Annotated in this window: 38 protein-coding genes (1 of these 38 only partly in view); 21 read left to right on the top strand and 17 right to left on the bottom strand. The window is 43.6% G+C overall.

What is annotated here, in order from left to right; all coding sequences use genetic code 11:
* Positions 1-446 precede the first annotated feature (446 nt).
* Positions 447-1,310, top strand: a complete 864-nt coding sequence (locus B2866_RS13190; protein ID WP_296195176.1) for a universal stress protein — start codon at positions 447-449, stop codon at positions 1,308-1,310.
* A 48-nt stretch (positions 1,311-1,358) separates the two neighbouring features.
* On the opposite strand, the gene B2866_RS13185 is transcribed toward B2866_RS13190, so the two are convergent.
* Positions 1,359-2,900: a sensor histidine kinase gene (locus B2866_RS13185; protein ID WP_296195173.1), complete on the bottom strand. Its 1,542-nt coding sequence runs from the start codon at positions 2,898-2,900 to the stop codon at positions 1,359-1,361.
* A gap of 17 nt (positions 2,901-2,917) precedes the next feature.
* Positions 2,918-3,631 carry a response regulator transcription factor gene (locus tag B2866_RS13180; protein WP_296195171.1) on the bottom strand — a complete coding sequence of 238 codons (714 nt, stop codon included), beginning with the start codon at positions 3,629-3,631 and terminating at the stop codon, positions 2,918-2,920.
* A gap of 294 nt (positions 3,632-3,925) precedes the next feature.
* Between B2866_RS13180 and B2866_RS13175 the strand changes: the two genes are divergently transcribed.
* The 8 genes from B2866_RS13175 (at position 3,926) to cysE (ending at position 14,394) form a co-directional block, all read left to right on the top strand.
* A complete protein-coding gene (locus tag B2866_RS13175; protein ID WP_296195167.1) occupies positions 3,926-4,465 on the top strand; it encodes a Spy/CpxP family protein refolding chaperone in 540 nt (179 codons plus the stop codon).
* 402 nt (positions 4,466-4,867) lie between these two features.
* Positions 4,868-6,832, top strand: coding sequence for a gamma-glutamyltransferase (ggt, locus tag B2866_RS13170; RefSeq protein WP_296195163.1), 1,965 nt, complete (start codon positions 4,868-4,870; stop codon positions 6,830-6,832).
* A gap of 140 nt (positions 6,833-6,972) precedes the next feature.
* A complete protein-coding gene (locus B2866_RS13280) occupies positions 6,973-7,422 on the top strand; it encodes a DUF4236 domain-containing protein (RefSeq protein WP_409520848.1) in 450 nt (149 codons plus the stop codon).
* 258 nt (positions 7,423-7,680) lie between these two features.
* Positions 7,681-11,397, top strand: a complete 3,717-nt coding sequence (dnaE, locus tag B2866_RS13160) for a DNA polymerase III subunit alpha (RefSeq protein ID WP_296195160.1) — start codon at positions 7,681-7,683, stop codon at positions 11,395-11,397.
* Between the two features lie 57 nt (positions 11,398-11,454).
* Positions 11,455-11,832, top strand: a complete 378-nt coding sequence (locus tag B2866_RS13155) for an Hpt domain-containing protein (protein WP_296195158.1) — start codon at positions 11,455-11,457, stop codon at positions 11,830-11,832.
* Positions 11,833-11,930: 98 nt separating this feature from the next.
* Positions 11,931-12,728, top strand: coding sequence for an RNA methyltransferase (locus B2866_RS13150; RefSeq protein WP_296195206.1), 798 nt, complete (start codon positions 11,931-11,933; stop codon positions 12,726-12,728).
* A gap of 166 nt (positions 12,729-12,894) precedes the next feature.
* Positions 12,895-13,338: a YtoQ family protein gene (locus B2866_RS13145; protein ID WP_296195155.1), complete on the top strand. Its 444-nt coding sequence runs from the start codon at positions 12,895-12,897 to the stop codon at positions 13,336-13,338.
* 183 nt (positions 13,339-13,521) lie between these two features.
* Positions 13,522-14,394 carry a serine O-acetyltransferase gene (gene cysE / locus B2866_RS13140; RefSeq protein ID WP_409520849.1) on the top strand — a complete coding sequence of 291 codons (873 nt, stop codon included), beginning with the start codon at positions 13,522-13,524 and terminating at the stop codon, positions 14,392-14,394.
* 107 nt (positions 14,395-14,501) lie between these two features.
* Here cysE and B2866_RS13135 read toward each other — a convergent pair whose 3' ends face one another.
* Positions 14,502-15,044: a DUF924 family protein gene (locus B2866_RS13135; RefSeq protein WP_409520847.1), complete on the bottom strand. Its 543-nt coding sequence runs from the start codon at positions 15,042-15,044 to the stop codon at positions 14,502-14,504.
* Positions 15,045-15,207: 163 nt separating this feature from the next.
* On the opposite strand from B2866_RS13135, the gene B2866_RS13130 reads away from it, so the two are divergent.
* The gene (locus B2866_RS13130; protein WP_296195149.1) at positions 15,208-15,942 is read left to right on the top strand and encodes a glucose 1-dehydrogenase; all 735 of its coding nucleotides are present in this window, start codon (positions 15,208-15,210) and stop codon (positions 15,940-15,942) included.
* Between the two features lie 159 nt (positions 15,943-16,101).
* Here B2866_RS13130 and B2866_RS13125 read toward each other — a convergent pair whose 3' ends face one another.
* From B2866_RS13125 to pheA, 6 genes are all read right to left on the bottom strand, one after another.
* Positions 16,102-16,650, bottom strand: a complete 549-nt coding sequence (locus tag B2866_RS13125) for a 2-amino-4-hydroxy-6-hydroxymethyldihydropteridine diphosphokinase (protein WP_296195147.1) — start codon at positions 16,648-16,650, stop codon at positions 16,102-16,104.
* Entirely contained in the window at positions 16,643-17,062 is a 420-nt protein-coding gene (folB, locus tag B2866_RS13120) for a dihydroneopterin aldolase (protein ID WP_296195144.1), read from the bottom strand. The genes B2866_RS13125 and folB overlap by 8 nt, the downstream gene beginning before the upstream one ends.
* Positions 17,063-17,103: 41 nt before the next feature.
* Positions 17,104-18,057: an EamA family transporter RarD gene (rarD, locus tag B2866_RS13115; RefSeq protein WP_296195141.1), complete on the bottom strand. Its 954-nt coding sequence runs from the start codon at positions 18,055-18,057 to the stop codon at positions 17,104-17,106.
* 348 nt (positions 18,058-18,405) lie between these two features.
* Positions 18,406-20,730 (bottom strand): bifunctional prephenate dehydrogenase/3-phosphoshikimate 1-carboxyvinyltransferase, encoded by a 2,325-nt coding sequence (locus B2866_RS13110; RefSeq protein WP_296195202.1) that lies wholly within the window; start codon positions 20,728-20,730, stop codon positions 18,406-18,408.
* Between the two features lie 164 nt (positions 20,731-20,894).
* Positions 20,895-22,037, bottom strand: a complete 1,143-nt coding sequence (gene hisC, locus B2866_RS13105; RefSeq protein ID WP_296195138.1) for a histidinol-phosphate transaminase — start codon at positions 22,035-22,037, stop codon at positions 20,895-20,897.
* A gap of 71 nt (positions 22,038-22,108) precedes the next feature.
* A complete protein-coding gene (gene pheA / locus B2866_RS13100) occupies positions 22,109-23,290 on the bottom strand; it encodes a prephenate dehydratase (RefSeq protein WP_296195135.1) in 1,182 nt (393 codons plus the stop codon).
* Between the two features lie 399 nt (positions 23,291-23,689).
* Here pheA and B2866_RS13095 point away from each other — a divergent pair, with 399 nt between their 5' ends.
* Complete coding sequence (locus B2866_RS13095) at positions 23,690-24,631, top strand: transaldolase (RefSeq protein ID WP_296195133.1); 942 nt, start codon at positions 23,690-23,692, stop codon at positions 24,629-24,631.
* Positions 24,632-24,782: 151 nt separating this feature from the next.
* Entirely contained in the window at positions 24,783-25,298 is a 516-nt protein-coding gene (locus B2866_RS13090; RefSeq protein ID WP_296195130.1) for a hypothetical protein, read from the top strand.
* Positions 25,299-25,392: 94 nt separating this feature from the next.
* Here the strand turns inward: B2866_RS13090 and B2866_RS13085 are convergent, their stop codons facing one another.
* The gene (locus B2866_RS13085; protein ID WP_296195127.1) at positions 25,393-25,968 is read right to left on the bottom strand and encodes an adenine phosphoribosyltransferase; all 576 of its coding nucleotides are present in this window, start codon (positions 25,966-25,968) and stop codon (positions 25,393-25,395) included.
* Positions 25,969-26,337: 369 nt separating this feature from the next.
* Between B2866_RS13085 and B2866_RS13080 the strand changes: the two genes are divergently transcribed.
* Positions 26,338-26,502: a rubredoxin gene (locus B2866_RS13080; RefSeq protein WP_068406924.1), complete on the top strand. Its 165-nt coding sequence runs from the start codon at positions 26,338-26,340 to the stop codon at positions 26,500-26,502.
* 274 nt (positions 26,503-26,776) lie between these two features.
* On the top strand, positions 26,777-27,670 hold the full coding sequence (locus tag B2866_RS13075) for an alpha/beta fold hydrolase (protein ID WP_225211688.1): 894 nt from the start codon (positions 26,777-26,779) through the stop codon (positions 27,668-27,670).
* Positions 27,671-27,799: 129 nt separating this feature from the next.
* On the opposite strand, the gene B2866_RS13070 is transcribed toward B2866_RS13075, so the two are convergent.
* Positions 27,800-28,759: a WG repeat-containing protein gene (locus B2866_RS13070; RefSeq protein WP_369811335.1), complete on the bottom strand. Its 960-nt coding sequence runs from the start codon at positions 28,757-28,759 to the stop codon at positions 27,800-27,802.
* A gap of 570 nt (positions 28,760-29,329) precedes the next feature.
* Here B2866_RS13070 and B2866_RS13065 point away from each other — a divergent pair.
* On the top strand, positions 29,330-30,262 hold the full coding sequence (locus B2866_RS13065) for a DMT family transporter (protein ID WP_296195121.1): 933 nt from the start codon (positions 29,330-29,332) through the stop codon (positions 30,260-30,262).
* 88 nt (positions 30,263-30,350) lie between these two features.
* Here the strand turns inward: B2866_RS13065 and B2866_RS13060 are convergent, their stop codons facing one another.
* Positions 30,351-31,763 carry a solute carrier family 23 protein gene (locus tag B2866_RS13060; protein ID WP_296195120.1) on the bottom strand — a complete coding sequence of 471 codons (1,413 nt, stop codon included), beginning with the start codon at positions 31,761-31,763 and terminating at the stop codon, positions 30,351-30,353.
* A 495-nt stretch (positions 31,764-32,258) separates the two neighbouring features.
* Between B2866_RS13060 and B2866_RS13055 the strand changes: the two genes are divergently transcribed.
* A complete protein-coding gene (locus B2866_RS13055) occupies positions 32,259-33,692 on the top strand; it encodes an L-serine ammonia-lyase (RefSeq protein ID WP_296195118.1) in 1,434 nt (477 codons plus the stop codon).
* A gap of 18 nt (positions 33,693-33,710) precedes the next feature.
* Here B2866_RS13055 and B2866_RS13050 read toward each other — a convergent pair whose 3' ends face one another.
* The 4 genes from B2866_RS13050 to xthA all read right to left on the bottom strand — a co-directional run bounded on the left by B2866_RS13050 (position 33,711) and on the right by xthA (position 37,961).
* Positions 33,711-34,805: an RNA-guided endonuclease InsQ/TnpB family protein gene (locus tag B2866_RS13050; protein WP_296195114.1), complete on the bottom strand. Its 1,095-nt coding sequence runs from the start codon at positions 34,803-34,805 to the stop codon at positions 33,711-33,713.
* Between the two features lie 196 nt (positions 34,806-35,001).
* Positions 35,002-35,400, bottom strand: coding sequence for a DUF4377 domain-containing protein (locus B2866_RS13045; protein ID WP_068408379.1), 399 nt, complete (start codon positions 35,398-35,400; stop codon positions 35,002-35,004).
* 392 nt (positions 35,401-35,792) lie between these two features.
* Positions 35,793-37,016 (bottom strand): bifunctional glutamate N-acetyltransferase/amino-acid acetyltransferase ArgJ, encoded by a 1,224-nt coding sequence (gene argJ / locus B2866_RS13040; protein WP_296195113.1) that lies wholly within the window; start codon positions 37,014-37,016, stop codon positions 35,793-35,795.
* A gap of 120 nt (positions 37,017-37,136) precedes the next feature.
* Positions 37,137-37,961 carry an exodeoxyribonuclease III gene (gene xthA / locus B2866_RS13035; RefSeq protein WP_296195110.1) on the bottom strand — a complete coding sequence of 275 codons (825 nt, stop codon included), beginning with the start codon at positions 37,959-37,961 and terminating at the stop codon, positions 37,137-37,139.
* Between the two features lie 277 nt (positions 37,962-38,238).
* Between xthA and B2866_RS13030 the strand changes: the two genes are divergently transcribed.
* From B2866_RS13030 to B2866_RS13010, 5 genes are all read left to right on the top strand, one after another.
* Positions 38,239-38,787 (top strand): hotdog domain-containing protein, encoded by a 549-nt coding sequence (locus B2866_RS13030; protein ID WP_296195107.1) that lies wholly within the window; start codon positions 38,239-38,241, stop codon positions 38,785-38,787.
* A gap of 20 nt (positions 38,788-38,807) precedes the next feature.
* Positions 38,808-39,605 carry an ABC transporter ATP-binding protein gene (locus tag B2866_RS13025; RefSeq protein ID WP_296195104.1) on the top strand — a complete coding sequence of 266 codons (798 nt, stop codon included), beginning with the start codon at positions 38,808-38,810 and terminating at the stop codon, positions 39,603-39,605.
* A 26-nt stretch (positions 39,606-39,631) separates the two neighbouring features.
* Positions 39,632-40,420: an ABC transporter permease gene (locus B2866_RS13020; protein WP_296195102.1), complete on the top strand. Its 789-nt coding sequence runs from the start codon at positions 39,632-39,634 to the stop codon at positions 40,418-40,420.
* Between the two features lie 303 nt (positions 40,421-40,723).
* Positions 40,724-42,421: an AMP-binding protein gene (locus tag B2866_RS13015; protein ID WP_296195099.1), complete on the top strand. Its 1,698-nt coding sequence runs from the start codon at positions 40,724-40,726 to the stop codon at positions 42,419-42,421.
* Between the two features lie 668 nt (positions 42,422-43,089).
* Positions 43,090-44,790: an AMP-binding protein gene (locus B2866_RS13010; RefSeq protein WP_296195096.1), complete on the top strand. Its 1,701-nt coding sequence runs from the start codon at positions 43,090-43,092 to the stop codon at positions 44,788-44,790.
* 114 nt (positions 44,791-44,904) lie between these two features.
* On the opposite strand, the gene B2866_RS13005 is transcribed toward B2866_RS13010, so the two are convergent.
* On the bottom strand, positions 44,905-45,230 hold the end of the coding sequence (locus B2866_RS13005) for an SDR family oxidoreductase (protein ID WP_296195093.1). It continues 544 nt past the right edge of the window; only the last 326 of its 870 coding nucleotides appear in the window; its start codon lies off the right edge, out of view; the stop codon is at positions 44,905-44,907.

Raw genomic sequence — 45,230 nt, 5'->3', positions numbered from 1 at the left:
TTTTTATTTTGAACTGACTATAAGTGATAATCCCTAAAAGGTAGTGTTTCTATTAAACGAATCATAGCGATACTCATAAATATAAATTTACTTATGTTAATAATGGTATAGCTATTAATTATATATTAATAAAAATTACCACTTGACTTTTAAATAACAATTTCGATTTAAGACCTCTAGAAAATAAACGTGTTTTTAGATAAAGTCGTATTTTATATCAGCTATACATCCTCCTATTTATTATAAACCATATTGCATAAATGCTATATTGATGAAATATTGTTCTATAATTAAAGAAAAATTATATTTATAAAAAAGCATGTAAAGCTCAACGCTTAATGTTGCTACGACTATATTTAAGGTAAGATAATAACCCATGCTAGGTTGTTCTCAATTCGATCAAAAGTAGGTTTATCAAAAGTTAAATGCAAAACTAAGGACAGATTATGATAACGGAAGAGCACGTTTTGGCTTGTATTGATGGTTCAGCGGTGACTGGCTCAGTCTGTGATTATGCCGCGTGGTACGCCAGCAAGCTGGATATTCCGGTGGCATTATTGCACGTAAGCGACGTAGCAGCTTCGGTCAGACGCGATCTATCTGGCGCCATTGGCATTAACAGTCGCCAGTTTTTGCTTGATGAGTTATCTGAACTCGATGAGCAAAGGGCACAAGTAGTCAACAACTACAGCAATGCCTTAGTACAAGATGCAAAAAGTCATATACAAAACGGCTTTAAAGACATGAATGTTTGCATTTATCAACGCCGCGGTAAGCTGCTGCCAGCGATTGAGCATTTTCAGGAAAAAAATCGCGCCATCGTCATGGGACGCCGCGGTGAAGACCATAAAAACAGTCGCATCAATATTGGCAGCCAAATCGAAACGGTTGCCCGCGCCTCTACCATACCAGTATTGATTTGTTCAGAAAAATTTAAAGAGCCGCAGTCGTATATGGTGGCGTTTGATGGCAGTAAAACGGCGATAAATGCCATACACATGCTTGCAAAGAGCAACCTATTAAAAGGTCTACAAGGTCATATCGTCATGGTCGGCCATCATAATGAAGCCTCTAAAAAAAGCCTTAGTGACGCGGCGGCATACTTAAAGGCAGCGGGTTTTAGCATTGATACCCATCAGCTATCAGAACTTGATGCGGTTGAGGGGTTACTTAGTTTCCAATTTAAAAATAATATCGATATCATCGTCGTTGGCGCTTATGGGCGCTCTAAGCTTCAGCATTTATTTTTGGGCAGTACTACAACAGAAATTATTGCCAGCACTTTATCGCCTGTTATTTTGGTACGCTAGTTTCTCCTAATTCTATAATTTTAAAGGTATAATAAATATTGTTTACTTTTATTGAATAGGCAGTACTATCTGTATCTCTAGCCCTTCATCATCTTGGCGATTATGGACATTAATTTGACCTTTGTGAGCCATAACAACGGCATGAACGATGGCCAATCCCAACCCATAGCCACCTGTTTCCCTGTGGCGGGCACTATCAAGGCGTACAAAAGGCTGAAAAATACGTTCTACATCTTTTTCTGCTACCCCGCCGCCCTCGTCTGTTATGCTAATTTGAATGGCATCTCTTTTATTATCGAGCCTTACTTTTGTGACTTCAGCAGTAACGGTCGAATCTGCAGGAGTGTGCATAAAAGCATTACGAATAATATTTTCAAGCGCGCTATGCAACTGTTCTTGATTGCCCATCACAGTCAAAGACGCACCAGATGATGACGATAATAAAACATCGGGCGGCGTCCACTGCCAGCGCACATTTTTATGTTGAAACTCAAAACAGACGTCTTTGCCAATTTCAGTGATGAGTTCAACAATATTTACGGCATCATTTTCTAAATTATCGATGGTATATTGCTGCATTTGTAGCGACTGAATATGAATAATTTGCTCAATCAGCTCATTCATACGTGCCGATTCTTTATCGATACGGTCAAGGTAGCGGCTGGCATTGGGCGCAAAGTCACGCGTCAGTTCAGTAGCCACATCAAGACGCGCCAGTGGCGAGCGCAGCTCATGCGAGATATCACTTAACATCTGCTTGCGTGCCAGCTCACTCTCTGCCAAGCGCGTTGATAATTGAGCAACATCTTTTGCCAATAGTCCTAGCTCGTCAGAGCCCATCTCTGATAAATGGGGATTGGGTTGATAGTCGCCATCGATCATACGGTGCACGGTATCTTGCACCTGACCGATGCGCCGAGTCAGCGTACGACTGAGCCAAAAGCAGACCAAAGTACTAAAGAGGATAATCAGCAGCAAACGCACCGTGAAATTACCGCGTTGTAGCTCTAAAACGTCGGCAAAACGTAAATGCGGGCGCAATTGTATGATGGCCGTTTGGCCGTCCGGCAAATCTACGGTTAAATCTGCCAGCTCTGGGCGATTATCAGGGTCAAAAATCACTTCTCTATTCGGCATCGCTGGATGCAGAATTTCATTAATAAAAGAAGGCTTTTCATAGGCGCTGTCATTTTTATTATTATGCGCTCTACGATTGTCAGACATAGCCTGTGATGGCAAGTCACGCTCCACTTCCTGACCGTTTGTTTGACGCTCTTCCCTATAACGATAACGCGGAAAAATAATAGCGCCCTGCTCATCGTAAATTCTAATTTGACTCATCACCCGTCGGTCTTGCCGGTACAGCTGTCTGACTGCCAATAAATCACCCGCTTGTAGTGCCGCAACCACTTCTTGACGCTTGAGTAAAAGACTGTCAATTTGCACGTCCATCCGAGCGCTGAGCTCTTTACCATTAAGCCAACGTTCTACCATAACAGAGATAATAGAGGTGATGAGTACAGTCAATAATAGACTGAGAAATAGCCGCCAAAATAGTGTCATTCTTGGCTTAAATGTAGAAGTAGGCATCGATGAGTCCGTCATTACTACAGCACCAACTGATAGCCTTTACCACGAATCGCCTTGATAGACTCATCATGAAAAGGTTGAAGTTTTTTACGCAGGCGAGATACATGTACATCAAGGCTGCGATCGAACGGCTGCAGTTCACGCTGTAAGACATTTTGTGACAGCCATGCTTTACTTACCACCTCGCCTTTTTGTTTAAGTAGCGCCAACAATAAATCGAACTCCGTACCAGTCACTTGTAGCTCAATGCCATCTATTTGACAGATACGCTGATTTTGGTCCAAATGCAGGCGACTCTCTGGCAAAGGGGTATGTTCTGAGGTGGCTGCACCCGATGCGGTGATACGGCTACGTTTAATCACCGCGTTAATACGTGCCAGCAGCTCACGTGGGTTACAAGGCTTGGTAATATAGTCATCTGCGCCAAGCTCCAGCCCAATAATACGATCAATCTCCTCACCTTTTGCTGTCAACATAATGACGGGAATATCGTTAATCGCTGGCAGCTGACGCAGGACACTGAGCCCATCTATTTTTGGCATCATAATATCGAGCACCAATAAATCATAAGGCGCACTATCATTCATGGCTGATTTTAAGCGTTCGATGACCGCCTCGCCATCATAAACACAGTCACTTTGGATGCCATGATTATGCAAATACTCTTGCAGCAGTTGGGTCAACTCTTCATCATCATCACCCAATAAAATATTTGGCATCGTCATCGTCATCCTCCTCTCCTTTCTACTTTATTGCCGTTCAGTCAAATGATTCCAAGCATGCCATAGTATGGCTGATATTATCAGGCAAGCGCCTATCAATGCGCCACAAACGTTACCTTTCTTAATATTTCATAAATGTTCGCAACTTCTAGCTGTCGTATGATAGGGACTATCAGTAACAAGCACTGACGGCAAGTAATGGTTAATAGTGGCTATCCGGGACACTTGATAATCATTACTTCTCAGATAAAAAACCTCTTTTCGTAATAATTAACGTTTGCACCATAATTTAAGGTAATGATAATGAAAAAATTATTGATAGGCTCAGTACTCGCGATATCTAGCGTCTTAACGGTTACGGGCTGTACCAGTGTCAACGCCACCACCGATACGACGTCAGCAACGCCAACAACGACCAACATGCAAAAGCAGCATAAAGCTGGCATGAAAGACGGCATGCATAAAGGTGGCATGAGAGGCCCTATGTCGCAGTTGGATTTGACAGCGACGCAGCAAGCACAAATCAAAGCCATTATGCAAGAAAAATATAGTGGCAACAAAAAAGATCGTAGCAAATATCAAGCAGAACGCGCGCAAATGCAACAACAAATGCAAGCGTTGACCAATGCCAAAACCTTAGATGCCGCAGCAGTTAACCGCCTAGCCGATCAACAAGCGGCAAAGACCAAGCAGCGCTTTATTGAACGCGTACAAACCGAGCATGCTATCTCGCAAGTACTGACCTCTGAACAACGTCAAAAAATGGCACAATTAAAATCAGAAAGAAAAGCAAAAGGTCATCATGGTTCAAAAAACCGTCAGATGCATAACCAAGCGCAGTAAGATATAGTAGAATTACTTTAAAATCGATACAGTGCGACTGGGATGAATTTTTCGTAGCCTCTGTGATAACAGCAAGCAAGGAAAATTTATACCAGTCGCACATAGCTATAACGTATCGCTTTTATTTTGAACTGACTATATAAGCCATGGAATTAAAAAGCATTAGTTAGATAAAGTAAGAACATTTAAAAAAGCGCATCGGTTAGCCGGTGCGCTTTTTTTTGGCTCTTTTTTCATCTCTCAAACTTCCAAAGCTTAACTACCTTATAACGGGCTTCTTTATCTGAAAACAAAAATAGTAAAGCCCTTTCTACTACTGGCAATATTCGTTACTATTTAAGCTTATTGATTCACCTCTCTTTTTAGCTCAATTTTTTTCACCCTCGTAAAAAGGACTTTGCGATGTCAACTTTGTTTTCTCATTCTCATAGCACCCAAACGCTCACCCATAAAAAACTAAAATCTGCTGCGCTGATTATCACTAGTACGCTATTGCTAACGGTCTCTGCTCACGCCGCAGAAACAAAACCTACGACCGCAAAAAATACCGCCAATCCAACCTCGATTAACATCAGTGCGATTAATTTAGCGATTATGGCTGATAATCCGACTGTATTGTCCGAAACTCAGCGCATTACAAAATCGAAATCCTCTGCCCTAGCGCCCAAGACCGCCACAGGGACAGCCGTCGTTAGTGGCAAGACAGCCAAAACCGACCAAGCTATCTACTCAGCTGACGCCATTCATCACCCTGTTTGGGCAAAGCACGGCATGGTCGCCACCCAAGAAGCCCTCGCCTCTGATATCGGCTTAAAGATTTTAAAAGATGGCGGTAATGCCGTTGATGCCGCTGTCGCCGTTGGCTTTGCGTTAGCCGTAACGTTGCCGCGTGCGGGCAACATCGGCGGTGGCGGTTTTATGATGGTCTATGATGCCAAGCAAGGCAAAACGGTGGCGCTCGATTATCGCGAAAAAGCGCCCAGTAGCGCCTCGCGTGATATGTATCTTGATCGCGATGGCAATGCCGTTAGTGATTTATCCCGTTATCATGGCTTGGCGGTTGGCGTGCCAGGTACGGTGGCAGGCTTACTAAAAGCCTTAGAAGATCATGGCACCATGAGTCGCGGGCAAGTCATGGCACCAGCAATTGCACTGGCTGAAAACGGTATTGAAGTCACTGCGGGTTTGTCCGAATCGCTAGAAGCGTTAAGTGACCGTCTACAAAAATGGCCAAGTACCAAAAAGATATTTTTTAAACCAGACGGCAGTGCCTATCAGCCGGGTGAGCTACTACGTCAACCGGAGCTGGCAAAGTCCCTTAAACTGATTGCGGCAAAAGGTGCTGATGGATTTTATAAAGGCGAAACCGCGCGTAAATTGGTCAAAGCCGTCAATGAAGCGGGCGGTAATATGAGCTTGCAAGACTTAGCCAACTATCAAGCCATTGCTCGCGTACCCGTTAAAGGCGATTATCGTGGTTATGAGATTGTCTCCATGCCGCCGCCGTCTTCTGGTGGTATCCATATCGTGCAGATTTTAAATATCTTAGAAGGCTATCCGCTAAAAGACTACGGTCAAAACAGCGCGCAAACCATTCATTTGATGAGCGAGGCCATGCAATTGGCTTATGCCGATCGCGCAGAATATTTAGGAGATGCTGACTTTATTGATGTGCCTGCCAGCGGTTTAACCTCGCAGCCTTATGCCGATAAACTACGTGCATTAATTAATCCCAATAAAGCCACGCCAGCGGCAACGATCAAGGCGAATAACCCCTTACCATACGAGAGCGATCAAACCACACACTTCTCTATCGTCGATAAAGATGGCAATGCGGTAGCCAATACTTATACGCTGAATTTTTCTTATGGCACGGGACTTGTCGCTGAAGGTACAGGGATATTACTCAATAATGAGATGGATGATTTTTCTGCCAAACCCGGCGTGCCCAATGGTTATGGCTTAATCGGTGGCGATGCCAACGCAGTTGAGGCCAATAAACGCCCGTTGTCGTCAATGAGCCCGACGCTGGTATTCAAAGACAGCAAACCTTATATCGTTACCGGCAGCCCAGGTGGTAGCCGCATTATTACTACCGTCACGCAAGTCATCTCCAACGTCATTGATCATGATATGAATATTGCCGAAGCCACCCATGCACCGCGTATCCATGACCAATGGCTGCCCGATGAGATTCGTATCGAAAAAGCTTTAAATGTTGATACGATTAAAAAACTCGAGTCGATGGGACATAAAGTTAGCCCGCAGTCAGCCATGGGTTCAACCCAGTCGATTATGATTACCCCAAATGGCGTTTACGGTTCTTCTGACCCGCGTATTGTCGATGCCGCGGTGGTCGGATATTAATAGCAAAAGTAGTGATATTAAAAATATTAAATTCAAATAGTAGCGCCTTCCATCCTTTATAGTGTGGAGGGCATTTTTGATGCTAAGTTTAGTGCTAAGATAGTTCAATAACATATAACAAGTAAAGGAAATTGGTAATAATGGGCTTTCGATTTAGAAAAAGCATTAAACTAGCGCCCGGTGTACGTATTAATCTGACCAAACAAGGCGTATCTAGCGTCTCCGTTGGTAAACGCGGTGCTATGGTTAATGTTGGTAAAAAAGGCACGCGTGGCACAGTCGGTATCTCTGGTAGTGGACTGTCGTACTCTTCCTATAAACCACATAATAAAGCCACGCCTAGAACCCAGCGCATAGCTCAACAAAAACCAACACAACATAGCAATCCTGCTTCCACTCTTTTACCCACCCCTTCGCTGCAGGGTATGAATGCCACTCAAAGACCAGTCAGTATCTTACTTGGTATTGGCATTTTCTTATTTCCCATTATTTTTTCATGGTTTACGCTCAAGCAAGGCTATTCAACAGTCAGCCGCGTTATCAGCATGCTATGGATGATGATTTATATTATTTCATACCTTAAAGCGTGATTATTTACCATAAAAACCTACTTATCACATTGATTTCATAGTTATAAAAATCATTTTTTTCATGATTTCATTCAGACCGTTACGTTTGAATCGGTGGCTGTCAGCGCCAAATAATGCTATTATTGACGACCAGCTTTAAAAGCTCAAGACATCACTTTTTGCGTCCTATCACTTCTTGAAAAACCATAACGTATTGATAATAAAAAATTTATTATCATACAGCTTATTCCCTTTTGATTGCACCAGTAAGAGTCTTCTATGGCATTTGTACACCTTGGCATCCACAGCGAATATTCCATTACCGATTCTATCGTGCGTATCAAACCGCTAATTAAAGCGGCAGCGGCAGATAATCAGAGCGCGCTAGCATTGACTGATTTATCCAACCTTTATGCGACGGTGAAATTTTATCGTGCCTGCTTAGGCGCGGGTATCAAGCCTATTATCGGCAGTGAAATCATTATGGATAATGAGGACACGCGCTTGGTGCTACTGGCGATGGACAATGAGGGTTATCAAAATATCACCCGTATCGTCTCGCTTGGCTTTACCGAAGGGCGCGCCGATGCTGCCAATCATGGGGTACCAGTCATTGAGCGTCGCCATATTTTAGAGCACGCAGCTGGCGTCATTGTTTTATTTACCGAAAAATCCGATGTCGGTCAGGCATTGGTGAGTTCCATGCCAGAAAAAGCTGACGAGCTGCTGACAGAATGGCAAGCACAGTTTGATGATCGCTTATATTTCGCTATCAAGCGCACCAATCGCTCGGGCGAAGATGCTTTTATAAAAGCCGCTATTCATGCCGGTGCTAAGCATCGTATTCCTATTATTGCTCATAATGACGTGCGTTTCTTAGAGCAAGATGATTTTGACGCTCACGAAGCGCGCGTTTGTATTGCAGGCTCATATGTCCTTGCCGACCCTAATCGTCCACGGCTGTATTCAGATGAGCAATATTTAAAAACCCAGCAGGAAATGACGGCGCTGTTTGCCGATATTCCGCAGGTTATTGCTAACACTTTACGCTTAGCCACGCGCTGTAATGTGACTTTAACCCTTGGCATTAATGTCCTGCCTGAGTTTCCTGTACCCGAAGGCGAAACGATTGAATCGTTTTTCCGCGCCGAATCAAAGCGCGGCCTTGATAGGCGTCTTGACAGGCTGTTTCCTGTTGCCGAGCGCTCGGATAATTGGCAGGAGTTTCGCCAAAAGTACGATGAGCGCTTAGAGTATGAGCTTGAAGTTATCTTGTCTATGGGCTTCCCTGGTTACTTCTTAATCGTCATGGACTTTATCCGCTGGGCAAAAGCCAATGGCGTACCGGTTGGACCGGGTCGTGGTTCTGGTGCCGGCTCTTTGGTCGCTTATGCGCTCAATATTACTGACCTCGACCCGATTCATTACGACTTACTCTTTGAGCGCTTCTTAAACCCCGAACGTGTCTCCATGCCCGATTTCGATATTGATTTTTGTATCGAAGGTCGTGACCGCGTGATTGATTATGTGGCACAAACCTATGGCCGTGAAGCGGTTTCGCAGATTATTACCTTTGGTACCATGGCGGCAAAAGCGGTGGTACGAGACGTGGCGCGCGTACAAAGCAAATCATACTTTTTGGCCAATAAAATCTCCAAACTTATCCCAAAAACCCCAGGAATTACGCTTAGCCAAGCGCTCGAGCAAGAACCTCAGCTAAAAGACTTAATCTCCAATCCTGATAATATGGACTATGAAGATGCCATTGAGATTTGGGAGATGGCCATTAAGCTCGAAGGCGTCTGCCGAAACGTCGGTAAACATGCCGGTGGTGTACTCATCGCCCCGCATAAGATCACTGACTTTAGTGCCATTTATTGTGATGACGAAGGTCACCGCGTTAGTCAGTTTGATAAAGACGACGTCGAAGCCGTTGGGCTGGTCAAGTTTGACTTTTTGGGTCTACGTAACTTAACGGTGATTAACGCCGCGGTAGAAAATATCAACCTACGCCGCGCACGCGAGGGCAAAGAAGCCCTAGTGTTAGAGGACTTGCCTTTAGATGATAAAAAAGCCTATAAGCTGCTGCAAGAAGCCAAAACCACGGCCGTCTTTCAGTTAGAAAGTATGGGTATGAAAAAATATCTGGCCAAATTACAACCAACCAATATTGAAGATGTCATCGCCATGTGTGCACTCTATCGTCCGGGTCCGCTTGATGCAGGCATGGTTGAGATGTATATCGACCGTAAGCATGGCCGCGAAGAAGTCATCTATGACCATCCTAACCTTGAGCCAATTTTAGAAAACACCAACGGCGTTATTGTCTATCAAGAACAGGTGATGCAAATCTCGCAGGTTATGGCAGGCTATAGCTTGGGCGGCGCGGATATGCTACGCCGCGCGATGGGTAAGAAAAAACCTGAAGAGATGGCCAAACAGCGCGATATTTTTGTCACTGGTGCGACTGCGCAAGGTATTGACGAAGCGACGTCAGGCGGCGTCTTTGACTTGATGGAGAAATTCGCCGGTTACGGTTTTAACCGTTCGCATTCTGCCGCTTATGGCGTCCTTGCTTATCAGACTGCTTATTTAAAGCAGTACTACCCTGCCGAATTTATGGCAGCCGTCTTAACGTCCGATATGAACAACACCGATAACGTGGTGTTCTTTATCAATGACTGCCGTGAAAACTTCGGTTTGACGGTCGTTAATCCATCGGTAAACCGTAGTGAATGGCATTTTGTCGCCGATACGCCAACCAATATTATTTATGGCTTAGGTGCGATTAAAGGCGTTGGTGAAGGGGCGGTTGAATCTATCGTTGAGGCGCGCCGACGTGAAGGACCATTTAAAGATTTATACGACTTTTGCCGCCGCGTTGATATTAAAAAGGTCAATAAACGTACCCTTGAGGCATTAGTCAGTGCGGGCTGTTTTGATGATTTTGCCGCGACTTTACGACCAGACTTGCCAAGCGACGAAGCCTACGAGATTCGCGGGGCACTGATGAGTCAGTTGCCAAGCGCTGTGCAAGCCGCCGAGCAAGACCGCCAAAACAATGAGCTTGGCATGATGGACTTGTTCGGTGAAATGGATGGCGTGGTCGCAGCCCCGCCACTGGTTATGACGCCAGAGCTGATTTGGGGTGATAAACACCGCCTGAAAGCGGAAAAAAATACCTTAGGTCTCTATTTAACCGGACATCCTATCGATGAATATCGCGATGAGCTTAAACGTTATACCTCCGGCGCTCGCCTTGATAAGCTGGCAGACACGGGTTATAACGGTAGCTGCTACTTTGCGGGTTTGATTATTGATATTGCCAATTTCGGTACGCGTAACGTCATCACCTTAGATGATGGGACTTCACGTCTAGAAGTCAGTTGCTACGCCGAGCGCTTTAACCGTGTCAAAGAGCAGTTGAAGATTGACGAAGTGGTCGTCATTAAAGGCAGTATCCGTGAGCGTGACGGGCGCATTTTTGCCCGCCTTGATAATGCCATGAGTATGGTTGACGCACGCCTGCGTTGGATGAAAAAAATCAGCATTAAAGTTCACGGTAGCGATATTAATCTGCTCACGCGTATGCAGCCTTTGCTAAAATCCGCTCAATCAGGCCTCATACCAGCGCCGCGCTTGGCTTATAACGATGAGCAGGACGAGCAAGGTAATAATGGTGGCAGTGGTAACAGCGCTTATGACCCAGCGATGGGTGGCAGCTTATATGATGAAGATGGCAATGATTTATTAGCCTTAGAAAATGATATACATCAAGATGCACTTCAAAACGGCAGCTATGCTAATAATGCCCTTAGCAACACCGATGCTTCTATTAATGATAACTGCTTGCCGCTTGGGCTCAGCATTTATGAAGAATACGGTATTGCCAACGTCGGGTTATCTGAGCATTGGCGCATCTACCCTAACGATGACAATTTACAGCAATTAAAGAGCATGGTTAATGAAGACAACTTACATTTTCATTATAGCTAATACTTTGATAGTAGCTAACCTGAGCGCTTTAACTTTTAAAATATTGGACACATGATTATGACTGAACATCCTAACAATACAAATACGCAAACCAATGATGAGATTATTAATGACGAGCAATTTGATGATATGCGTGAGTTGTTAGAAGAGGACTTTGTCGATTTGATACAAGGATATTTTACCGACAGTCACGAGCGCATTGTCAAATTAAGACGCGCACAACTAGAAGGTGATAACGCCAACGGCTATGAGCTTGCTCATGCGCTAAAAGGTGCCAGTGCCAATTTGGGCGCAACTCAGTTAACTCGCCTTAGTAGTCAATTACAAGAAGCGTGCCGCGAGCGCCTTATTGGTGACCAAGCTGGGTTAATTGAAGACGTCGCAACAGCTTTACAACGAGTCGAACAAGAAATCAAACAAAGGCTGGGGCTGTAATGCGTAACGACTCTGCCTCATTATTAGTAAATACAAGCTCAGCAAATTCAACCGTCCGCCATACGGTGAACGATTATCTGTCTTGTTTACAAATCGTTATGGTAAATACCACTTTACCTGCCAATATCGGCTCAGCGGCGCGCGCCATGCACACCATGGGTCTATCGCGTCTGACTGTCGTTGACCCAAAGCTGCCCATTGATGAAACCAGTGTTTCGCACGCGGCAGGCGGTAGTGAATTATTAATGTCAGCCACCATAACGCCGACGTTAGAATCAGCGATAGCAGATTGCCAACTGGTATTTGCTGCCAGTAGCCGTAGCCGTCACATGCCGCGCCCTGTAGTGACGCCGACGCAAGCTGCCAAAATCATGTTTGACTTTATCGATAAGCAAACCGCTCTCGACGTAGCCGATAATAATGAGAGCGCGCAATCGAATAAAAAACCCAACATAGCCATCTTATTTGGGCGTGAAGACCGTGGCCTGACCAATGAAGAACTGGCGTACGCCGATTATCATATTCAAATCGATGCCAATCCTGCTTATCCCGTGCTAAATGTTGCCTCTGCCGTGCAAGTGATTGCCAGCTTTATCTTTGCTGATGCGCAAACCCATGCTCAAACAATTAATGACAGCGCAGATAATGTAAACGCCGTTCAGCCAACATTAGACGTGCATCTGCGTCAACAATGGGATGAGCCTGCCATTACTCAACAACAGCTGCAGCAGCTCGTTCAGCGTACCACTGATTTGATGGTTCAACGCGGCTTGGCAGACAGTGAACATTTAAAATCATTGCCAGCGCGACTGTCGCGTCTTGGCTCACGCGTTCAGCTGGATCAAAAAGAATATCAGTTATTAAGCGCACTGATTGCTAAGCTTGCAAAGGACTAGAGCTTATCATTTATAAGGTTTATTCCTTTGATTTTAAGGCATTGATTCTAAAGAATTGACTTTTGGCATTAGCAGCGGCAGTCTTACTGTTTTGCAAGTTCTATGTCTTAATAATGAATTTAACAATTAATTTAATAACTAATTTAATAATGACAAGGAGTTAACAATGAATTGGACGGTTTATTTATCTGGTGAAATACACAGTGACTGGCGCCAAAAAATTATGCAAGGTGCGAAAGAGCATGGTCTTGCCATTACCTTTACCTCAGCGGTGACTGACCATGAAGCCAGCGACGCGGCTGGTGATATGTTGGGCAAAAATGACAATGGATTCTGGCGCGACCATCAGTCATCAAAGGTGAATGCCATTCGTACCAAAAATATGATCCAAAAATGTGATATCGCTATCATTCGCTTTGGTGATAAATACAAACAATGGAACGCCGCCTTTGACGCCGGCTATTGCGCTGCATTGGGCAAACCTTATATCACCTTACATACCGAAGATATTATTCATCCGCTAAAAGAAGTGGATGCAGCAGCAATGGCATGGGCGCAGACACCTGAGCAGGTTGTAGAGCTGCTAAAATACGTGACCAGTGACAGTTAAATGACATCCGCTTGTCACCGATAAATCGTCGGTGATGGGCATTTTGTCTATAAACCCTCTGTTTTAATTTATCACGCATTGCTATATTTTGTACGGCGAAACTGCTATAACTAAAGACATTGTCATTAAAAAATAGGACGCTTTATGCCATTGCCAACTTCCTTGTTCAAATCGCTTGCCAATATCAAAAAAGACCTAAAAGAAGATATTGAAGCGGTATTCAATCGCGACCCTGCTGCGCGTAATAGCCTAGAAGTCATTTTGACCTACCCTGGCATCCACGCCCTGATTTTGCATCGCGGCGCGCATTGTCTCTGGCATAATGAGCAAAAACTTGCCGCGCGCGTGATTTCTTATGGCTCGCGTATCATCACTGGCATTGAGATTCATCCTGCTGCCAAAATCGGTAAGCGCTTTTTTATTGACCATGGCGTCGGTGTAGTGATTGGCGAAACGGCAGAGATTGGCAACGATGTTACCCTTTATCACGGCGTCACTCTTGGTGGCGTGTCGTGGAATAATGGCAAACGTCATCCTACTTTAGAAGACGGTGTTATTGTCGGTGCCGGTGCCAAGGTATTAGGGCCATTTACGGTAGGTAAAGGGGCTAAAATTGGTTCGAACGCTGTGGTGGTCAAACCTGTACCCGCAGGTGCAACGATGGTTGGCAGTGCCGCCCGTATGATTTCAGACCATCATGATGAAAAAGGCAATCCTATTATTACCAAGGTACAGGACGCTAAGCAACAAGAAAAAGCGGCGCAAGCAGGCACAACTGATGACCATCAGGACAAAGGTGCCGCTTCTAGCACTACCCGTGCAACAGCGTTTCAGGCTTATGGCATTGATCCTTCATCGCAAGATCCCGTTGCTGAAGCGTTTGCTAAAATGCTTGAGCACATTCAGCAATCAGAAAATCGACTCGATCAACTGCAAGCCGCTATGTGCAAAATAGATCCAGATTTTTGCAAAAAAGAATATGATAAATTGTGCTTAGAAGATTTGGATGTTATCGGCCGTGCTGATATGGCAGCAGCCGGCACTGAGCAAAAGTAAGCTGCTAGCTACCTTCGATACTGTATAAAAAGAGGCCATTGGCCTCTTTCTTATTTTAGCCCATTGAGAAATAGCGCTTTATCGACTAGCTATTTAACAAACAACTCTTATAAAAATGATGAGTCAGGCTGGGTCAAAAACTCTATTTCTTCGCTACTTGAAACCCGTCTTAAAATATCATTACGATGCGGATAACGACCAAAACGATCGATAATTACTTTATGTTTCAGCTCAGCATCCACGGTATCTGCATTGGTATAGCGCTTAAATAAATTTTCTGCTTGCTGATGAATCAGTTTTGACTCGCTGTGCATATAAGGCATTAATAAAAACTTACGTTCATCCATCGTTTCAAGCGCCTCTAATGCACCGGCAGCTACCGCCTCTTGCGCGAGCGCAAGACTCATACCATCTTGAGCAAAAGCTGCTGGCGTGTTACGGTAAATGTTGCGCGAAAACTGGTCTAAAATAATTATCTCAGCCAACCTACCCTCAACATTACATCGCCATTCGTATAGCTCTGACGCCGCTGCTTGCTCAAGCAAATCACTGTATCGCTCTATTAGTAATGTATCAAAATCCTCATCTTTTTCAAAAAACTTCTCACTACCCGCCTCATTAAAACAGAAATTTAATAGGTCTTTGTACATTATTTCCTCACTACATTATTTAAAAAAATCAGCCAAAATCATATTTAAAGCTATCATTTCAAAACATACAGCATTGACTCTTGGTTTCATAACAACTAAGGAGTATTTAGCGATTCTGTCGTATACTCTCTCATTATTCATAACTAAAAAAACAGGAAAACTCATGGCTCGTTTACAAGACAAAGTTATCATTATCACTGGTGCCGCCCAAGGCATGGGCGAAACTCATGCACGTTTATGTATGGCAGAAGGTGCCAAAGTGGTCTTGACCGATATTAATACTGATAAAGGCGATGCCTTGGCAAAAGAGCTTGGTGCTGATGCACTATTTATCAAACATGATGTTACTAGCGAGCAGGATTGGAAGCAAGTCGTTGGACAGACCGAAGCGCATTTTGGACGTGTTGACGTTTTGGTCAACAATGCAGGTATCACTACGCACAAATCCATTTTAGATACCTCGGTAGAAGAGTATCGTAAGATTCTAGAGATTAACCAAGTATCAGTCTTTTTAGGCATGAAAGCGGTTATTCCAACCATGAAAGCCGCCAATCAAGGCTCTATTATCAATATCTCCTCCATTAACGGTTTGGTTGGCGGTGCTATCGGTTATACCGATTCTAAATTTGCGGTACGCGGTATGACCAAAGCCGCAGCATTAGAGTGCGCACCTCATGGCATTCGCGTGAACTCCATTCACCCAGGCGTCATCGCTACACCAATGATTATGCAAGGCGACACCAAAGATGCAGTTGAAGCTTTTGCCAAAACCATTCCGATGCGACGTGTGGCACAGCCCGAAGAAGTCAGCGGCATGGTGCTATTTTTAGCATCAGATGAATCAAGCTACTCAACAGGTTCAGAATTTGTTATTGATGGTGGCTTGACGGCGCAGTAAGGATTTTTGCGCTAAACCATGTGAGTTAGATAAAAGCTGGGCATTTTGTCCAGTTTTTATTTTGAGATTTTTCAGAAATATAATAAACTATCGAATACCAAACATTCGATAGCTTTTACTTAACTCTTAATAACAGCTCAGCCACTGCATTTAACCTCTTTAAACCCCATTCGAAATTAACTCTTTAATCCCTGCTCTTTCATGCGCCTTAAATGGATAACGATCTGCCATGATTATCCATTGTTTTGGGCTTTTAGCTATTTCTTTAGATATTTTATTTTTGCTTAGGCTATTTTCTTTATCCTCTAATTTTATTAATAAAATATCAATATCCATAGTGACTATTTTTATAGAATGTTTTATTGATTCAGAGCAACGCTGTCTACCGCAATCACTTTCAAGTCTCTTAAAGCTTTGCTGCAACTGCTGCAAGGTCATGACAGATGTAAGGGTTAAATAAACGCATTGATTGATATAATCAGGTTTTGGTTGTTCCAAGGTCGCTGTAAAATCAGGATTTTGAAAAGCCGTTGAGAGCCGTATTTCTCCTAAAATGGTTAATTTTTCTCGGACAAATGGTAAGTGTTTTTCAGCTTGATAATTACTACCCAAAGCCAATAGCACCGCCGTCACAGACTGCATTTGCAGCTGTTCAGGTGTATACTGTTTTAAGTCTTCAAGATTCAAATTAGTCAGATTTTTATGCATTGTCAGATTGGCTATTGTCGTTTGCCACTGACTCAGTTGCTGCTACTTTAGCATAACGGGTGATCTGCACCCCGACCGCATCCGCTTGCTTGATAGCAGTGGGCTTGGCAACGCTTAATGTTATTTTATGACAGTTGTATTTTGCCAGTAGCTTATCGGCGATTTGACCAGCCAAATGCTCAAGCAACTTTGCTTTAATCGCTTGGCACCATTCGCTCACATCATCGCAGACCGCTTTGTAATTGAGCGCATCATTAACATCGTCTGACACAGCAGCTTTACTAATTTCCGTCTCAAGCGCTATGTCAATCAGGAGCGGCTGCGTAATAGCGCGCTCCCATGCATAAACACCAATCACCGCCTCTACTGTTAAGCCTTTGACAAATACCACATCAGATTCGGTATGAAACATGCACTTATCCTTATTTATTATGCTTTTATTTTAAAACGATTTTACGATAAAGCCTCTTCACGTAGGCGCGCAGCTTTTAATACTTTACTCGGTCTATGGCGCCACAAGTCAATGCTAAATAATAATAGCCCAAGCCAAATCAAACCAAATACCGCCAGGCGATGTAAATCAAAAGGCTCGTTATAATAAAATACCGCTAAGAAGAAAATAAATGTCGGGGTCAGATAATTCATAAAGCTTAGAATACTAAAAGCGACCATCTTAGTGGATTTATTAAATAGCAATAAGGGTATCAGCGTAATTGGACCTGCCAGCATCAGTAGCCAAATGTTGGAGGTGAACCAGAAACTTATCTGACTACTGACCACATCGGCTTGCCAAAACCACCATAAACAGATCGGTACTAACATGGTAGTTTCTACAAACATGGCATCGACTGCAGTCAACGGCGTTTGGCGCTGAATGGTGCCATAAGTACTAAAACTAAAGGCCAAAATCAGCGATATCCATGGCAGGCTACCAATCATAACGACTTGAATCAGCACCGATAATAGCGCAAAACCAATAGCAACCCATTGCAAAGGTCGCAGACGCTCTTTAAACAAAATCATCGAGAGTGCCACGCCAACCAACGGCCCGATAAAATAACCCAAACTGGCCTCAAGAATGCGGTCGTGGTTGACCGCCCATACATAAGTAAGCCAGTTGGTGGCAATAATCAAACCCGATATAAAAGAAAATGCTATCCATCTTGGGTTTTGCTTTAGTGTATCAATCCACTGCCAGCGCTTGGTCAGCACCAATACGATAAGCAAACAGGCAAAGGTCCATATAATGCGGTGGCCGATAATCTCGGTCGCATCATAAGCGGCGAGCTGCTTAAAGTATAACGGAAATGCACCCCAAATAAAGAACGCTGTTAGCGCGGTGGCAATACCGCGTCTGGTTGTTTGAATAGGAGCAACGGGTTTTTTGACAACATTTTGAGTGGTCATAAGACGATACAACTTTTTAGAGCAAAGCGCGCCCTTACCTATTTTTAAACCATTATAAAATGATAAAAGTAAGCGCGCAGGGTTACTATATATAAGGTAGAAAGTAAAAAGCAATGCGTTGATACTATCTAAGTATCAACACATTGCTCACGACAACAAAGTTAAAAACAACTTTGAAAATTTAAAAAATAATTTTAAAACGACTTTTATATAAAGGTTTATAAATAACCTTTTAGACTTTATTGAATCCCAACAGACATTACTTTAGGATTCAACACTGCAAAAACCAAAATTTCGAAAACCAATATTTTAAAAACAAATAATAAGGCTTATCATATTAATATGACATTAAGCCGCGCCATTATCGACCTTAATAGACATACCAATTTGATTGGCAAGTTCAGCAAACCCTGGGAAGCTGGTATTAACGGTTTCAACGCCTTCAATGGTAATCTGCTTCGATGCACGCAAGCTGGCAACCGCAAAACTCATGGCAATACGATGGTCATGATGCGAGGTGATATGCCCGCCACCAAAGACAGGTTGGCTGTTATTTACCTCATTGATGTCAGCATGGCTACCTTTACCTTCGATACCTTTGCCTTCAATAATTAGACCATCTTCAGTCACCGTGCAATCAATGCCTAGCGTTTGTAGACCGTCTGCCATCACGGCAATACGATCGGACTCTTTCACGCGCAATTCTTTCGCACCGGTCAACACCGTACGGCCTTGGGCACAGCTGGCAGCGATAAATAATACTGGGAACTCATCAATCGCTAAAGGTACTAAATACTCTGGAATCTCAATACCTTTTAGGCTTGAGCTGCGAATAGTGATATCTGCCACTGGCTCGCCGCCGACATGGGTTTCATTGCTTAGGCTGATATCCGCATTCATCAATTTTAAGATATCTATGATACCCGTACGCGTCGGATTAATACCCACTTGCGTAAGAGTCAGCTCACTACCTTGACTGATGGCTGCGGCTACCATAAAGAAAGCCGCTGATGAAATATCAGCAGGCACCGCAATATCACCGCCTGTAAGCGTGCCACCACCTTCGACGCTGACACGACTGCCATCAACTGTCACAGGATAACCAAAGGCTGAGAGCATACGTTCGGTATGATCACGGCTAACTTCAGGTTGAATGACCGTCGTCGTACCTTTTGCCCAAAGTCCAGCCAGCAACAAGCAAGACTTCACCTGCGCAGAGGCGACTGGCATATCATACTCTACCCCTTGTAGCGGCTCACCAATATTCGCACGACCAGTGATGCTCAGCGGTGCGGTACCATTATGACCAGTACTTTGAATGACAGCACCCATCTTACGTAACGGTGCTGCCACACGCTCCATCGGACGCTTGTTTAGACTGGTATCACCTGTTAATACACTATCAAATGACTGCGCCGCTAATATACCGGCAAGCAGGCGCATACTGGTGCCTGAGTTGCCCATATATAGTGGCGTTTTGCTTGGTTTTAGACCGTTCATACCGACGCCATGAATGGTCAATCTACCCTTATCAGGCCCTTCAATGCTCACGCCCATATCACGAAATGCTTGCAAGGTAGCTAGCGCATCTTCTCCTTCCAAAAACCCTGTGACGTTGGTCACACCTGTGGCAAGGCTACCAAGCATGATACTGCGATGCGAGATAGATTTATCACCAGGAATGGTAATGGTGCCAGAGACGGTATGGCTAGGAGTAATATTATAAGAAGCTGACATGGCAGAAGTATCCGTATAAGGGGTGCTGGCTAACATATGGCCAAAATGTCGCCGTGCGGCTTGCGCGCGGCCCAAAAGTCCCATGAGGGCGGTCGAATCTTTATCAATGATAAGCTGGCGCATATTCTGTAGATAAACGCCATACTCGTCAAGAGCGCTTATAATCGCGCTTTGGTTGGCAAAAAATATATCATGCCACATTTTAGGGTCGCTGGCGGCAATACGGCTAAAGTCGCGAAAACCGCCTGCGGCATAGCGAAACATATCTAGATTATCATCATGACTTGCCAGCTGTTCAACCAAATTAAACGCGAGCAGATGCGGCAGATGACTGGTATGTGCCAATATTGCGTCATGATGCTCGGCATCCATTGACATGACAGTCGCACCTATCGCTTCCCATAACTGACGCAGATTGGAAATCGCCCAAGGGTTTGTCGTTGGCAGCTCGCAAATAATCACGCTATGATTGACAAATAAATTGGCGCGCCTGGCATGATAGCCTGAATTTTCCGCACCAGCAATCGGATGCGCGGGTACAAAGCCCATTGGTAATGAGGTAAAGACCGTTTTTGCCGCCTTAATGATATTAACCTTGGTACTACAGACATCAGTAATGATGCAATCAGCAGCAAGCTGTCCGTTATCCATCGCGGTTTTGATATCGACAAACACAGCCTCTACCGCCTGTACCGGTACGGCGATGACAATTAAGTCACTGCCTGATACCACGTCACTTAATATAGTACTACCCGCATCTAGCAAACCATGTTGCATGGCTTCATCGATGCTTGGTGCATGTCTATCTACCGCCACCAAGCGCGCGCTTAAACCATGGTCTTTGATGCCTTGGGCAAGGCTCGCACCAATCAGCCCGAGACCGATAACACAGACTTGCTTAAATAACGGCGGCTGAGCATGGATAGAAGATTGCATATGATTGTTTTGATTACTTATCTTTTGATTGCTGGGGTTGTTTTGCTGGCGACTCACGGCGTTTCTCTTTCAACAAACCAGCATCAGTAGGCATAAAGCATGCTGATATTGGCGTCGTAAAATTGATTTATTTTTTGATTAAAATACGGATAACTACTCTTTTATTAATCTTCAGTCAATATTGAGCGCAAGGTATCAATGAGACGCATATTATCTTCTGCAACCCCTACCGTAATACGCAGCCAATTAGGCAAACCATAACCTTCTAATGGGCGTACTATCACGCCCTGCTCCAGCAATGCTTGATAAATGGCAGCCGCGGTTATGTCTTCCATCTCAACTTCTATTTCCACCATGATAAAGTTGGCATGCGACTTGATAAACCCTAACCCTAAGGCATCAAATTGCTTTTCTAACCAGCGCATTTGCTCTTGATTATTGAGTCTTGATTTTTCAATAAAACCTTGGTCAGCAAGCGCAGCATTGGCAGCAGCTAAAGCGACTCTACTAACGTTAAACGGCTGACGAATGCGATTGAGTAAATCGGCGACGGCGACTGAGCTTAGCGCATAACCAACACGCAAACCCGCCAGCCCATAGGCTTTTGAAAAGGTACGTACAATAACCACATTCTCAAATTCATCGAGCAGCGCTCTATTATTACTCTCAGGACTATATTCGATATAAGCTTCATCTAATACCACCAACACTGAGTTTGGCACACTAGCAACAAACGTACGTAACTCTTGCTGCGTAAGCTGCGTGCCTGTTGGGTTGTTAGGATTGGCGATAAAGACTATTTTGCTATTAGGGTTGTCCGCTACCGCCTGACTCATTGCTTTTAAATCATGACCAAAACGATTGGCTGGCACCTCTACACCGGTTGCTCCTTGCATTTTGGCCAGCATTGGATAAACGATAAAAGCATACTGACTATAAATAATTGCATCATCCATACCAGCAAAACTACGCGCTAAGATATCAAGCAAGTCATCAGAGCCGTTACCTAGAGTAATCTGGTCGACACCAACATCGTTAAAGTCAGCAAGTGCTTGTTTGAGATAATAACCATTGCCATCAGGATAACGTGCCAGCTGACCCAATTGCTCGGTGATCGCAAGTGTGACATGCGGTGAGCAGCCTAGTGGATTTTCATTACTAGCAAGCTTTACCACATCTGAGACACCATACTCGCGTGTCAACTCTTCAACCGGCTTTCCCGTCTGATAAGGCATTAGCTCTAAAATACTGTCATAGGCAGGCGCTAGCGGTGATAAATTTGACTCTGTCGACTGAGATGACTGCATGATTTATCCTTGATGTGATAAGGCATTTACTGTTAATGAATCCCTGTTAGAACCATTCTATTAAGCCAACTTTATAGCACGGCTTTTGGGTAAGAACCGAGGATACGCAAATCTTTGACCAATGGGCGGATATCAGCAATCGCTGCACTCACATTTGCATCTTCGATGTGGCCATCCATATCGATAAAGAACACATAAGCCCATTTATTTGGACGTTCAGGACGGGTTTCGATACTGGTCATCGACACGCCATGATAAGACAAGGGCTTTAAGATTTCGATTAATGCGCCTGCTTTATCATGCGCTGAAACCATGATTGAAGTTTTATCTTGACCCGATGGCGCAATCGCTTCGTGACCGATAATCAGAAAACGCGTGGTATTGCTAGGATTGTCTTCAATGTTTGAATACAGCTTATGTAAATCGTACTCTGCCGCCGCCACGTCACCGGCGATTGCCGCTGAATGCCATTCGTTTTTGAGACGGCGAGCTGCTTCACCATTGCTCGATACCGCCACACGCTCAACATTTGGGAAATTAACATCAAGCCAATGACGACACTGCGCCAAGGATTGCTGATGCGAGTAGATACGGCTTAGGCCATCGAGTTTGGTATGCTCAGCAACCAAAAAGTTCTGATGAATAGGTAGCTCAACTTCACCGATTATCTTTAAGCTAGAAGATAAGAAGCCATCTAAGGTATGGTTAACCACACCCTCTGACGAGTTTTCAACTGGTACCACACCATACATCGCCGTACCCGCTTCCACTTCACGAAACACATCAGTAATCGTGTTTAGCGGCACGGTATCGGCGGCTTTACCGAAGTGCTTTAAAGCGGCGGCGTGGGTAAAGGTACCAACAGGACCCAAAAACGCAATGCGCTGCGGTGCTTCCAAGTCAAGGCAGACTGACATGATTTCGCGGAACAAGCGTGCCATTTTCTCATCGGCGATGGGCCCGGTATTACGTTCCATTACCGCCTTTAACACTTGTGCTTCACGCTCAGGACGATAAAAAATAGGATTGGTTTTTTCGGCATCAGGGCTATTGGCAACGTGGTCTTTTTTTACCGTTGCTACTTGCTGCGCCAATTTGGCACGGTTATTAATTAGCGTTTGAATTTCGCAGTCAACTGCATCAATACTTTGGCGCAATGTGTTTAAAAACGCTTTGTCAGTTGCAGCCCCATCAACACTTGCAGGGGTTTGGTTTAGATTGTCTACATTTTGCTCTGGTGACTGCTCACTCATTACCGCCCATCCTTTTTCTAATATTATTGCTAAAGTTTATGACTGTTGTCTATTAGCTAGGTAACCTGCTTATTTTAATAATAAATGCTTGCTTAGTTCTCATGTTTAGCGAGCCAAACAGTGGATCGGCTCTACTATAGCAAAAACTATCGACAGTGCCCATTCGTAAATACGCGCAAATAAGCAATTTGCCATAAATCTTAGCACAGTTATGCATGATAAACGTTATACCCTATGAAACTATCAGGCTACAACCGACCAAATATATGATACAGTTTAAAGATAGTTATTAAATTTACCATACCGCCATGATAAATCGTTTTATAAATAAACATTATCATGGGCAACCGACTCAAATAAGAACATCAAAACGTTAATTGACCATATCAAGGATATCTGATGAGCGCATTACAACAGCTTCGCACCATGACCACTATTGTCGCTGATACGGGCGACCTTGCCGCCATTGCGCGTCTAAAACCCATCGATGCCACGACCAATCCAAGCCTTATTACTAAAGCACTCATTCATCCGGACAATGAGGCGCTGATGTCAGAAACCATGAGTCGCCATCGCGGTGACGTCGATGCGGTAATTGATGAATTAACTGTTCAAATTGGCTGTAATATTTTGGCATTGATTGAAGGCCGCGTTTCAACCGAAGTCGATGCACGCTTATCTTATGACACTCAAGCCACCATTGATAAAGCGCTCAGCTTTATGCAAGCCTATCAAAAAGCAGGTATTGATTCAGAACGTGTATTGATTAAGATGGCAGCAACCTGGCAAGGGATTGAAGCGGCGCGTTACCTTGAGACTCAGGGTATCCACTGTAACTTGACGCTATTATTCGGTCAGCATCAGGCGATTGCTTGTGCCGATGCGGGCGTGACCTTAATCTCCCCTTTTGTTGGGCGTATTTTAGATTGGCAAAAACGTCAGCAAAACCGCCAAAACGTCCCTGCTTCAGATGATATGGGTGTGCAATCGGTCAAGCTCATTTACCAATACTACAAACAGCATGGCTATAAAACCCAAGTGATGGGCGCAAGTTTCCGCTCAACTGAGCAAATATTGGCACTAGCAGGCTGTGATCTATTGACCATCGCGCCCAATCTTATAGATGAGCTGGCAGCGATGGAAGTTGAAGTGACGCGTCAACTATCACCAAGTATGTCAATGGATTTGGCCGACATGGCGAAAGTTAGCTTAACCCATGACGAGTTCAGTGCCGCTTATCAGCAAGATATCGTCACCCAAGACTTATTACCCAAGGGTATCGATGGCTTTATCGGTGCGCGTGATGAGCTTGCGAAAATGCTCGCGGCGATGCGAGATTAACTGCGATATTTATATATTTTATGCGTTTGCCTGCTAATCACGAGTGCTGAGATTGTCTCAGTATGAACCCCTTGTCATAAAAGTAATTTGCCTGCTTCTATCAAGTTGGCTATGATAAGCGACTTTATATAACAACAAGCAAGGCTCGATTATGAAACGGCTAGCAGTGATATTAGCAGGTAGTACGCTTGCAATGAGTGGCTATGCGGCAAACTGGTTAGAGGTCTCAAAAAGCCAAACTGGCTCTGTTTTTAGCTTAGATGTGGATTCGATCGAACGCTCAGACATTCATATTATTGATGAAAAAGAGGTCGAAAATATTACCGTCTCAATCCGTAGAACCTATCCTGCGCCAAAAAACGTAAAAGAAAATGCAGAGGCGAAAGAAAGTAAAGGTAGTAAAGACACCAAAGAAGCTAAAGAGAAACTGAAAGATAGTAAAGAAACCAGCATTCATCATAGCGACCAACAATGGCTTATCTCATGTAAGGATGCAAGCTATTATCGTCGCGCTTATGTCAACTATGCTGCTGACGATAAAGTGTTAAAATCTTGGCAATCCGATAAACCGATACTGACAACCAAAGACTTTAAGCTGACCAAACCAAAAACGATTAGCCGCTTGCTCGTCGAACAGGCGTGTAAAAGTTATCAGCAAGACAAGTAACGCAGGTCAAGACGAACCAACAAAGTACATGCCATTAAAAAGCGCGCTGAACTATTAATTCAGCGCGCTTTTTATTATGCTAAAACCCATTTCTCTAAGCTTTTAAAACCGTATAAACAGGTACAGGAAACTCGCCATGCAGAGCAACCAAATCTAACAATACCAAGGCGCCAACGACCGTATGCTGCGCCGATTTGCATAGCTCATAAGCAGTCATCAGCGTGCCGCCAGTAGCCAAGATATCGTCAACCAACAATACCCGCTCCGGCGGCAAATTATTTTGCATCTCAAGCGTGTCTTTGCCGTATTCTAATGCATAGGCTTTGTTAGCAACCGGCGGCGGCAGTTTACCGGGTTTACGTAGCAAGATCATGCCTTTACCTAAACGTCCCGCCAACAAACTGGCAAATACAAAACCACGTGCCTCCACCGCACCCAAGCAATCAACGTCATCAAGCAAACCGGTAGGCAAAGCCGCGAGCATCTCGTCAATCACCGCATTGATATGACTGCGTAGTAACGGCGTAATATCATAAAAATCAATGCCAACTTTTGGGAAGTCTGGTACTGTGCGAATGATTTGCCAAAATGGATGTTCAGTATTGAGCGTATTAGATGAATCGGTTGTAATATTAACTTTAGTTGATGTAACGGCGGCATTCGCGCTCATAGTAACCCTTAACTTTTAAGACTTAAATAATGATATGACGGTGGTAAACAAGGCATCAATCGCTAAAAATAGCGGCGAGAATTATAGCACAATCAGCTTTTTAGTGGCGGCAAAATTGGCAAGAGCAGCACACCTAAAACCTTTAAAATGACGCGTAAGCACTTGATAAAAGCTGGTGAATCTCAATATACAAGTGTAAACTTAACTATGAAAATAACCGCTATATGCTAAACTACGTGCGTTTTTACACGCTGAATGTTGGCTAGAATGCTTAATAAATGCTTTAAAAACACCTATTAACATAGTTAGTAGAACTGGTAATAAAAACACCAGTAATCGTAATACTGGAAATAATCGATAGGACTATTTATGAAACGTTATGAATGTATTGTCTGCGGTTGGATATACGACGAAGAGCTTGGCTGCCCTGAAGAAGGCATCGCGCCTGGCACCAAATGGGAAGACATTCCAGACGACTGGACGTGCCCAGAATGCGGCGTTGGCAAGCTTGATTTTGAGATGCTCGAATTTTAAGCCAACGATCATCTAAATAGGATACTTCATGACAGAATCAAACCCCACCAATCACACAAACGCGCCTGTAAATTCAGAAGAAACCGACAATGCTTTAGTACTTAATGACAAAATGACGAATGATGCAACGCTTAGCTCTTCACCATCTAGCTCTTCAACGCTTAGCGCTGCGACAATTAACTCTCCAACAATCAGTTACCCAACGCCTGAATGGCAAAAGTTTGGCGACCATGCTTGGTATCCGTCTGATTTGAGCGAACATCTTTATCAAGCAATGATAGATATTGGTGATGGCATTGAGCTGTGCGTTGAAGCCGGTGGTGATCCCAAGAATCCGCCATTGCTTATGATTATGGGGCTGGGCTCACAAATGATCTTCTGGCCCGACAATTTTATCAAACGCTTTATCGATGCTGGGTTTTTTGTGATTCGTTTTGACAATCGCGATATCGGCTTGTCATCAAAAGTACAGATTGATGGTTTGCCGCGTATCAGTCAATTAAAAATGATGATGCGCTTGCAAACGGGTCTGTCGAATAAAGGCGCACCGGTTGCTTATAATTTGACCGACATGGCAGAAGACACGGCACGTTTAATCAAAGCCTTAAAACTTGGTAAAACGCATCTGCTTGGCGCTTCTATGGGCGGTATGATCGCTCAAATCGTCGCCGCGCGTTATCCGAGTTTGGTGCAGCGCATGGCATTGATGTTTACCACCACCAATCGAGCGTTTTTAAAACCGCCGAAACCTAAGCAGTTATATACCCTTATCAATCGTCCTGAGAGCCACTCTGAGCGCGATATCGTGCGTCATAGCGTCTGGTTTATGAAAACCGTTGGTACGCCAGGACACGTCAATGTGCGCATGGTACGTGATATTGCCAAGATACGTTATCAGCGTAATTTCCATCCACTTGGTACGGTACAACAGCTCAATGCTATCTTAGCTTCTGGCTCGATTAGCAAATATAGCAAACAAGTTAAAGCACCGACGATTGTGCTTCATGGCAGCGCTGATGGCCTATTACCCGCCTCGCAAGGACGGGTGGTTGCAAAGACCATACCCAATGCAACTTTTCATTTAATCGAAGGCATGGCACACGATATTCCCGAATACTATCAGCCTTATATGGTCGATTTGATTAGTAAGCACTTGCTAGAAAAATAACCGTTTAAGTTTAAGGTAAGTCCACCTCAAGCAAAAAAAGAGTGTCAGAACGATGAATGATCTATCGCTCTGACACTCTTTTTTTTACCGGCAAATTTAAGCGTGATATTAAATGATAAGTCTTAAGTATTAATCACAAGCAATGCTGTCACCCTCTTTATCAATACACATTTTATTGCCGTTTTCTAAATTGCCAATCCAAGCTTTGCCATTTGTAAATACAAATGCAGGTTGGTCTTTATAATAATCACTCACACTCACAGTGCTATTATCAAAGCGAAAAGGAATCACCAACTCGCCGCCTAAATTGACAAAGCCCCATTCATTATCGATACGCACGCCCGCCAAGCCTTCAGAAAATGGTCGCACTTCATCGAAAGAATAGGTAATCATAGAGATGTTATTCTCATCAACAAAACCCCATCTGCCGTCTTGTTGACGCGGCTGCAAGGTGGTAAAACCACGAGACGGTTCTAGCTTCTGCGATTCTTTGGCATTACTGCTATTATTCTTGATGTTATTAGCAGCGGCACTCTTCGCTGTTTGACTAGCAGCACTACTATTTGGGTCAGATATAGGTTTACCATTTTTATCCAACCAGTTGATGGCTTGATTTTTACGTACTCGCGTCATGCCGCTACGATAATCGTCAATGTCACTAATTGCAGCGGCAAATGGCACGATGGTTTTATTGCCCGTATCGACAACCCCATAATGACCGTTTTGCTTGACCACAATCCGATTTTCAGAGACGGGACGCGCCCAATTTTGTCCTTCTTTGAGCATATCGTACACCGCAGGGATCACCTCGCGACCTTGCATATTGACATAGCCCACCCGACCATTACGCAGCACTGGTAACAAGCCACCCGATATTTTATCGGCATCTACTTTTTGATAACGGGTTAAATCAAGCACACTTTTGCCTTGCTTATCAATCAAGGCAACTGGTGCACCGAAATCTTTTATCGCTAAGAAATAGCCACTACTAGAGGTACAAGAGACATTTTTATAATAGCTTTTGGGTATTTTGCAGCTGGCGGCTTGTGCATTTGACATCCCAAAAAACGTAGCAGCTATGGCGCTCATGACAAATAGACGCGCAATGAAACTGCGACGTGGCAGCAGTGTAGATAAGAAGTCTATTTGTCGTTTCGATATAGAACGTTGCAGCATAAGCAAACCTAGGCTAAAAGTAATAGAAGCACTGTGAATATATGGGGAGTTCATTGTAAAAACCATATAGCGGAACTGTCATAGATTTTTTGAAGCCTCTAGAGAGCGAAGCGCACAGCAAGCGAGGAAAATTTACGACAGTTTCGCACAAAAATATCATGTCTCTATTTTATATAAAATTCACTATATTAAGTTAAGTATTTGAAGAGTATCACTATTTTAAAACAGGATGTGCTTCAAAATACAAATAGATGATAGAGTAACAAATGGCAGCTTGTGCGCCAATGCTATTGCTGTAAGAAAGTGACCGCTTTATTTATCTATGGTGAGTGATAAGTCATTATAAAATAAATCGTGCCAAAGCATTCCAATTTAAGAGTAAAACACTGACAATATGGCCTGTCTATACAAATCAACTCTTTAGCAAACCACACTTAAAAAGCATTTTAAAAAAGTAACATAGTAATGAGATAAGGATATTGCATGGCTATCGCCTCTTCACGCTCCGCCGCTACTGGCTTGGTCATTGGTTGCGTTATTTTTGGTTTGGGCAGCTTAATTGTCGCCCATGTCGATATCGGTGGCTGGGCAATGTCATTTTGGCGACTGGCTATTTCTGGCGTGGTGTTTGCTATATTGGCTAAAATGACAGGGCAACGACTTCCGCGCTCAAAGCGTGCTGTTTTTTACGGTCTATTATCAGGCGCGTTTTTAGGACTCGATTTAGCGCTATGGCATGAGAGTATTTATGCGGTCGGTCCCGGTATCTCAACCTTATTAAATAGCTTGCAGATTTTCTTTTTAGCCGCCATTGGCTTTTTATACTTTAATGAGCGGCAGTCTATTTTGCAGCTCATCAGTTTATTTTTAGCCATGCTAGGCGTGGCAATGATAGGTAGCCCTGAGTTTGCACAAAATACCGCGGCGACTTGGGGGTTTGTCACGGGTATTGTTTCAGGCGCTATGCTTGCCGCGTCGATGACCTTTATCCGTAAAACCCATGATACTGAGCCAACGCCGATATTTATGCTGATGCAGCTGGTGAGTATCGGCGGCGTCATAGCAATGATTCTGCCGATGTTTATCTTTGATATGGGTAATATTTTGCCCAATACTTGGTCTGAGATTGGTTGGATATTGATTTATGGCACGGTGATGCAATGCTTGGCGTGGGGGCTTATCGCCTACTCGATTCCTAAGCTGTCTTTAGCATTGACAGGGCTGCTCTTATTAACCGAGCCCATTGCGGCCTTGGTGATTGATTATAGCTGGCTTGATAAACCGATTAATACGTTGCAATGGAGCGGCGCGCTACTGACGATGTTTGCCATTTATTTAGGGTCGTTAAAACCCAAGCCACGCGCGCTACGCCGTTATCGTTTTTTTGCCAGATTTTATAAACGAAATTATAAATAAAGCGGTAATGAATAAAAGCCACAATAAGTAAAAGCCACAATACTTATTGTGGCTTTTTTTACGATGAACAAATCAATCTTTTTGACGGTTAATCTTTTTGTCGATTAAATAAGGCATTCAGCACAATCGCCGCTAAAGTCGCGGTGCCAATTCCGCCTAAATCAAAGCCGCCAAGATGTAGACTAAAATTACCCGTACCCATAATAACGGTAACCGCGGCAATGATTAAATTGCTATTTTTGCTAAAGTCGATATGACTGTCTATCCAAATTTTTGCCCCAGCAATGGCAATCAAACCAAATACCACAATAGAGGCGCCGCCCAATAAAGCCGCCGGTATGGTCTGAATAATGGCACCAAACTTTGGCGACAAGCCGAGTAAAATAGCAACCAAACCCGCTATCACAAAAATCGTCGTGCTATAGACTTTGGTCACGGCCATGACACCGATATTTTCTGCATAAGTGGTCACCCCTGTGCCACCAAAGCCTGCTGAAAACGTCGTCGCCAAGCCATCAGCAAAAAATGCTCTGCCCATATAAGGCGTCACGCGCGCTTTAGTCATGCCTTCGACCGCTTTAAAATGCCCTAAGTTTTCGGCAATTAAGATAAAGGCGACAGGTGCAATCAAAATAATCGCACTCATCTCAAAATGCGGCGTATGAATACTTGGCAGACCAAACCATGAAGCCGCCGATACATTGCTAAAATCAATCGGTACGCCATAACCGAGTATGTTGGTCATAACAAAATAAGCAATATAAGATAGGATTAAACCAACCAGCAACAACAGACGGCGCAGCATACCGCGGGTAAATACTGCAACCCCACTGATAAGCAATACCGTCAGCGTCGCCATCCATGCATCAAACTGGTTAGCAGACACCCCTTGAATGGTCACAGGCGCCAAGTTTAGACCAATAATCATCACAATGGCACCGGTGACAATAGGCGGCATCAAACGCTCAATCCAGCCTGTACCCGTCTTCATCACCAACAAACCTATCAAGGCATAAATGATGCCGCAAGCCATGATACCGCCCAAGGCGACATTCAGATTGTCATTGAACCCCACGCCTGCATAGGCCGTAATCGCAATCACAGGACCAATAAAGGCAAAGCTTGAGCCCAAATAACTGGGCATGCGCCCGCCAGTAATGATAAAAAACATCACCGTACAAATACCGGACATCAAAATGGCTAAATTGGGGTCAAACCCCATTAATAATGGCGCGAGCACGGTCGAGCCAAACATCGCAAACGTATGCTGCACCCCTAATAAAACACTCTTGGCAGGTGGTACGTATTCATTAATACCGACCGGATCGCGATCCAAATTGCCGCTATACGGACGCCACGTTGGAAACCAGCGACCATTGTCAAAATCTGGATTGTGCGGATAACTCACCGCGGCGGCATCAATGCCAGCCGCTGCTAATGCATTATGAGAAGCTGGATGATTGCTTTTTGGCGTTGGAGAGTGAGGTTCAGGTGTTGTCATGCGCTGTCCTATTTGAGCTAAGAGAATACCAATCAGCTAAAAACTGTGAAAATACGGCTATGAAAATACAACTGTACATTGAGTCAAAACGATAATAGCGAAAATGTATTTTCTTACAGTAAATATAAATCGCTACATAAATGGCATTAAAAATAATGCTCGACTGTTTGCGCCATTATCTACACTATCGTGATGGCTGAATTACAGGATGTTACAAGGATATTGGTTGCGAGCATGATAACGGAGTTCTCTAATAAATAAAAGTTATTATTCAGCTGCCTTGTGTCCGCTTATACTGACAGGTATTCATAGATAACGTCGCAATTTTTAAATGCTCATCTCTTTTATTTAAATGAGCATATAAACAACGCTCTGTATCATCATAACACTGTATTTATCAGAGAGTTTTTGGACGGCCATCTATTATCTTTTCACACCAGTACTAAGGCCCTTCTATAACAGACGCTGATGCACTGACAATTTCTTGGTATTTTTATGATTAGTGTTTTCGACTTATTTAAAATTGGTATTGGACCGTCGAGCTCTCATACGGTTGGGCCTATGGTGGCAGCCAACTTATTTTTGACGTCATTGCTTAAGCAAAGCCCATTAACGACGATTAAGAATATTGAAATCGAGCTTTATGGTTCTTTGGCTGCTACTGGTAAAGGGCACGCAACCGATACAGCGATATACCTGGGCTTACTTGGACATACGCCAAGCACCATTGATACGTGCTTAACTGCTGAATATCTAGCGCCTATTTTTACAGATAAGCAGCTTAATCTATCGGGCAAACATAGTATCGACTTCGATACTGAGCGCGATATGTATTGGTATGATGATACGGTATTACCTTATCATCCGAATGCTTTGACCATCCGCGCGATATTAGCCGATGGTAGCAAATATCAGCAGACTTATTATTCAGTTGGTGGCGGTTTCGTTATCAACGAAGATGACGCCAATAATCCCGATGAGGACCATGCCAGCCCAACGATTGATATCGTTCCCTACCCTTTTAATAATGCCGCAGAATTGCTTGAGCAGTGCCGTGAACATGGACTAAGTATCAGCGAGTTGGTCCTTGCCAACGAATGCCATTACCGCAACCAAGCAGACGTCTTTAGCTACTTAGATACGATTTGGGATGTGATGCAGGACTGTGTGACTCAAGGCTGTAAAAACAGCGGTATTTTACCCGGCGGCCTTGATGTTAAACGTCGCGCCCACGATTTACACAATCAATTATGCGCTGAAAAAGGCCTACCTATCGCCAAGACTGATAAGCTGGCCGCGATGGACTGGGTCGACTTGTATGCCCTTGCCGTCAACGAAGAAAATGCCAATGGAGGTAAAGTCGTCACCGCCCCAACTAATGGTGCGGCGGGCATCATTCCGGCGGTCTTGCACTACTATCGTGATTTTCTGCCCAATTATAACCAAGATGGCGTGCGTAAATTCTTATTAAATGCCACCGCTATCGGCAGCTTAATTAAACAAAACGCTTCTATTTCAGGTGCTGAAGTTGGCTGCCAAGGGGAAGTCGGTTCAGCCTGTGCGATGGCAGGTTCGGCATTGGCTGAGATAATGGGCGGCTCGCCAGCGCAGTGTTTGAATGCCGCCGAGATTGGTATCGAGCACAATTTAGGTCTGACTTGTGATCCGATTGGTGGTTTGGTACAAGTCCCTTGTATCGAGCGTAATGCGATGGGCGCTGTCAAAGCCATCAACGCCGCGCGTCTTGCCTGCCGCGGCAATGGGCAGCACTTTGTCTCGCTAGACAAAGCGATTGAAACCATGAAGCAGACAGGCGCTGATATGTCTGATAAATACAAAGAAACCGCACGCGGCGGTCTGGCTATTTATGCTGATAACCGCATTCCCACTGCTACCCGCGGTGTCAGTGTCAATTACAGTCAATGTTAATTTGACTTCCTCCCCTCCCTAAAGTGAGGGGATTCCTACTACTAGACGCTCAAGCCCGAGCGCGAGAATGTTTTTTGCCGCATTAATATCACGGTCATGAGTGACACCGCACTCGCAAAGCCATTCTCTTATTCCAAGACCCGTCCTACCTTTCGGACTGTTTTGGCGTGAGCCACAACACGAACAAGTTTGGGTGGTGTAACTTTCATTTACCTCATCATAGTAGCAACCTGCGTTCTCGCACTTATAGGTCAGTTGCCGCTTAATCTCAAACCAACCTGCGTCATAGACAGATTTGGCTAGCTTGGTTGAGGTAAATGATTTTGAGTGAAGTTTGCCAATGATGATTATTTTATTAGTCTTAGCAAGGTTGGTAGTGAATTTATGAATCAAGTCTTGGCGTGTATGTTTAATCTTGGCGTGAATCGCCTTAATTCTTTGTTTGTTTTTAGCCCGCTGAGCAATGCCTAGTTTTTTAGCGTATTGCTGGGTGACTTTGGTTTTTAGTACTTCACCATTACTTGTCGTTGCTGAGTCCCTGCAGCCTAAATCAATACCTACTTGTTCAGTGCCACAAGTTGTTTTTGGAAATTCTTTAACGGTGATACAGGCATACCAGTGGCCACGACTGTCTTGTACAAGCTCACAGGTGTTGATGGTGTAGAGTGCTAGATTATAGCTATCCCAGACGTCGATGGTCAGCTTCTTGCCTTTAGCCAGGCTAAATTGAATGGTGGATTTAAGAGCTTTCTTTCCTGCTTTTTTGACACCTAAGTATTTGATTGCTGTTTTTTTAAAGGGAATCCAACCAAGTGATTTACGCTTAGATTTTGGGTTGTTGGTTCGCCAGTTTAGTTTGGCTTTTTTGAATTGCTTTCGAGATTTAGCATGGGTTTCGGTAATGGCTTGTAAGGTTTGACTGTGCAGGTTTAGCAGCTCGCCACTACCTTTTACATAAGCCGCAATATCATAAGCTGAAAAGAAATGATTGGTTCGCTGCCAGTGTTTAAAACTCAAGTCATTCACATAGTTCCACACAAAATTAACTGCGCCCGCTAAGGTATTTAGCTGATTGGCATGTTTGTCTTTGATGCGACACTTGAGCGTTTTCATAGAGTGATTATGGTCTTAATGAGTTTGGTTGACAAGTCTGTTTTAAGGCTGAGCGACACTAGTTGACGCCTAATGTCCACGCCCTAGAAGGGACGTGGTTTTACAGCGCTTTTTGATAAAATACGTTTACCTTTTTCTGTGACTAAAAAAAGCCTCTAATGATTAGAGGCTTTTCTATAATAAGCTACAACTAAAATTATTCAGCAGTTTTAGAAATCACTTCGTTTAGAATCCAAACTGGTTTAACCACTTTCGTTGCTTCATTCATAACCGCTTCTTGACGCACATCTAGAATATAGCGATAGTTTGGCTCATAAGTAAAGCCTTGAATATCACCATTTAGAGGCGTGTAGTTTTTCTGATAAGTCTGGCGATATTGTAGGCACTCTGACTCAACCATAGTACCACTCGCGGTGGGCAGCTCACACACCGCTTTAAGTGGTGCTATTTCAATTTTGAAACTTGGAATGTTAACCACTTTCACATTCACAGGCTCGCCTTCAACCACCATAGTACGCTCATCATTCATACCCATGGTAGAACAACCTGACAAGACAAAAGTCGTCATCAATGCCGCAATTGCTAATTTTTTCATTATTAAATCCTCAGTTTATTTATTAGTATTAATCATTACCTTTCAAACTCATTTTAATCAATTATCACTATTCAAAAGGTAGCAAGCAGTCATAAAGATACTGTTAATCAGAAAATCAATCTAAGCTCATCTAAAATAAAAACGAACACAATTGATATAAATTTCCTCAACTATTAATAGTACCGTCTATTGTTTACTGCAGTAAGTATAGGTCGCACCGATGCCTAGCCTCTATAACTGCTTTGTAAAGTAACGTCAGCTTTTGCAACTGCTGTTAATAAACGGTTTAAATTAGACCGTATTTAATACAAAAATATTGAACATAAAAAAACGCTCAAAGCTAACATTATAATGGATGGCTTTGAGCGTTTTTATAAAATGATAGATAACTTTTAACTGCGATAGTCCGCATTTATCTTAACGTAATCATAAGACAAATCGCAGGTATAAACGGTATCCTCGGCATCACCGCGGGCCAAATTAATATGAATAGTAATCTCAGGCTGGCTCATGACTTCTTTGCCCGCCGCTTCCGTATAACTTGGCGCCACACCGCCATTTTTACAAATCGTCACTTCATCTAAATAGACATCGACTTGCTCGGTATCAAGGTCGTCGATACCTGCATAACCAACCGCTGCTAAGATACGTCCCCAGTTGGCATCGCTGGCAAAAAACGCGGTCTTGACCAGTGGTGAATGCGCGACCGCATACGCCACATCGCAGCATTCTTGCGTGGTTTTGCCACCCGTGACTTTAACCGTCATAAACTTGGTTGCGCCTTCTCCATCTCGTACAATCAATTGTGCCAAACGTACAAAGACTGATGTCAAGGCATCAAATATCGGCTGATAATGTGGATGCTCTGGGCTGTCAATCACCTCTGAACTTGCCTTTCCGGTTGCAATCAACACGCAACAATCGTTGGTTGAGGTATCGCCATCGACAGTAATGCGATTAAAAGATTGCTCGTTAATTTTGCTCAGCATTTCTTGCAATAAATCAGCAGCGATATTGGCATCGGTCGCCACATAGCCAAGCATGGTTGCCATATTAGGACGTATCATACCCGAGCCTTTTGACATCCCAGTAATATGATAGCTGCTAGTGTCAACATCAACCTTTGCACTGGCAAGCTTTGGAATTGTATCAGTGGTACGAATACCATTTGCTGCTGCTAACCAATTATTAGCGCCCAAACTGGCTAACGCATTGTCTAAACCTGCGATGATGGCATCACTATTGAGTGGCTCACCTATTACGCCTGTCGAAAATGGCAATACAGAGCTGACGTCTACGCCAGCTTTGGCAGCTAAGGCCGCACAGATATCAAGCGCGCGGCGTTTACCGTCAGCGCCAGTCCCAGCATTGGCGTTGCCGGTATTGGTGATTAAATAGCGCGGACTGGCTTTGGCAAAATGTTCTCGTAACACGCGTACTGGCGCCGCACAAAAGGTGTTTTTGGTACTGACAACGGCAGTGTTGGCGCTATCAGCAATCTCTATCACCACCAAATCATCGCGATCTTTGTAGCGTACGCCTGCCGCGGTAGCGCTTAGTTTAATCCCATCAATAGGATAAATCGTATTAGGTACTGCAACGTTGCCGACAGCCATCATTCAATCCTTATTCATCAATGCTGATGTATTATTTATTGGTTATTGGTTATTCATTTTTAGTTGTGAAAAACTGGTACTAAAAATCTGATGTTAAAAGTCTATGGTTCAAGCCAGTTATTATACTTTATTTAAATCAAACGCTGCCCAAATTGGCGCATGATCAGAGGGTTTTTCCATGCCGCGTAGCTCATAGCTAATACCCGCATCAACGCAGTGCTCTATTAAATCTGCCGTACATAAAATGTGGTCGATACGCAGCCCGCGCTTAGGATCATCATTGAAACCGCGACTACGATAATCAAACCAGCTATATAATTCGGTGCTGTCTGGATAATGCAGACGATAAGTATCGGTCAGCTCTCGCGCCATCAAGTTATCATACCATTCGCGCTCTTCAGGTAAAAACGAGGTTTTTCCATTTTTAAGCCAGCGCTTGGCATTGGCCTCGCCGATACCAACATCGATATCTTTTGGGGCAATATTCATATCACCCATGATAACCAGCGAGCGCCCTTCTGCTTTTAGCGTATCAATATAAGTTATCAAATCTGCATAATAGGCACGCTTCATAGGAAACTTAGTCGGATGGTCTTGACTCTCGCCTTGCGGAAAATAACCGTTAAGCACATCCACTTCGCGACCGTCAAATACATAGCGGGCATGTATAAAGCGCTTTTGTGCCTCTTCATCTTCTCCCGGAAAACCTTTTTGCACAAAAATAGGGGCAATTTTAGATAACAATGCGACGCCGTAATGCGCTTTTTGACCAAAATACTCGACGTGATAGCCCAAACCTTCCACATCGGCAAGGGGGAACTGCTCATCATGTACTTTGGTTTCTTGCAGACCGATCACATCGGGGTCGATAATCTCTTTTATCGCCTCCAACTGATGTTGACGGGCGCGAATACCATTGATATTAAAACAAACAAAACGGGTCATAAACTATCCTATCATTATGAGTTAAAACAAAATCTTTCTATAACAAGTATTTTTATAAAATAAGGCAAGCAGTGAGACATTATAAATAACGGCCTATCATAACAGACATCAACCAGTCTAGCTGTTGCGCGCCTTTATCTCTTACGATAGAGTAGCTATCATGAGTAATAATCTAGGCATTATTACTTTTTTATTTTTATAACCTTATATATCAACATCTCAAACTTTACACGCTATTAATGGCGCAAACTTACTGAGCAACACGATAATGACAACCATGAATAAAAATACCGCTGCACCATCGATGCACATAACCACCCCGCTATTTGCTACTGATTACAATGTCTATATTAACCATACTGATGCAGGCGGCATTGTCTACCATGCCAATCATCTGGTGTTTTTTGAAAACTGCCGCCGCGACTGGTTCACCAAGCTTGGTTTAAATGGTTATTTTTTACAGACCGATGATGGTGAAATTCAGCATTTTGTCGTCAGCCAAGCAGATTTGCAATACAAAAAAGCCATTCTATTAGATGAGGTCATCAATGTCCGCATTGATAAGGTCGAGCTAAAACCTGCCAGCATTGTATTTTATCAAAGCATTCATCGCTCAGCGCCCAATGAAGAGGATATTGCTCAGAAACGCACCCCTCTTGCAAATACCACTTTATTAAGTCGCGCTAAAATCGTTATCGCTTGCGTGCAAAACCAAATCACGCCAGACTCTGCAAGCAATCATAGCGCACCCATGCGCCCTATTCGTGTACCGCAAAAATTACGCGAGAGCATTGAGCAAGCACTCACACAACATGCTAATAATTAAAATGATTGAACGAATAGGCTATGAGCGCCAATAAGACGGATAATAAGGCTTTTATGCTAGCATTTGAAGATATTTGGGTCCATAGCAAGCGCACGACTCCGCTCCCTAATTACCGCCGATGGCGCGAAAAATTCCAGAGAAGTTCAGCGTCCAATGATGTTCTATCCATTAACGACCGTGCATTGATAAGTGGTGCCAGTGGTACATTACTGGCTGGGCAAGTGACGGTTTTGACGGGCGCTTCTGGTAGTGGTAAGTCTGTCTTATTGCGCGTACTAGCAGGGCTTCTGCCTATGACAACTGGCGACGTTTGGCTACAAAGCGATGCGCAAAATAGAGATACTCGTGATAGCATTCATGAAATAGAACCCATGCATTGGCGCTCGCAGGTTGCCCTTCTCGCGCAGCAGCCACAATTGCTAGAAGGCAGCGTTATTGATAACTTGCAATTACCCTACCGCTTGGCAAGCCATCAACAAAAGCACTTTAATATCGACTGGCATATCGAGCAGCTTGAGCATTTAGAGCGTACCTCTGACTTATTACAACAAGACGCCAACACTCTGTCGGGTGGCGAACGGCAACTGATCAATACACTGCGTTTATTGCAATTAAACCCGCAAGTATTGTTATTGGATGAACCTACTGCAGCCTTAGACGTCGATACGTCAGCTAAACTCGTGCATTTGCTTATCAACTGGTTACGTCGTGAGCCGACGCGCACATTATTGTGGGTAACTCATGACACGCAGGATATTATGCCATTAGCAGATAAACATTGGCATATGGATGCCGGCGTTTTAACCAAAGTAGATTAACCTTGCCTTTATAACAAGCTCCCGTGATGAATACAGATAACATGCAAATCGTACTGACTTATGCTGATATTGCGCTTGCCAGCAGTTTGATTATTATCGTGCTGGTCGTGTCATGGTTTTTACGTCTAAGATTGACCAAAACACTTGTCATTGCTGCTGTCCGTACGGTGATACAGCTTAGCTTTATCGGCCTGATATTGGCATGGATTTTCGCTCGGGAACAATGGTACGAAGTATTAATTATTTTGACCATCATGACTTTGATTGCCGGTAGCGCTGCCAAAAATCGAGTCAAACACACGTATAAAGGTCTGTTAGTTGATACGTTAATCGCTGTCAGTGCATCAGCAGTATTGGTTACGGTCATCGCTATTAGTCTGATTTTGCAAGTGCAACCTTGGTATACACCGCAATTTATCATTCCTATACTGGGCTTAATACTCGGCAATTCTTTAACCGCTATCTCCCTGACTAGCAATCAGCTTATCGAAAACATCCATAGGCAACAAGGGCGTATCGAGATGATGTTAAGCCTTTCTGCCAAACCATTCGAAGCGGTGCATGAACAAATACGAGCGGCTATTATCAATGGCATGACGCCTACCCTAAACTCGATGCTGGTTGTCGGTATTGTCAGCTTACCAGGTATGATGACTGGGCAAATACTTGCCGGTGCCGACCCCACCCAAGCTGTGCGTTATCAGATTGTAACTATGTTTTTAATCTGCGTCAGTAGCACCCTTGGCTGTACGATAAGCGCTTTACTCATTTATCGACGATTTTTTAATAAAAAACAGCAGTTTATCTTACCATAAAGACCGTTGTTCATCTTTTAACTGCATAATGAATAAACTTATTTATCCACATTTTATATGTACTGGCCAGTACTCGCATGCTAATATTGTCTTTACTTAGATTCATGCTAATGTATTGCTTAAATGTATCATTATATCGTCGATACATTATATTTTAGTTGCAAAAAGATTTAGTAGTCCGTCAATAGATAAGGATGTTGTCAAATTCAGCGGCCATTGTTTTACGTCAGCGCTGATTTTTTTATTGACACGGATACGACTGCTTAACGATAGAAACTTAATTGAAATTCCAGGACGCTGACTATGACGTTGAATAAACCTTGGCTTGCCCAATATCCTAAGAGTGTGCCGAAAACTATCGATCCAGATAGATATGGCAGCATCGTGGAGCTGTATGAAGAGTGTTTTGACCGCTTTCGTCTGCATCCTATGAGTATCTGTATGGGCGTGACTCATACCTATGATGACATTGATAAGGCCTCTCTTGCCGTCGCCGCTTGGCTACAAGCACAAGGACTACCTCAAGGCAGTGTGGTTGCGCTGATGATGCCAAACGTGCCGCAATACTTGCCAACGATGATTGGTATTTTGCGCGCAGGTTACGTCTGTACGCCCGTCAACCCTCTTTACACTGGCCGTGAACTGCGCCATCAGTTAAATGATTCAGGTGCAAAGGTTATCTTTGTGGTGGATAATTTCGCTCAAGCACTCGAGCAAGTAATTGATGAGACGCAAATTAAGCGTATCGTCTTATCAAAAATGGGCGATATGATGGGCCTCAAAGGTATTTTAGTAAATACCATTATTCGTCAAGTCAAACGCCTGGTGCCCAAATACAAACTAAACGACCCTAAGCACGAAGTCACGAAGTTTCCCGATGTGCTCAAAAAAGGCAAAAACCTACCCTTCCAAAAGCCAAAAATGACTTTAGATCAAAAGGCATTTTTGCAATATACCGGTGGTACAACCGGACTTTCTAAAGGTGCGATTTTATCTCAGCGTAATATTGTCGCAGGAGCCATGCAATCAGAAGCATGGACGCGCCCTATTACGTCAGAGATTAACGAAGTCTATATCAATATGGTCATGGCCCTACCGCTGTATCATATTTTTGCCTTTATGCTAAGCTCACTGGGTATGCGCTCAGGTTATACCTTTATCTTGATACCCAATCCACGAGATATCCCTGGATTTATCAAAACCTTATCCAAACAACCGTTCCATATTTTCCCAGCAGTTAATACGTTGTTTAAAGGATTGCTTGATAATCCAAACTTTAAAGACCTTGATTTTAGCTCACTACGTATCTCACAAGCAGGCGGTATGGCAGCGACCGAACAGACGGCAGCACGCTGGTTAGAGGTTACTGGTTGCGCCATGGTTGAAGGTTGGGGTATGACTGAGGGCGTGGCTGTCGGCACTGCTAACGTTGTTACCGACCGTAAGTTTAACGGCACCATTGGCGTCCCAATCCCTAGCGTTGATGTCATCATCATAGATGAAGACGGCAATCGCGTCGGCGTCAATGAGGCTGGTGAGATGTGTGTTAAAGGCCCTAATGTCACCTCAGGTTATTTGAATAGAGACAGTAGCGAAGACTTTACTGAAGACGGTTACTTCCGCACGGGTGATATTGTCAGTATGGATGAAAAAGGCTACTTTAGATTATTAGATCGCAAAAAAGATATGATTTTGGTCTCAGGTTTTAACGTCTTCCCTAACGAAGTAGAATCCGTGATGCTTGATTGTGAAGGCATTCTTGATTGCGCGGTGATCGGTATTCCTGATGAGCGTCAAGGGGAAGCGGTCAAAATCTACGTTATTCCTGCTGACAATAACGTGACAAAAAGCTCGATCAAAGAGTTTGCTCTAGACAATTTAACCGGCTATAAATGTCCACGTTATATCGAGTTTGTCACTGAGCTACCAAAAAGTAACGTTGGTAAAGTATTGCGCCAAAAACTGCGTGAGAAGCATATGGCCGATAACCCTCAACGATAATCAAAGCAAATATCTATGCTCAAAAAGCGCTCTAGCTAAATGGTAGAGCGCTTTTTTATCTTAGCGTATTAAACTTTAGTATGGATGTTACTTATACTGTTGATATTCACACTGTCATAGTATTACTACTACCTTACTGTTTTTTTAGGCAAACCCTCTAGCAGACTTACACCTATTAGCTGCTATTATTTATATTGTTAACTAATTCTAATCTAAAAACACTTTCATCTTATATTTTTCACCATTCATCGGATTTTACTTGCAACATAGTTTTATTCTTTTATCAACCTTAACTATAAACTCATAAGTTTCTGTATTACCATAACGGGTTCAATAGCAGTTATGTTAATGTAACGCCAAAATATGTTACGCTATTGTTTATCATTTTATATTATTAGTTAGTATTAATAATATCCTCGATAACTGGCTATTTAGTCTACTTAAGCACTTGTTTCTAGTAGTTAAGTACCTTTCTAGTTAAACAATCTTGTAATTAAATCCATTTGTATAAAGGCCACCTTATTTTAGCAGTATGTGATTAAATGGGATAGCACGCGACAATCCATGGACTATACAGCTCTTCTGTAGAGCAAGGGTGGTATTGTTGACAGGGATGTGACTACTTTTTTATAGAACCTTAACTTATCACAAATTTAAGGACACTAAGTATGACCACTGATAAACCTTGGCTTGCTCAATACCCGTCGAACGTACCTAAAACCATCAATCCTGATCAGTATGAAAGCCTCATAGACCTTTATGAAGAATGCTTCGATCGCTTTCGTATGCACCCTATGACCATTTGTATGGGCGTCACGCACACCTATGGCGACGTGGATAAAGCCTCTCTTGCCGTGGCTGCATGGTTACAAGCCCAAGGGATTCCTAAAGGTAGTGTGGTTGCACTGATGATGCCAAACGTGCCGCAATATCTACCAACGATGATTGGTATTTTGCGCGCAGGCTACGTTTGCACTCCGATTAATCCGCTCTATACGGGTCGTGAGCTGCGCCATCAATTAAATGATTCTGGTGCTCAGATTATCTTTGTGGTGGATAATTTTGCCCAAGCGCTCGAGCAAGTGATCGAAGAGACGGACATCAAACGTATTGTCCTATCAAAAATGGGCGACATGATGGGTCTCAAAGGTATTTTGGTTAATACGGTTATCCGTCAGGTCAAACGCTTAGTGCCGAAATACAATCTTGACGATCCTAAATACAACGTTACCAAATTCCCTGACGTGCTTAAAAAAGGTAAAAGCCTACCGTTTCAAGCACCAAAAACATCTTTATCACAAAAAGCGATTTTGCAATATACCGGTGGTACCACAGGATTATCTAAAGGCGCGGTATTAACTCAGCGCAACGTCGTTGCCGCAGCGATGCAGTCAGAAGCCTGGTACCGACCTATCACCTCGGAAATTAACGAAGTCTATATTAATATGGTTATGGCGCTACCGCTGTATCATATTTTTGCTTATATGCTGAGCTTACTTGGCATGCGTTCTGGTTATACCTTTATTTTGGTACCAAATCCACGTGATATGCCTGGATTTATCAAAACATTATCCAAACAGCCGTTCCATATTTTCCCAGCGGTTAACACCTTATTTAAAGGCTTGCTTGATCAGCCAAACTTTAAAGACCTAGATTTTAGCTCATTACGTCTCTCGCAAGCCGGCGGTATGGCAGCTACTGAACAAACAGCAGCGCGCTGGTTAGAAGTGACTGGCTGCCCTATGTTAGAGGGTTGGGGTATGACTGAATGTGTAGCAGTCGGTACTAATAATATAGTCACCGACCGCAAATTTAACGGTACGATTGGCACTCCTGGTCCAAGCGTCGACATTATTGTTATCGATGAAGATGGTAAAAAGGTAGGCGTTAATCAGGCAGGTGAGATGTGTATCAAAGGTCCAAACGTCATGTCGGGTTACTTTAATAAAGACAGTAGCAGCGATTTTACCAAAGAGGGTTATTTTCGTACGGGCGATATCGTCAGCATGGATGAAAAAGGCTACTTTAGATTATTAGATCGCAAAAAAGATATGATTTTGGTCTCAGGATTTAACGTCTTCCCCAATGAAATCGAGTCAGTCATGCTCGATTGTAAAGGGATTATTGAGTGTGCGGTCATCGGCATTCCTGATGAACATCAAGGCGAGGCGGTAAAAATATATATCGTCCCTGCCGATAATAACGTCACTAAAAGTGATATCAAAGAATTCGCTATCGATAACTTGACCGGTTATAAATGCCCGCGTCATATCGAGTTTGTCAGTGAGCTACCAAAGAGTAATGTCGGTAAAATACTACGCCAAAAACTGCGTGAAAAACATATGTCAGATAATCCGCAAACACTGTAGTATTTAAACCTCTAAAGTTGCAAAAAAATAAAAGCCCGCTATATTTTATATAGCGGGCTTCTTGTTGTTTTCATTCTTTTTTTATTTCTGACATCGGTAATAAAGTACCCGCTATCAGCTAACTCTATTGACCACTTGTAATGGCAAATGCTTCATTGCTTGACCGACAATTGACCAAGGTAGGCTTGGTACGCAAGCTTCGTCTACTTCCACCTCAATCGCCGCAACAATGGCTTTAGTACCTGTTTCGGCATCCACTTCAAACGGCAAAGGTTTGGCATTTTCATTGATTTCCGTGCGCACATAACCTGGATAAATAGTCGACACTTTAATCGGCAATTTGGTCAATAACATATCCGCCCGGATACCTTCCGCTAGATGCGCCAAACCTGCTTTACTTGCGCCATAAGCGGTTAAATGCTTAGGTAAGCCGCGCATCG

Origin of the sequence: Psychrobacter sp. UBA3483 (assembly GCF_002377905.1) — a bacterium.
Classification (GTDB): Bacteria; Pseudomonadota; Gammaproteobacteria; order Pseudomonadales; family Moraxellaceae; genus Psychrobacter.
The sequence above is the reverse complement of the archived record's forward strand: the minus strand, read 5'-3'. Positions and strand labels throughout refer to the sequence as shown.

Bases quoted from the DNA above. Each gene is read 5' to 3' on its own strand.
- B2866_RS13190 (WP_296195176.1), top strand. From the start codon at position 447: ATGATAACGGAAGAGCACGTTTTGGCTTGTATTGATGGTTCAGCGGTG.
- B2866_RS13185 (WP_296195173.1), bottom strand. From the start codon at position 2,900: ATGCCTACTTCTACATTTAAGCCAAGAATGACACTATTTTGGCGGCTA.
- B2866_RS13180 (WP_296195171.1), bottom strand. From the start codon at position 3,631: ATGACGATGACGATGCCAAATATTTTATTGGGTGATGATGATGAAGAG.
- B2866_RS13175 (WP_296195167.1), top strand. From the start codon at position 3,926: ATGAAAAAATTATTGATAGGCTCAGTACTCGCGATATCTAGCGTCTTA.
- ggt (WP_296195163.1), top strand. From the start codon at position 4,868: ATGTCAACTTTGTTTTCTCATTCTCATAGCACCCAAACGCTCACCCAT.
- B2866_RS13280 (WP_409520848.1), top strand. From the start codon at position 6,973: ATGGGCTTTCGATTTAGAAAAAGCATTAAACTAGCGCCCGGTGTACGT.
- dnaE (WP_296195160.1), top strand. From the start codon at position 7,681: ATGGCATTTGTACACCTTGGCATCCACAGCGAATATTCCATTACCGAT.
- B2866_RS13155 (WP_296195158.1), top strand. From the start codon at position 11,455: ATGACTGAACATCCTAACAATACAAATACGCAAACCAATGATGAGATT.
- B2866_RS13150 (WP_296195206.1), top strand. From the start codon at position 11,931: ATGGTAAATACCACTTTACCTGCCAATATCGGCTCAGCGGCGCGCGCC.
- B2866_RS13145 (WP_296195155.1), top strand. From the start codon at position 12,895: ATGAATTGGACGGTTTATTTATCTGGTGAAATACACAGTGACTGGCGC.
- B2866_RS13135 (WP_409520847.1), bottom strand. From the start codon at position 15,044: ATGTACAAAGACCTATTAAATTTCTGTTTTAATGAGGCGGGTAGTGAG.
- B2866_RS13130 (WP_296195149.1), top strand. From the start codon at position 15,208: ATGGCTCGTTTACAAGACAAAGTTATCATTATCACTGGTGCCGCCCAA.
- B2866_RS13125 (WP_296195147.1), bottom strand. From the start codon at position 16,650: ATGCATAAAAATCTGACTAATTTGAATCTTGAAGACTTAAAACAGTAT.
- folB (WP_296195144.1), bottom strand. From the start codon at position 17,062: ATGTTTCATACCGAATCTGATGTGGTATTTGTCAAAGGCTTAACAGTA.
- rarD (WP_296195141.1), bottom strand. From the start codon at position 18,057: ATGACCACTCAAAATGTTGTCAAAAAACCCGTTGCTCCTATTCAAACA.
- B2866_RS13110 (WP_296195202.1), bottom strand. From the start codon at position 20,730: ATGCAATCTTCTATCCATGCTCAGCCGCCGTTATTTAAGCAAGTCTGT.
- hisC (WP_296195138.1), bottom strand. From the start codon at position 22,037: ATGCAGTCATCTCAGTCGACAGAGTCAAATTTATCACCGCTAGCGCCT.
- pheA (WP_296195135.1), bottom strand. From the start codon at position 23,290: ATGAGTGAGCAGTCACCAGAGCAAAATGTAGACAATCTAAACCAAACC.
- B2866_RS13095 (WP_296195133.1), top strand. From the start codon at position 23,690: ATGAGCGCATTACAACAGCTTCGCACCATGACCACTATTGTCGCTGAT.
- B2866_RS13090 (WP_296195130.1), top strand. From the start codon at position 24,783: ATGAAACGGCTAGCAGTGATATTAGCAGGTAGTACGCTTGCAATGAGT.
- B2866_RS13085 (WP_296195127.1), bottom strand. From the start codon at position 25,968: ATGAGCGCGAATGCCGCCGTTACATCAACTAAAGTTAATATTACAACC.
- B2866_RS13080 (WP_068406924.1), top strand. From the start codon at position 26,338: ATGAAACGTTATGAATGTATTGTCTGCGGTTGGATATACGACGAAGAG.
- B2866_RS13075 (WP_225211688.1), top strand. From the start codon at position 26,777: ATGATAGATATTGGTGATGGCATTGAGCTGTGCGTTGAAGCCGGTGGT.
- B2866_RS13070 (WP_369811335.1), bottom strand. From the start codon at position 28,759: ATGAGCGCCATAGCTGCTACGTTTTTTGGGATGTCAAATGCACAAGCC.
- B2866_RS13065 (WP_296195121.1), top strand. From the start codon at position 29,330: ATGGCTATCGCCTCTTCACGCTCCGCCGCTACTGGCTTGGTCATTGGT.
- B2866_RS13060 (WP_296195120.1), bottom strand. From the start codon at position 31,763: ATGACAACACCTGAACCTCACTCTCCAACGCCAAAAAGCAATCATCCA.
- B2866_RS13055 (WP_296195118.1), top strand. From the start codon at position 32,259: ATGATTAGTGTTTTCGACTTATTTAAAATTGGTATTGGACCGTCGAGC.
- B2866_RS13050 (WP_296195114.1), bottom strand. From the start codon at position 34,805: ATGAAAACGCTCAAGTGTCGCATCAAAGACAAACATGCCAATCAGCTA.
- B2866_RS13045 (WP_068408379.1), bottom strand. From the start codon at position 35,400: ATGAAAAAATTAGCAATTGCGGCATTGATGACGACTTTTGTCTTGTCA.
- argJ (WP_296195113.1), bottom strand. From the start codon at position 37,016: ATGGCTGTCGGCAACGTTGCAGTACCTAATACGATTTATCCTATTGAT.
- xthA (WP_296195110.1), bottom strand. From the start codon at position 37,961: ATGACCCGTTTTGTTTGTTTTAATATCAATGGTATTCGCGCCCGTCAA.
- B2866_RS13030 (WP_296195107.1), top strand. From the start codon at position 38,239: ATGAATAAAAATACCGCTGCACCATCGATGCACATAACCACCCCGCTA.
- B2866_RS13025 (WP_296195104.1), top strand. From the start codon at position 38,808: ATGAGCGCCAATAAGACGGATAATAAGGCTTTTATGCTAGCATTTGAA.
- B2866_RS13020 (WP_296195102.1), top strand. From the start codon at position 39,632: ATGAATACAGATAACATGCAAATCGTACTGACTTATGCTGATATTGCG.
- B2866_RS13015 (WP_296195099.1), top strand. From the start codon at position 40,724: ATGACGTTGAATAAACCTTGGCTTGCCCAATATCCTAAGAGTGTGCCG.
- B2866_RS13010 (WP_296195096.1), top strand. From the start codon at position 43,090: ATGACCACTGATAAACCTTGGCTTGCTCAATACCCGTCGAACGTACCT.